General features: G+C 74.1%; 49 protein-coding genes and 2 pseudogenes (1 of these 51 running past the window's edge). 26 read left to right on the top strand and 25 right to left on the bottom strand.

All coding sequences use genetic code 11. The annotated features are described in order from the left end of the window. Positions 1 to 672, top strand: the 3' portion of a protein-coding gene (locus tag ACZ4NB_RS35855; RefSeq protein WP_467667236.1) for a phosphoribosyltransferase family protein. It extends 642 nt beyond the left edge of the window; 672 of the gene's 1314 nt are visible here — the last part of the coding sequence; its start codon lies beyond the left edge, outside the window; the stop codon is at positions 670 to 672. Between the two features lie 10 nt (positions 673 to 682). Here ACZ4NB_RS35855 and ACZ4NB_RS35850 read toward each other — a convergent pair whose 3' ends face one another. The 3 genes and pseudogenes from ACZ4NB_RS35850 to ACZ4NB_RS35840 form a co-directional block, all read right to left on the bottom strand. After that, positions 683 to 1006 (bottom strand): putative quinol monooxygenase, encoded by a 324-nt coding sequence (locus ACZ4NB_RS35850; RefSeq protein WP_407285716.1) that lies wholly within the window; start codon positions 1004 to 1006, stop codon positions 683 to 685. 112 nt (positions 1007 to 1118) lie between these two features. Next, positions 1119 to 1196: a 50S ribosomal protein bL37 gene (locus ACZ4NB_RS35845; protein WP_384428599.1), complete on the bottom strand. Its 78-nt coding sequence runs from the start codon at positions 1194 to 1196 to the stop codon at positions 1119 to 1121. A 76-nt stretch (positions 1197 to 1272) separates the two neighbouring features. Then, positions 1273 to 2573 (bottom strand): annotated as a pseudogene (locus ACZ4NB_RS35840) (4-hydroxybenzoate 3-monooxygenase). 212 nt (positions 2574 to 2785) lie between these two features. Between ACZ4NB_RS35840 and ACZ4NB_RS35835 the strand changes: the two are divergent. Both ACZ4NB_RS35835 and ACZ4NB_RS35830 read left to right on the top strand, forming a co-directional pair. Next, on the top strand, positions 2786 to 3859 hold the full coding sequence (locus ACZ4NB_RS35835) for a YncE family protein (RefSeq protein WP_467667227.1): 1074 nt from the start codon (positions 2786 to 2788) through the stop codon (positions 3857 to 3859). A 309-nt stretch (positions 3860 to 4168) separates the two neighbouring features. Beyond that, positions 4169 to 4519 (top strand): peptidase inhibitor family I36 protein, encoded by a 351-nt coding sequence (locus tag ACZ4NB_RS35830; protein ID WP_467667226.1) that lies wholly within the window; start codon positions 4169 to 4171, stop codon positions 4517 to 4519. A gap of 8 nt (positions 4520 to 4527) precedes the next feature. Here ACZ4NB_RS35830 and ACZ4NB_RS35825 read toward each other — a convergent pair whose 3' ends face one another. The 4 genes from ACZ4NB_RS35825 to ACZ4NB_RS35810 form a co-directional block, all read right to left on the bottom strand. Continuing rightward, positions 4528 to 6489: a bifunctional serine/threonine-protein kinase/transporter substrate-binding domain-containing protein gene (locus ACZ4NB_RS35825; RefSeq protein ID WP_467667225.1), complete on the bottom strand. Its 1962-nt coding sequence runs from the start codon at positions 6487 to 6489 to the stop codon at positions 4528 to 4530. A 76-nt stretch (positions 6490 to 6565) separates the two neighbouring features. Continuing rightward, positions 6566 to 6721: a hypothetical protein gene (locus tag ACZ4NB_RS35820; protein ID WP_467667224.1), complete on the bottom strand. Its 156-nt coding sequence runs from the start codon at positions 6719 to 6721 to the stop codon at positions 6566 to 6568. Between the two features lie 117 nt (positions 6722 to 6838). Continuing rightward, positions 6839 to 7270: a hypothetical protein gene (locus tag ACZ4NB_RS35815; protein ID WP_467667223.1), complete on the bottom strand. Its 432-nt coding sequence runs from the start codon at positions 7268 to 7270 to the stop codon at positions 6839 to 6841. A 110-nt stretch (positions 7271 to 7380) separates the two neighbouring features. Beyond that, complete coding sequence (locus ACZ4NB_RS35810; protein WP_467667222.1) at positions 7381 to 7749, bottom strand: peptidoglycan-binding domain-containing protein; 369 nt, start codon at positions 7747 to 7749, stop codon at positions 7381 to 7383. A gap of 218 nt (positions 7750 to 7967) precedes the next feature. Here ACZ4NB_RS35810 and ACZ4NB_RS35805 point away from each other — a divergent pair, with 218 nt between their 5' ends. Further along, positions 7968 to 11738: an nSTAND1 domain-containing NTPase gene (locus ACZ4NB_RS35805; protein ID WP_467667221.1), complete on the top strand. Its 3771-nt coding sequence runs from the start codon at positions 7968 to 7970 to the stop codon at positions 11736 to 11738. Between the two features lie 263 nt (positions 11739 to 12001). Further along, positions 12002 to 13366, top strand: coding sequence for an MFS transporter (locus tag ACZ4NB_RS35800; protein ID WP_467667220.1), 1365 nt, complete (start codon positions 12002 to 12004; stop codon positions 13364 to 13366). A 75-nt stretch (positions 13367 to 13441) separates the two neighbouring features. Here ACZ4NB_RS35800 and ACZ4NB_RS35795 read toward each other — a convergent pair whose 3' ends face one another. From ACZ4NB_RS35795 to ACZ4NB_RS35785, 3 genes are all read right to left on the bottom strand, one after another. Beyond that, positions 13442 to 13672, bottom strand: coding sequence for a CsbD family protein (locus ACZ4NB_RS35795; RefSeq protein WP_467667219.1), 231 nt, complete (start codon positions 13670 to 13672; stop codon positions 13442 to 13444). A 91-nt stretch (positions 13673 to 13763) separates the two neighbouring features. Continuing rightward, the gene (locus tag ACZ4NB_RS35790; protein ID WP_467667218.1) at positions 13764 to 15791 is read right to left on the bottom strand and encodes a helix-turn-helix domain-containing protein; all 2028 of its coding nucleotides are present in this window, start codon (positions 15789 to 15791) and stop codon (positions 13764 to 13766) included. Positions 15792 to 15876: 85 nt separating this feature from the next. Beyond that, on the bottom strand, positions 15877 to 16725 hold the full coding sequence (locus ACZ4NB_RS35785) for a 3-hydroxybutyrate dehydrogenase (RefSeq protein WP_467667217.1): 849 nt from the start codon (positions 16723 to 16725) through the stop codon (positions 15877 to 15879). A 219-nt stretch (positions 16726 to 16944) separates the two neighbouring features. Between ACZ4NB_RS35785 and ACZ4NB_RS35780 the strand changes: the two genes are divergently transcribed. Further along, a complete protein-coding gene (locus ACZ4NB_RS35780; RefSeq protein ID WP_467667216.1) occupies positions 16945 to 17475 on the top strand; it encodes a hypothetical protein in 531 nt (176 codons plus the stop codon). A 58-nt stretch (positions 17476 to 17533) separates the two neighbouring features. Here the strand turns inward: ACZ4NB_RS35780 and ACZ4NB_RS35775 are convergent, their stop codons facing one another. The 3 genes from ACZ4NB_RS35775 to ACZ4NB_RS35765 all read right to left on the bottom strand — a co-directional run bounded on the left by ACZ4NB_RS35775 (position 17534) and on the right by ACZ4NB_RS35765 (position 19596). Next, positions 17534 to 18037, bottom strand: coding sequence for an NUDIX hydrolase (locus ACZ4NB_RS35775; RefSeq protein ID WP_467667215.1), 504 nt, complete (start codon positions 18035 to 18037; stop codon positions 17534 to 17536). A 92-nt stretch (positions 18038 to 18129) separates the two neighbouring features. Beyond that, entirely contained in the window at positions 18130 to 18738 is a 609-nt protein-coding gene (locus tag ACZ4NB_RS35770; protein ID WP_467667214.1) for a hypothetical protein, read from the bottom strand. A 54-nt stretch (positions 18739 to 18792) separates the two neighbouring features. Beyond that, positions 18793 to 19596 carry a glutamate racemase gene (locus ACZ4NB_RS35765; protein ID WP_467667213.1) on the bottom strand — a complete coding sequence of 268 codons (804 nt, stop codon included), beginning with the start codon at positions 19594 to 19596 and terminating at the stop codon, positions 18793 to 18795. Between the two features lie 123 nt (positions 19597 to 19719). Between ACZ4NB_RS35765 and ACZ4NB_RS35760 the strand changes: the two genes are divergently transcribed. Beyond that, positions 19720 to 20859: a glycosyltransferase gene (locus tag ACZ4NB_RS35760; RefSeq protein ID WP_467667235.1), complete on the top strand. Its 1140-nt coding sequence runs from the start codon at positions 19720 to 19722 to the stop codon at positions 20857 to 20859. A gap of 47 nt (positions 20860 to 20906) precedes the next feature. Here ACZ4NB_RS35760 and ACZ4NB_RS35755 read toward each other — a convergent pair whose 3' ends face one another. Then, positions 20907 to 22289 carry a TerD family protein gene (locus ACZ4NB_RS35755; RefSeq protein WP_467667212.1) on the bottom strand — a complete coding sequence of 461 codons (1383 nt, stop codon included), beginning with the start codon at positions 22287 to 22289 and terminating at the stop codon, positions 20907 to 20909. A 247-nt stretch (positions 22290 to 22536) separates the two neighbouring features. On the opposite strand from ACZ4NB_RS35755, the gene ACZ4NB_RS35750 reads away from it, so the two are divergent. The 6 genes from ACZ4NB_RS35750 (at position 22537) to ACZ4NB_RS35725 (ending at position 28701) form a co-directional block, all read left to right on the top strand. Next, on the top strand, positions 22537 to 22998 hold the full coding sequence (locus ACZ4NB_RS35750) for a DUF6643 family protein (protein WP_467667211.1): 462 nt from the start codon (positions 22537 to 22539) through the stop codon (positions 22996 to 22998). Positions 22999 to 23045: 47 nt separating this feature from the next. After that, positions 23046 to 23870, top strand: a complete 825-nt coding sequence (locus ACZ4NB_RS35745; RefSeq protein WP_467667210.1) for an MOSC domain-containing protein — start codon at positions 23046 to 23048, stop codon at positions 23868 to 23870. Between the two features lie 145 nt (positions 23871 to 24015). Then, positions 24016 to 24906 carry an MEDS domain-containing protein gene (locus tag ACZ4NB_RS35740; RefSeq protein WP_467667209.1) on the top strand — a complete coding sequence of 297 codons (891 nt, stop codon included), beginning with the start codon at positions 24016 to 24018 and terminating at the stop codon, positions 24904 to 24906. Next, the gene (locus ACZ4NB_RS35735; RefSeq protein ID WP_467667208.1) at positions 24900 to 25352 is read left to right on the top strand and encodes an ATP-binding protein; all 453 of its coding nucleotides are present in this window, start codon (positions 24900 to 24902) and stop codon (positions 25350 to 25352) included. The genes ACZ4NB_RS35740 and ACZ4NB_RS35735 overlap by 7 nt, the downstream gene beginning before the upstream one ends. 135 nt (positions 25353 to 25487) lie before the next feature. After that, complete coding sequence (locus tag ACZ4NB_RS35730) at positions 25488 to 26090, top strand: Rv1733c family protein (RefSeq protein WP_467667207.1); 603 nt, start codon at positions 25488 to 25490, stop codon at positions 26088 to 26090. 178 nt (positions 26091 to 26268) lie between these two features. After that, positions 26269 to 28701, top strand: a complete 2433-nt coding sequence (locus tag ACZ4NB_RS35725; RefSeq protein WP_467667206.1) for a right-handed parallel beta-helix repeat-containing protein — start codon at positions 26269 to 26271, stop codon at positions 28699 to 28701. Here the strand turns inward: ACZ4NB_RS35725 and ACZ4NB_RS35720 are convergent. Further along, positions 28671 to 31109, bottom strand: coding sequence for a hypothetical protein (locus ACZ4NB_RS35720; protein WP_467667205.1), 2439 nt, complete (start codon positions 31107 to 31109; stop codon positions 28671 to 28673). The two genes, ACZ4NB_RS35725 and ACZ4NB_RS35720, sit on opposite strands and share 31 nt — an antisense overlap. Positions 31110 to 31321: 212 nt before the next feature. On the opposite strand from ACZ4NB_RS35720, the gene ACZ4NB_RS35715 reads away from it, so the two are divergent. Both ACZ4NB_RS35715 and ACZ4NB_RS35710 read left to right on the top strand, forming a co-directional pair. Further along, positions 31322 to 32167, top strand: coding sequence for a DeoR/GlpR family DNA-binding transcription regulator (locus ACZ4NB_RS35715; RefSeq protein WP_467667204.1), 846 nt, complete (start codon positions 31322 to 31324; stop codon positions 32165 to 32167). A 134-nt stretch (positions 32168 to 32301) separates the two neighbouring features. Continuing rightward, positions 32302 to 32793, top strand: coding sequence for an SRPBCC family protein (locus tag ACZ4NB_RS35710; protein ID WP_467667203.1), 492 nt, complete (start codon positions 32302 to 32304; stop codon positions 32791 to 32793). Positions 32794 to 32892: 99 nt separating this feature from the next. Here ACZ4NB_RS35710 and ACZ4NB_RS35705 read toward each other — a convergent pair whose 3' ends face one another. Further along, positions 32893 to 33990, bottom strand: coding sequence for a PLP-dependent cysteine synthase family protein (locus tag ACZ4NB_RS35705; RefSeq protein ID WP_467667234.1), 1098 nt, complete (start codon positions 33988 to 33990; stop codon positions 32893 to 32895). A gap of 304 nt (positions 33991 to 34294) precedes the next feature. On the opposite strand from ACZ4NB_RS35705, the gene ACZ4NB_RS35700 reads away from it, so the two are divergent. After that, positions 34295 to 34582, top strand: coding sequence for a hypothetical protein (locus ACZ4NB_RS35700; RefSeq protein WP_384428452.1), 288 nt, complete (start codon positions 34295 to 34297; stop codon positions 34580 to 34582). A 176-nt stretch (positions 34583 to 34758) separates the two neighbouring features. Next, positions 34759 to 35268 carry an ATP-binding protein gene (locus ACZ4NB_RS35695; RefSeq protein WP_467667202.1) on the top strand — a complete coding sequence of 170 codons (510 nt, stop codon included), beginning with the start codon at positions 34759 to 34761 and terminating at the stop codon, positions 35266 to 35268. Positions 35269 to 35322: 54 nt separating this feature from the next. On the opposite strand, the gene ACZ4NB_RS35690 is transcribed toward ACZ4NB_RS35695, so the two are convergent. Next, positions 35323 to 35628, bottom strand: coding sequence for an SHOCT domain-containing protein (locus tag ACZ4NB_RS35690; RefSeq protein WP_467667201.1), 306 nt, complete (start codon positions 35626 to 35628; stop codon positions 35323 to 35325). 271 nt (positions 35629 to 35899) lie between these two features. Between ACZ4NB_RS35690 and ACZ4NB_RS35685 the strand changes: the two genes are divergently transcribed. From ACZ4NB_RS35685 to ACZ4NB_RS35670, 4 genes are all read left to right on the top strand, one after another. Then, on the top strand, positions 35900 to 36520 hold the full coding sequence (locus ACZ4NB_RS35685) for a TetR/AcrR family transcriptional regulator (protein WP_467667200.1): 621 nt from the start codon (positions 35900 to 35902) through the stop codon (positions 36518 to 36520). Positions 36521 to 36618: 98 nt separating this feature from the next. After that, on the top strand, positions 36619 to 37017 hold the full coding sequence (locus tag ACZ4NB_RS35680; protein ID WP_467667199.1) for a (R)-mandelonitrile lyase: 399 nt from the start codon (positions 36619 to 36621) through the stop codon (positions 37015 to 37017). Between the two features lie 113 nt (positions 37018 to 37130). Beyond that, positions 37131 to 37715 carry a DUF4865 family protein gene (locus ACZ4NB_RS35675; RefSeq protein ID WP_467667198.1) on the top strand — a complete coding sequence of 195 codons (585 nt, stop codon included), beginning with the start codon at positions 37131 to 37133 and terminating at the stop codon, positions 37713 to 37715. A gap of 74 nt (positions 37716 to 37789) precedes the next feature. Next, positions 37790 to 38692, top strand: coding sequence for a phosphotriesterase family protein (locus ACZ4NB_RS35670; protein ID WP_467667233.1), 903 nt, complete (start codon positions 37790 to 37792; stop codon positions 38690 to 38692). Between the two features lie 68 nt (positions 38693 to 38760). On the opposite strand, the gene ACZ4NB_RS35665 is transcribed toward ACZ4NB_RS35670, so the two are convergent. Continuing rightward, the gene (locus ACZ4NB_RS35665; protein WP_467667197.1) at positions 38761 to 39981 is read right to left on the bottom strand and encodes an ROK family protein; all 1221 of its coding nucleotides are present in this window, start codon (positions 39979 to 39981) and stop codon (positions 38761 to 38763) included. A gap of 206 nt (positions 39982 to 40187) precedes the next feature. Between ACZ4NB_RS35665 and ACZ4NB_RS35660 the strand changes: the two genes are divergently transcribed. Both ACZ4NB_RS35660 and ACZ4NB_RS35655 read left to right on the top strand, forming a co-directional pair. Beyond that, positions 40188 to 41318, top strand: coding sequence for an MFS transporter (locus ACZ4NB_RS35660; protein WP_467667196.1), 1131 nt, complete (start codon positions 40188 to 40190; stop codon positions 41316 to 41318). Positions 41319 to 41411: 93 nt separating this feature from the next. Further along, positions 41412 to 42179, top strand: coding sequence for a maleylpyruvate isomerase family mycothiol-dependent enzyme (locus ACZ4NB_RS35655; RefSeq protein ID WP_467667195.1), 768 nt, complete (start codon positions 41412 to 41414; stop codon positions 42177 to 42179). 49 nt (positions 42180 to 42228) lie between these two features. Here ACZ4NB_RS35655 and ACZ4NB_RS35650 read toward each other — a convergent pair whose 3' ends face one another. The 4 genes and pseudogenes from ACZ4NB_RS35650 to ACZ4NB_RS35635 form a co-directional block, all read right to left on the bottom strand. Continuing rightward, on the bottom strand, positions 42229 to 42894 hold the full coding sequence (locus ACZ4NB_RS35650; protein ID WP_467667194.1) for a response regulator transcription factor: 666 nt from the start codon (positions 42892 to 42894) through the stop codon (positions 42229 to 42231). Beyond that, positions 42891 to 44210, bottom strand: a complete 1320-nt coding sequence (locus ACZ4NB_RS35645; protein WP_467667193.1) for a sensor histidine kinase — start codon at positions 44208 to 44210, stop codon at positions 42891 to 42893. Before ACZ4NB_RS35645 ends, ACZ4NB_RS35650 begins: the two co-directional genes overlap by 4 nt. 116 nt (positions 44211 to 44326) lie before the next feature. Beyond that, a pseudogene (locus ACZ4NB_RS35640) lies at positions 44327 to 44740 on the bottom strand (TetR-like C-terminal domain-containing protein); the annotation flags it as partial. 69 nt (positions 44741 to 44809) lie between these two features. After that, the gene (locus tag ACZ4NB_RS35635; RefSeq protein ID WP_393495213.1) at positions 44810 to 46015 is read right to left on the bottom strand and encodes a geranylgeranyl reductase family protein; all 1206 of its coding nucleotides are present in this window, start codon (positions 46013 to 46015) and stop codon (positions 44810 to 44812) included. Between the two features lie 178 nt (positions 46016 to 46193). On the opposite strand from ACZ4NB_RS35635, the gene ACZ4NB_RS35630 reads away from it, so the two are divergent. Then, complete coding sequence (locus ACZ4NB_RS35630) at positions 46194 to 47555, top strand: M20/M25/M40 family metallo-hydrolase (RefSeq protein WP_467667192.1); 1362 nt, start codon at positions 46194 to 46196, stop codon at positions 47553 to 47555. Between the two features lie 99 nt (positions 47556 to 47654). Here the strand turns inward: ACZ4NB_RS35630 and ACZ4NB_RS35625 are convergent, their stop codons facing one another. Then, complete coding sequence (locus ACZ4NB_RS35625) at positions 47655 to 48689, bottom strand: NUDIX hydrolase (protein WP_467667191.1); 1035 nt, start codon at positions 48687 to 48689, stop codon at positions 47655 to 47657. Positions 48690 to 49320: 631 nt separating this feature from the next. Between ACZ4NB_RS35625 and ACZ4NB_RS35620 the strand changes: the two genes are divergently transcribed. After that, positions 49321 to 51381 carry an NPCBM/NEW2 domain-containing protein gene (locus ACZ4NB_RS35620; protein ID WP_467667190.1) on the top strand — a complete coding sequence of 687 codons (2061 nt, stop codon included), beginning with the start codon at positions 49321 to 49323 and terminating at the stop codon, positions 51379 to 51381. A gap of 74 nt (positions 51382 to 51455) precedes the next feature. Here ACZ4NB_RS35620 and ACZ4NB_RS35615 read toward each other — a convergent pair whose 3' ends face one another. Together ACZ4NB_RS35615 and ACZ4NB_RS35610 are read right to left on the bottom strand one after the other, a co-directional pair. Further along, positions 51456 to 53606 carry a serine/threonine-protein kinase gene (locus ACZ4NB_RS35615; protein WP_467667189.1) on the bottom strand — a complete coding sequence of 717 codons (2151 nt, stop codon included), beginning with the start codon at positions 53604 to 53606 and terminating at the stop codon, positions 51456 to 51458. A gap of 117 nt (positions 53607 to 53723) precedes the next feature. Then, positions 53724 to 54680: an ROK family protein gene (locus ACZ4NB_RS35610; RefSeq protein WP_467667188.1), complete on the bottom strand. Its 957-nt coding sequence runs from the start codon at positions 54678 to 54680 to the stop codon at positions 53724 to 53726. A 142-nt stretch (positions 54681 to 54822) separates the two neighbouring features. On the opposite strand from ACZ4NB_RS35610, the gene ACZ4NB_RS35605 reads away from it, so the two are divergent. Further along, positions 54823 to 55860: a LacI family DNA-binding transcriptional regulator gene (locus ACZ4NB_RS35605; protein ID WP_467667187.1), complete on the top strand. Its 1038-nt coding sequence runs from the start codon at positions 54823 to 54825 to the stop codon at positions 55858 to 55860. Positions 55861 to 55997: the final 137 nt, after the last annotated feature.

Here is a 55997-nt window from a genome sequence, read left to right as displayed (position 1 = left end):
GCGGCCGCGGACGGCGATCCGCTGGTGGATGCGGGAGGCGGCTCGGACGTGGAAGAGGAGGTGGCGATCGACGCCGCCGGCGTCCGGCTGACCGGTGACCTCAACCTGCCCGCCGGCGCCAAGGCGATCGTGATGTTCGCCCACGGCTCGGGCAGCAGCCGGCACAGCCCGCGCAACCGCCTGGTCGCCACCGCCCTGAACCGGGCGGGCCTGGGGACCCTGCTCTTCGACCTGCTCACACAGGCGGAGGAGGCCAACCGGGCGAACGTCTTCGACATCGAGACGCTGGCCGAGCGGCTGACCGACGCCACCGACTGGCTGCGCGGCCGGGCCGACGTGCCGATCGGCTACTTCGGTGCGAGCACCGGCGCCGCGGCGGCGCTGCGGGCCGCCGCCTCCCCCAGCGCGGACATCGGCGCCGTGGTCTCCCGCGGCGGCCGCCCCGACCTCGCCGGGCCGCTGCTCGCCGGCGTACGGGCCCCGACGCTGCTCATCGTGGGCGGCAACGACCCCCTGGTCCTCGATCTCAACCGCGAGGCCGAGGCGGCGCTGCGCTGCGAGACCCAGCTGGAGATCATTCCCGGCGCCACCCACCTCTTCGAGGAGCACGGCGCCCTCGACCAGGTCGCCGCTCTCGCCAGGGACTGGTTCGTCGGCCACCTGGTCGGCTGAGGGCCGCCCCTCAGTCGATGGTGATCTCGCCCATCGCGCTCCAGCCGTCCGCACCCTCGATGGTGGTGCTCACGATGTCGGGCGTGCGCCGCAGCAGGGGGCGCATGGTCTCCAGACCGGCGCGGAAGTGGTCGGAGTTGACGTGCGCCTCGGCGGCGTCGTCCTTGAACGCCTCGACCAGGACGTAGGTGTGCGGGTCCTCGATGCTGCGGGACCACTCGAACCACATGTTGCCCGGTTCGGCGCGGGTGGCGGCGGTGAAGGCTTCGACGTGCCGGGGCCACTCTTCGGCGTGCTCGGGCTTTACGGGAAACTTGACGACGATGAAGATCATCGATCGATGATAGGACACCGGGGTCCATCCGCCGTCAACCGGGTCATACAGGGCCATACCCAAGGGGCACGCGGGGTGCCCCTTGGGCCGGGGACCGGGTGCGGTCCTCAGATCAGCACTGCGGCCGCTTGCCGTGGTTGGCTCCGCCCTTGCGGCGGGCCCTCTTCTTGCGACGGCGCTTCGAGGACATGACGTCTCCCTTCTCCGTACCTCAACACTAGGTTTCGCGAAGGTTCTACCACCTCTCGGCGGCGTCCCGCCCCGTCTTACAGATCGGCCTCCTCGCCGATGTACAGCCCGGCGAACGCCTTCGCCGCGGACTTCGAGCCCAGCAGCCGGCGCAGCCGGGCCGACGCGGTGCCCGCCCGGAACCGGTCGCCGCAGGAGGCGCCGTGCAGCGTCTCGGACAGCCACTGCGAGAACTCCAGGTACTGCCAGACCCGGCGCAGACACGTCGTGGAGTAGGCGTCGAGGCCGCTGTCGTCGCCCCCGCGGTGCGCGATCAGCGCGTCGGCGAGCAGCAGCGCGTCGTTGATCGCGAGGTTCATGCCCTTCGCGGCGATCGGGGCGACCAGGTGCGCCGAGTCGCCCGCCAGGTACAGGCGGCCGTACGCCATCGGCTCCAGTACATAGTTGTGCATGTCCAGAACCACCCTTTCGAGCAGGGGGCCCTCGTTCAGCGGCGGGGCCCCGGACGCGGCCAGGCGCAGCCGCAGCTCGTCCCACACCCGCTCGTGCGGCCAGTTGCGGACGTCCTCGCCGGGGGCGACCTGGAGGTAGTAGCGGGTGATCTGGGGGCTGCGGGCCATATGCGCGCCGAAGCCGCGCTCGTGGATGCCGAAGACCACCCCCTGGGCGGAGGGCGGGGCCTCGGCGAGCAGGGCGAGCCAGGCGACGCCGTGGTCGTAGCGGGTCAGCACCGCCCGGTCGGCGGGTATCGCGGCCCGGGTCACCCCGCGGGCGCCGTCGCAGCCCGCTATGTGGTCGCACTCGACCCGGTGCCGGGCGCCGGATCGGTGTACGACACGGCGGGCCGGTCGCCGGTCAGATCGTGCAGCCGCACCTCGCGTACGCCGAAGCGGGCGTCGCCGCCGGCGGTGTCCACGTACGCCGCGACCAGGTCGGTGACCAGCAGCGGCTGCGGGTAGACGAAGTGCCGCCGCCCCGAGAGCTCCGCGGTGCGGACCGTGTGCCGCTCGCCGTCGAACCGGAACTCGAACTCCGCCTGGGTCTCGGCCCGTTCGAGCAGCCGGTCGGCCAGCCCGTGCCGGGCCAGTGCGCGCACCGCCCACTCCTCGATGAACCCGGCACGCGGCCGTCGCTCGATGAACTCCCGGCTCTCCGCCTCCAGTAGCACGCAGTCCACACCGGCGGCGCGCAGCAGATTCGCCACGACGAGTCCGGCGGGACCGGCGCCGACGATCGCCACCGAGGTGCGCGTGAGGGTGAGTTCGGCAGGAGAGGGCACGGTGTGCGGTTCCCTTCGGGTGTCGGTGAGAACGCACGCAGTATGACGGTCGGCCGGCTCGGCAGGTGCGGCGGGCACCGTGCGAGCGGCCCGGCGCATGCCGCCCGGCGGACGGCCGGAGGCGGGAACGGGGACGGGGGCGGGGCCGAGGCGGATCGATCGGCTCGGCCGACCGGGCGACGGCGCACCACGTGGACCGCGCAACGAGCGGGCGGCACTTCACCCGCCCGGAGCACGGCCGAGGGCGGCCACGCGGGATACCTGATCTTGTGGAGCCGTAATGATCACCAAAAAAATGACCCAGGAGAGCCATGCACCGTTACCCCCTGACCGGCGCCCCGCCTGGAAAGGCCCCCGACCGGCACCATCCGAACGTTCCGCCGCCGTCCCGACGCCATCGCCTCTGCTGGATCTCGGCCACCGCCGTGCTGCTGCTCTGCGTGCTGGCCGCGGCCGGCACACCACCGAACCCCCCGCCCCGGCACACGGCCGCCCGCTACCCCGTGCGCGTCAGCGCCTACGTGGCCAACAGCGGCTCGGCGACCGTCTCGGCCTACGACACCCGTCTGGAGCGCCGGGTCGGCGACGTCCAGGTGGGCCACGGCCCCACCGGCGTGGGTGCGGCGCCGGACGGCGAAGTGGTCTATGTCGCCAACAGCCGCTCGAACACCGTCTCCTTCATCAACACCGCCTCCCGGCTCGTCATGGCCACCGTGCGGGTGGGGCACCGGCCCTTCGCGGCGATGCCGTCCCGCGACGGCCGCCGGGTGCTGGTGGCCAACTTCGGCTCGGACACCGTCTCGGTCATCAACGCACGGGCCCGCCATGTGATCGCCAACGTGCCCGTGGGGCCGCTGCCGCACAGCATCACCACGATTCCCGACGGACGCGGCTATGTGACCGACAACGGCGGCGGCGAGGTGACCGTGCTCGACCCCAGCGCGCATGCGATCCGGGTGATCCCGGTGGGCGACTTCCCCAGCGGGATCAGTTCCTCGCCCTCCGGCCACCGGGTGTTCGTCTCCAACACCGGTTCCGGCACGGTGTCGGTCATCGACCCGCACGGCGACAGGGTGGTCGCCACGCTGCCGGCGGGCCGGGCACCGCTCGGCAACGCGGTCAGCCCCGACGGCAGGCACCTGTACGTCGCCGATTCGGCCCGGGACTGCCTGCTGATCATCGACATCCCCTCCCGTCACATCGTCGGCCACGTCCACGTGGGCGTGCAGCCGCAGGGGGTCGCCGTCACCCCGGACGGCCGGCGGGTGTGGGTGACCAACGAGCAGTCCGACACCGTCTCGGTCATCGACCCCTTCGCCCGGCGGCTCCGCTTCACCCTGCCCACCGGGCACGAGCCCGAAGGCATCGCCATCACCCCGCGCTGAGCATCGGACCGGGCGGCCGGACCGCGACGCCCGCCGCGCCCGCCTCGGCACCACAGCGCATCGCACAGTTCGAACAACGCGTCGCCTCGCGCGTGCGGACACTCGTACAACGATGCCCGGAAGCGTGACAGCGACTCGAACGCCGTACGCGGCGCCGGCTGTTGCCACACACTCGTCTCTACGGCCTTGGCCTGGTCAAGGTCCCTCGGGCCGGTGAGTGTGACCAGGCCAAGCCCGCCCGCACATCCGGCGCATGCCCAGGTGGGCGCCCCCCGTGCGGATCACGTTTCGACTGTCACGGGAGATCCCATGCGCCTCCAGCACGTCACCGCGGCACTCGGTTCCCTGGCCGCCGCTGCCGCCCTCGCCCTGTCCGCCACCGTCCCCGCGCACGCGGGGACCGGCGCGGCGTCGGACCCGCACGGCTGCCCACGAGGCTCGGTCTGCTTCTGGCCGGAGCCCGCCTTCCACGGGGAGATGCAGGCTGTGCCGGACACGCAACGCGGCTGCGCGGCCACGCCCGTGCAGCCCGCGCAGTCCATCTACAACAACGGCGACCGGTCCCGCTCCTTCTACTCCTCGCCGCACTGCGCGGTACAGGTCGGCGCACTGCGGCCGGGCGGCTCCGTGCAGTCGGTCTCCGTCGCCAGCTGGCAGTAACGCCCCGGCTACCGGCCGCCGTTGATCAGCGCCCGCTCCATCGCGCCGTCCTCGACGTACCACCTCTTGAGGATCTTCCGGTACTCGCCGCTCGCCATGAGGCGGTCCAGGGCCGCCCGGACGGCGTCGCGCAGGGCGGTGTCGGCCTTGGCGACCGCGATGCCGAGGGGAAAGGGCTCCAGCGGTGCGCCGCTGAGTTGGAGCGCGCCGCCGTTCGAGCGGGTCGCCGCGGTGTGGGCCGCGACCGGGAAGTCGTCGAGGCAGGCCGAGGAGCGGCGCTCGGCGACGTCGTCGTAGATCTCGGCAGGTGAGTCGAACGGCCTGATCCTCAGCTTCGCGGGGACCTGCCGGTTCAGCTCGCCCAGGAGGTCATGAGCCAGCGTGCCGCGCTGAACGGCGACCGTCTTGCCGGCCAGGTCCACGGGCTTCTCGATGCCCTCAGGATTGCCCTTGCGGACGACGACGGCGACACCGGAGCTGAAGTAGTCGATCATGTCGACGCCGCCGGTCTTCGCGGCGGCCCCGGTCCCCTGCTGGCGGTCCTTGGTGTCGGTCAGCGCCGACATGACCAGGTCGAAGCGGCCCGCGTGCAGACCGGGGAGGAGGGTGTCGAAGGCGGCGTTCTTGAACGTGCAGCGCACCCCCAGCTCACGGCCGAGGGCCCTTGCGAGATCGGCGTCGAGGCCGGCGACCGTGCCGTCCTCGACGAACTCCATCGGCGGGTAGGCGAGGTCCGAGCCGATGGTGACGATGCCCTTGCCGCGGATCTCCGCCGGCAACTGGGCGGACGGCTTCCGGCTGCTGCCGGGCTTGCCCCCGGTGCTGGTGCCGGGGCTGCCGCCGTCCCCGCCGTCCGCCCGCAGCGTCCAGGCCAGCGCCCCGCCGCCGGCCACCACCCCGACGGCGGACAGCGCGGTGAGCACCCGGCGCCGGCTCGGCCCCGGGGACGCGGGCCGCTCCAGTGGGTGCGTCGGCCGGGCGGGCGGCAAGGGCGCCGGCCCGTCGGCCGCCGTACGGGTCGGCAGCCGGTCGAAGGCGGCGCCGGCGGGCGGCTCGGCCTGCGGCCGCGGTGCGACGGCGTCCCGGGCCCTGGGGTCGCCGAGCCGCGCGGACAGCCGGTGCAGCTGTGCGGCGATCGGCTCCGGCAGCCAGGCGCCGTACGGGCCCGGCGCGCCCACCCGCGCCATGAGCGCCGGCAGCGCGGGCCGCCGCGCCGGCTCCTTCACCAGGCAGTCCGCCGCCAACTCCCGGAGAAACTCCGGTAGTTCGCCGAGCTGCGGCTCCTCGTGCACGGTGCGGTACATGAGGATCTGGGGCTCGGCACTCCCGTACGGGCCGCCGCCGGTCGCCGCGAAGACGATCACCCCGCCGAGCGCGAACACATCCGCCGCGCCGGTGATCTCGGACCCCGTCATGACCAGCTGCTCGGGGGCCATGAACCCCGGGGTGCCCAGGGCGGTGCCGGTCGCCGTCAGGGCGGTGTCCGCGGCGGAGTGCGCGATGCCGAAGTCGATGACGCGGGGGCCGCCCGCGGTGAGCAGGATGTTCGACGGCTTGAGGTCGCGGTGCACCAGGCCGTGCGCATGCACCGCGGTCAGGGCGTGCAGCAGTCCGGCCGTCAGCAGCCGCACGGTGTGCTCGGGCAGCGGTCCGCAGTCGTGCACCGCGGCGGTCAGCGAGACGCCGGGCACATAGTCGGTCGCCATCCAGGGCGTGTCGTCCTGCGGCGCGGCGTCGACCACCGGCGCCACGAACGGTCCGCCCACCCGCCGGGCGGCGGCCACCTCACGGGCGAATCGCGTCCGGAAGCCCTGGTCGTCGGCGAGTTCGGAGCGCGCGGTCTTCACCGCCACCGTCCGCCCGTCCGCCGCGCGGCCGAGGTAGACCCGCCCCATGCCGCCACCACCGAGCACCCCGATGATCCGGAACGGGCCGATCTGCCGCGGATCGTTCTTCGCCAGCGGTCGCAAAACCACCCTCCCCCTGCCGCCAGTTGTGCTCCGCAGTATCCCGCACCCGCCTCATGCGCCCGCCATCGCCCACGCGCTATCGGGCGCGCGCCGTCGAGCCCGCCCGCGCGGGCCGGGACCGCGTACGGAAGGTGTTGCGGTAGGCCGTCGGGGAGACGCCGAGTGCGGCGGCCGGATGCCGGCGCAGTGCGGCGGCGGTGCCGAAACCCGCTTGCGCCGCGATCTGCTCCACCGGCAGGTCGACCGGGTCCGATGACGGCGGGCGGGGGCCGGCGGGGGCCGGATGCCGCCTTCCCAGAAGGCCCCGCGTGTGGGTGGCGGCAGACTCAGCACGTTGCCAGGAGGGTGTTCAGTAGACCTCGATCTGGAGTTCGAGGGCCGGGAAGTGCGGATCCTTGGTGTGCGCAGGGTCGATCTGAACGGTGACCGCGTGGGCTGGTCGGCCCTTGGAGTCTTCGAGGTCGAGCCGTGCGGCGCCGCTGCAGGCACCTTCGTAGAGCATCCGGCGTCGGTCGTACAGCCGACGGCCGGCGGGGGTGTCGCTGTCGGGATCAGCGGCCACCACCTTGAGGTCTTCGGAGACCACGTAATCGACCCGCTCGCCGGTCTTGGGGTTCTTGCAGACGGGAGCGGGCACCTTCACGGTCCTGACCTCGGCAACCGCCGGCGGGTGAGAGGCGAAGGCAGGCAGCCTGTCGTGCGTCTTCAGGGCTGGGTCGTCTCTGTCGCAGGCGGTGAGAGCCACGAGGCCCGCTACGAGGAGGAGCAGGAGCTTGCGCATCGCGAATGTTCCTCTGTGGTGTGCGTGCTCGGCGCCGGACACGCCGTGGCCGGACGCCGGAGTCGGGGATGCGGCCCGGGCCGCACGGGCCCGGGCCGCTGCCTGACGGATCAGGCGTGGCGGAGCTTGGCCCACGTGTTGTCGCCGACCTTGCCGTCTCTGGTCAGCCCGTGGCGCCCCTGGAAGGTCTTCACGGCCTTGTCGGTGTTCGGCCCGAACTTTCCGTCGCTTCCGTCAGGACCGACGGAGATGTCGAAGAACACGGAGAGCAGGCACTGGATCTCCTTGACGTGGTCTCCCCGGTCACCGAGTTCGGCGTACTTCGTCCCGTTGTGCCAGCCGCAGCGGTTCGCGGCCACAGTCGCTGTCACCTGGTCCTGCGCCGGTACGGCCGTAGCGGTCGCGGCAGCCCCGCCGAGGATGCCGGCGGCGAGGAAGCCGGACACGAGCGCCGTCGTGAGCTTCTTACGAGTAAGCACGGTTCTCCTTCTGAGGATCGGTCATGGGTGCCCGTCGGGGCATCCGGGGACGACTAGACCGGCTCGCGGATTTTTCATCACCCCTGTTCCGGGCCCTGAACAATCCCGTGGACGCGGCGGCCGGGGCCCGAGTCGGCGGCTGGTTGGCCGAGACGCCGCTGTTCGCAGCCGTTGGTCGTCCGTAGGTTGAAGACGTAGATCGTCTGGGGGAGGGACGGGTGGGGCGCAGGGAAAAGCCGTTGGATCCGGCCGCGGGACCGGTCCAGTGCTTCGCGTTCGAGCTGCGCAAACTGCGGCAGGAGGCCGGCGGGCTGTCGTACCGGGTGATGGCGGAGCGCGCCCGGTACTCCATCACCGCCCTGTCGCAGGCAGCGGCAGGGGAGAAACTGCCGTCGCTCCCTGTCGTCCTGGCGTATGTGACGGCGTGCGGTGGTGACCCCGCCTCGTGGGAACGGCGCTGGCACGAGGCCGCCCGCGAGGAGGTCGAGCGGCTCGCTCCGGGGCCGGACGAGGCGGAACCGGCGCCCTATCAGGGTCTGGCGCGCTTCGAGCCGACCGACCACGAGCGCTTCTTCGGCCGGAAGCGGCTCGTGGACGAGGTGAGCGAGGTCCTGCGCGGGCACAGGTGCGTCGCCCTCGTCGGGGCCTCCGGAAGCGGCAAATCCTCCCTGTTGCGTGCCGGTCTGATCCCCCGCCTCCAGTGGGCGCAGGATCCCGCCCTGCGCCCGGCGGCACTGCGTGTCCTCACGCCCGGGGAGCGCCCCATGCGCACCCACCGCGAGGTGCTTGCGCCCGTCGCCGGGAACGGCGACACCTGGCTGGTGGTCGACCAGTTCGAGGAGGTCTTCACCCTCTGCCGGGACGCCGGGGAGCGCGCCGAGTTCATCGACCTGCTGCTGACGGCGGACTCCCCGGAGAGCCGACTGCGCGTGGTCCTGGGGATCAGGGCCGACTTCTACGGCAGTTGTCTGGAGCACACCGGGCTGGTTTCGGTGCTGCGCCGGGCCAGTGTGCCGATCGGCCCCATGACGCCTGAAGAGCTGCGGGAAGCCGTCATCAAGCCCGCTGCCGCACGGGGCCTGATCGTGGAACGGGCGTTGACGACCCGGCTCGTCGCGGAGGTGGCCGATGAGCCGGGCGGCCTTCCTCTGCTGTCCCATGCCCTGCTGGAGACCTGGCGCCGACGGCGCGGCCGCACACTGACGATGGGGGCCTACGAGGCCGCCGGAGGTCTGCACGGCGCCATCGCCCAGACCGCGGAGAACCTGTACGCCGAACTCTCGCCGGATCAGCGCGTCGCCGCCCGGAGGATCCTGCTGCGGCTCATCACTCCCGGGAGGGGCGCCCCGGACACGCGGCGCCCGGTGGACCGCTCCGCACTGGGGAGTCCAGGGGTCGATGCCGGCGAGACCGCCCCAGTGCTGGACCGCCTGGCACGAGCACGGCTGATCACGCTCGACGAGGACACCGTCGACCTCGCTCACGAAGCGCTGATCACCGCCTGGCCTCGGCTACGCGGCTGGCTCGACGAAGACCGCGAGCGGCTGCTCCTGCACGACCGGCTCGGACAGGACGCGCGAACCTGGGAGGAGCTGGGGAGGGATTCCGGATCCGTCTACCGGGGCGTCCGTCTGGCGGAGGCCGAGGAGATGTTCGGCTCCGGTGCGGCGGCGGTCGAACTCACCGCGGTGGAGGCCGCGTTCCTGGCCGCCGGTCGCACCGCGCGTACCCGTGAGCGCAAGCGCCGTCGCGGCCTGGCGGCCTCCCTGGCCGTGCTCGTCGTACTGTCCCTGATCGCGAGTGCGGTGGCCTGGCAGCAGAACCGTGCGGGCGGGCAGCGGCAATCGGAGGCCGCGTCCCGGCGGATCGCCTCGCTCGCGCAGAACATGTCCGCCACCGACCCCGTCACGGCGCTGAAGCTCGGTGTCGCCGCCTGGCGCATCAGCCCCACGACAGAGGCCAGGGCGGCGCTGCTGGGGGCGGCGACACAGCGGGAGCAGGGGTCGTTCTCGGTGCCGGGGTCGGGAGACGACGAAGCCCGGCTGATCAGCGGTGACGGCCGGACGCTGGTCAGAATCAGTGACCAGGGACGGTCGCGGGCCTGGGACGTGGTCACACATCGGCGCATCGGCTCCTTCTCCCTGGAGGGGGCCGGGTTCGCCGACCTTTCGCCGGACGGACGGCGGATGCTTGTGGACGCGGACGGCCGGCTGGAGGTGCGGCAGGTGACGGATGGACGACCGGTCGGCCCGCGCATCCACGTGAACGGGGGCGCAGGGCGCTTCGAGAACGGGGGCACAGGGTTCTTCACTCCGAGCGGACGCCTCCTCGCTCTCCACGACCCGGGCCTCCGGCTGTGGGACATCCAGCGGCGGCGCACCGTATTCCTGCGGCCCGACGTCGACCGGGGGCAGTCGGCCGTCAGCGCCGACGACCGACTGGTGGCCTTCTGCCCCGAGGCCGGGGCGCTGGAGATCTGGGACATCAGGGCTCACCGGCGGCTTCCGGCCCTCCCCGCAGCGGCCCGGCAGGCCGCCTGCCGCGCCGAGGAATCCCTTGAGGAAGAGGTGCTCTTCGATCCGACCAGCCGCCACCTCGTAGTCGCCGACGGCGCGGGAGTCAGGAGATGGGACCTGGCGTCGCGGCGTGAACTTCCCGCCCTCCACTGGTCAGGACTGCAGACCTTCTCCTTCAGCCCCGACGGCGGATTCCTGGTCGCCGCCGTCGCCCAGGAGATCGTGCTGTGGCGCCTCTCCGACCCCGACCGCCCCGTCTTCCGCCACCGGCTGGCAACTCCGAACGTCAGCGCCATACATGCCGATCCACGATCCGGAGCGATCCGCTACCTGGCGGGGTTCGAGACGGCAGCGGTCCAGACCCTGTCGGCGGGCCGCTCGTTCGCGCCCGGCTGGCGGCAACAGGGCAGTGTGGCGGCTGTGTTCAGTGCGGACGGCAGCACCGTTGCCACCATGAGGAGACGGGGTCGCACGGCCCGCTTCACGGTGCGGTCGACGCGGGACGGCGGAGCGGTCGTCGACCTGCCGCCGTACGACTGCCGCTTCGCGCGCGACCCTGGAGACCCGCCTCGTGAGTGCGTGCCCCTGATGGCCTTCAGTCCGGACGGCCGGCGATTCGCCTACGGCACAGGCGTTCAGGAAAACGATGCCGTGACGGCGGGACCGGGCTCGATCACCCTGTGGGACGTGCGACGACGCACCCGCACGACCTCGTTCGACCTCACCACCGAGGAGGACGCGGCGCCGGTCGACGAGATCGCCTTCACCGCCGACAGCCGCTCCCTCCTCGCCTACCGCGATCGATCGGACAAGCTGGACACCTGGGACCTGAAGAGCGGCAAGCGCCTTCGGCAGTGGGCGGCGGAGGGCTCCTTCACGAGCCGCAGCAAGACGTTCTTCACGCGCGGCGGGATGGCGGTGCGTCCCGACGGCAGATTCCTCGCCACCGCCTACAGCGCCCACTTCCCCCTTCCCAATGGCCGTCCGGCGATGCGCAGCCTGACTCTGGAAGCGCCCACCGCCCTCACCTACAGCCGTGACGGTGAACACCTCGCTGTCGGCGAGGTCACCGGACGGGTCACCGTCTGGAACCGCGACGCCACCCGCCGCCTCGCCGTGCTCCCGTTGGACTCCGCCGCGCCCGACGACGCGACCATCACCGCCCTGGCCTACTCGCCGGACGGCACCATCCTGGCGACGGCGAACAGGGCCGGCGCGGTGCGGCTGTGGGACGCGGCCTCCAGCCGTCCCCTGGGCGGAGCCCTGCCCACTCCCGGCGACCCGATTCGCGCCCTCGCCTTCGGCGCGGACGGCACGACCCTGCTCGTCGCCGGCCGGAACGTCCCCCTCCAGACGTACCCGGTCGATCCGGAGCGGATCGCCGCAGAGGTGTGCCGACGCGCGCAGGGAGGTCTGAGCGATACCGAGTGGGCCACGTACATCCCGGAGCTCGCCTACCGGTCGCAGTGCTGATCCGTCCGCAGAACCGCCTGCCGCACTCGGCAGCGTCCGGCTGGTGGCGTGCCCGCAGTGGCGCCGAGGAGGCGAGCCGGCACCGAACCAGCGCGGCAGCCGGCACCACTCCGGCACAGCACCCCACCAGCACCACAGGTGGTGCCCGCTCACACCCCCCGCAGCCCAACTGTGGCGCTGCTCCACATACTCCGCTGACCTGCGTGTTTCTACGGTGTGGCGAGACGAGTTCGTCCCCTGCACGCTGCCCGGAAGTGGTGCCCATGGCCGTCTCTGCGACCGCTCCCCCACCGACCGCGAACCTGCGGCGCATCGTCGTCGCCAGTCTCATCGGCACCACCGTCGAGTGGTACGACTTCTTTCTCTACGGATCGGCCGCCGCGCTGGTCTTCAACAAGCTCTTCTTCCCCGGCTCCGATCCCCTCGTCGGGACCTTGCTGTCGTTTCTGACGTACGCGGTCGGGTTCGCCGCCCGGCCCCTTGGGGCGCTGGTCTTCGGGCACTACGGGGACCGGCTGGGCCGTAAGCGGCTGCTGGTGCTGAGCCTTGTGATGATGGGCGGTGCGACCTTCGCGATCGGGCTGCTGCCGACGCATGCCGCGGTCGGCACGGCGGCGCCGGTGCTGCTGACCGCGCTGCGGCTGGTCCAGGGGTTCGCGCTGGGCGGTGAGTGGGGCGGCGCGGTGCTGCTGGTGTCGGAGCACGGCGACGCCCGGCGGCGTGGGTTCTGGGCTTCCTGGCCCCAAACGGGCGCGCCCGCAGGGCAGTTGCTGGCCACCGGCGTGCTGTCGCTGATGACGGCGCTGCTGCCGGAGGCGGCGTTCGTGGCCTGGGGGTGGCGGGTGCCGTTCCTGCTCTCGGGCGTGCTGGTCGTCGTCGGACTGTGGATGCGGATGTCGGTGGACGAATCGCCCGTCTTCCAGGCGGCGTTGCGCAGCGCCGAGGCCCGGCGGGCGCAGGGCGCGGCGGTGGAGAGGACGCCGCTGGTCGCGGTGCTGAGGCACCACTGGCGCGATGTGCTGATCGCGATGGGCGCGCGGATGGCCGAGAACATCTCGTACTACGTCGTCACGGCGTTCGTGCTGGTCTACGCGACGGCGCACACCGGGCTAGGACCGCAGACCGCGCTGAACGCGGTGCTGCTCGCCTCGGCGCTGCACTTCGCCGTCATCCCCGCCTGGGGCGCGCTGTCGGACCGGATCGGGCGCCGTCCGGTCTATCTGCTGGGCGCGGCCGGCGTCGCCGTATGGGCGTTTCCCTTCTTCGCGCTGGTGGACTCCGGGCGGTTCGGGCCGCTGCTGCTCGCGGTGAGCGTCGGGCTGGTCTTCCACGGTGCGATGTACGCGCCGCAGGCGGCGTTCTTCGCGGAGATGTTCGCGACCCGGATGCGGTATTCGGGTGCCTCGATCGGCGCCCAGTTCGCGTCGGTGGCGGCCGGGGCGCCCGCCCCGCTGATCGCCACGGCGCTGCTCGCCGACTTCGGCGGCCCGACGCCGATCGCCCTGTACGTCATCGGCGCCGCGCTGCTGACGCTGATCGCGGTGGGCGCGGCGCGGGAGACCCGTCACCGGGATCTCGCGGCGGTGGAGGGGGCGGCGAGCAGGTCCGCGCAGGCGGCGAAGGGCTGATGTGCGGCGGGGGCGTGACGGGCCGTGGGACGCTCCGGGAGACGGGCAGCGGGCCCGCCACGCCCCCGCCGGACGTCAGGACCTGCCGCCCTTGGTGTCGCCCTTGGACCGCAGGGAGTCCTTCGCGCCCCGGATGGCCTCCTCGGCCTCCCCCATGGCGCTTCTGGCCTTGCCCTTGACCTGGTCGGTGCGGCCCTCGGCCTTCAGCCGCTCGTCGTCAATGGCCTGGCCCGCCTTCTCCTTGGCCTGGCCGACCCGCTCCTTGGCCTTGCCCTTCATCTTGTCCCTGGCGCCTTTGTCCGGCATATCCAACTCCTTGTGTGTCGGGGGAAGGAGCGAAAGCTCCGGGTCCACGCTGCCTCAGGCCATGCGGGCCCGCACCCGGAGCCGCCTCCCGCTACTCCTCCGTATCGCGCGCCATGGCCCCCGAGAGCTGGTGCAACCGCAGCGCCAGCTGGATCTCCAGGGCGCGCGCCGGGGTCTGCCAGTCGGGTCCCAGCAGCCGGCTGACCCGTTCCAGGCGCTGGGCGACGGTGTTCACATGGACGTGCAGCTCGTCCTTGGTGCGGGCCGGGCTCATCCCGCAGGCGAAGTAGGCGCCCAGGGTGCGCAGCAGCTCCGTACCGCGGCGGGCGTCGTAGTCGGCGACGGTACCGAGCGTGCGGTGGACGAAGCCGTCCACATCGCGGGTGTCGGCGAGCAGCAGGCCGAGGAAGCCGAAGTCGGCGGCGGCCGCGCCCTGTCCGGCCCGGCCCAGCACGCACAGCGCCTCCCGGCAGCGCCGGGCCTCGGCGTAGGCGTCCGCGACGGCCGCGGGCCGGGCGGCGGGGGCCGGCACCGGGGCCGAGGCGCCGACCGTGACGGGGGCGTGCAGCGCGGCGCGGAGCCGGGTGGCGATCCGGCGGGCGGTGTGCGCCGGATCGCCGTCCGGTCCGAGCGGCAGCAGCAGGACGGCGCCGCCGTCCCGTACGGCGGCCAGGCCGCGGCGGGTGGCGGCCAGGTGGGCGGCGGCCGACCACAGGCGCCGGCGGTCGGCGCCGGCGGGGTGCGGCGGGTCCGCGCAGCCGGACGCCGGCGCATCGGCCATCCGCGCCGCCAGGACCACATGGGGCGCGTCGAGGTCGGCGCCGACGCGGGCGGCGCGTTCGCGCAGCAGGCGGGGGTCGCGCCCGGCGGCGTCCAGGAGGTCGTCCAGCAGCTCGCCGCGCACCCGCGCCTCGGCCTCGCCGGCGGTCCGGCGGGCGAGCAGGAGCAGGGAGGTGACCATGGCGGCCCGTTCCAGGGTCCGCTGGTCGACGGGGTCGAGCGTCGGGTGGCCGCGCAGGACCAGGGCGCCCAGTACCTCGCCGCCCGCCCACACCGCGGCGACCCAATCTCCCCCACTCTCGGCTTCGCTCGACCGGGAGGTACCCCCATCGTCCCGTACGGCGTGGCCGTCGGCGCGGGAGCGGTCCAGGGCGGCGGCCGGCGCCCGCTCGGGATCGATGAACTCCACCTCGCCGTCCAGCACTTCGGCCACCGCGTCCGCGACGTCCCGCACCCCGCCGCCGCGCAGCACCAGTTCGGTCAGCCGGTCGTGGATGCCCGAGGCCCGCTCGATGACCGCGCTGCGGTCGCGGATGATCTCGTTGGCGGCCTCCAGGCCGGTGAGCGCCTTACGGGTCTCGGCGAGGAGGTTGGCGGTGTCGATGGCGACGGCCGCGTGCGCCGCGTGGGCGGCCAGCAGCGCGATCTGGCCCGGTTCGAAGACCCGCTCTCGGCGGTCGGCGGCGAACAGCACGCCGATGACGCCGCTGCCGAGCATCAGCGGCACCCCGAGGATCGCCACCAGCCCCTCGTCGCGGACGCCGGAGTCGATGGCCCGGGTGTGCCGGAACCGCTCGTCGTGGAAGTAGCTGTCGGTGACGTACGGGCGGGCGGTCTGCGCGACGAGCCCTCCCAGGCCCTCGCCCATGCCGAGCCGCAGCTGCTGGAACCGCGCGGAGACCGAGCCGTCGGTGACCCGCATATAGGTGTCGCCGGCCGACGGGTCGTTGAGGGTGAGGTAGGCGACCTCGGTGCCCAGGAGGGAGCGGGCCCGGCGGACGATGGCGCGCAGTACGGCGTCCAGGTCGCGCAGCCCGGCCAGGTCGTGCGCGGTGGCGTAGAGCGCGGACAGCTCGGCCTCGCGCCGCCGGCGGTCCTCCAACTCGGTCCGTACCCGCAGCGCGAGGAGCTTGGCCCGCTCCAGTGCGGCGAGCCGGCCGGCGGGCGCGCCCTCGGCGCGGGCCCGCAGCACCGGGCGCTCGTAGTCCTCGGCGGCGGCCCCGGTGGCGAGCAGGCCGAGAAAGCCCAGGTCGCCGGGTGAGGAGTCCTCGGCCCGGTCGTGGGCGGGGGTGTCGGCGGAGTCGGTGCCGGGCGCGGGCGTCGGCTGGTCGTCGGGCATGGTCACAGGGATACCTTCGGGTCGTCGCCGCGCGCCAGGGTCCGGCCGCCCGCGCATCGGCCGCGAGGCGCGCGGAGCGGAGCGCTCAGTGCGCCGTCCAACCGCCGTCCAGGACCAGCGAGGTACCCGTCATGAAGGACGCCTGCGGGGTGCAGAGGTAGGCGACGGCCTCGGCGACCTCCTCCGGTTCGAGCAGCCGCTTGAGGGCTGCGTCCGCGAGCAGGATGTCGGCCAGTACGCGCTCCTCGGGGATGCCGTGTGCCGCGGCCTGGTCGGCGAGCTGGCGCTCGACGAGGGGGGTGCGGACGTATCCGGGGTTGACGCAGTTGCTGGTGACGCCGTGCGGGGCGCCCTCCAGGGCGGCGGTCTTCGACAGGCCCTCCAGGCCGTGCTTGGCGGCCACGTAGGCGGACTTGAAGGGCGAGGCCCGCAGCCCGTGCACGGAGGAGATGTTGACGACGCGGCCCCAGCCCTGCTCGTACATATGGGGCAGCGCGCCGCGCAGCAGCCGGAAGGGGGCCTCCAGCATGACGGTCAGCACCTCGTGGAAGACCTCGGGCGGGAAGGTCTCGATGGGGCGGACGAGCTGCATACCGGCGTTGTTGACCAGCAGGTCGACGCCCGCCGCGGCCCGCTCGGCGGCGTCCAGGTCGGTGAGGTCCAGGGGGCGGGGTTCGATACCGCCGCGGGCGCCGTCCGGGAGCGCCGCGGCAAGCCCGGCCAGGCCGGCCGCGTCCCGGTCGACGGCGCGCACCGTGGCGCCGGCCGCCGCCAGCCGCAGCGCGCAGGCGCGTCCGATGCCGCCGGCCGCGCCGGTCACGAGGGCGGTGCGGCCGTCGAGTTCGAGGGATACCGGCCCCGGGATGCGTGGCGCGCCCGGGGCACCCGGGATTCCTGGCGTGCCTGGGGTTCCTGGGGCACCGATCATGGTCATGCCCGCACCCTAGGCAGCGCGACGGCCGGCACCGATGTGCCACGGCACCACACTTCGGGGGCCGGGTGTGGCGGCTGGGCACGCCCGCCGTGCCACCATGCCCCGCCCCGGGCGCAGTTCACCCGAACGGCCGTCCCGGATCGCCCCGCCCCCGCGGGGCTCCTAGCGTCGTACGACGCAACGTGCCGTCCGTGCACCGCCGCCACGAGGGAGTCCGACATGCGCAGGCTCATCGCCCTGCCGACCGTGCTGTTCGCCCTGGCCGCCGCGGGGTGCGCGGACGCACAGGACGGCGGGGCGAGCACCGCCCTGCCGTCGTCCGCCGGTACGGGAGCGGGGCCGGGCCCGGACGACCCCGGCGTCCCCTCCCCCGCCGTCCCCGGGCAGCCGGTCAGCTGCGGCACGATCAAGGACGCGCTGGGCACGGCGGGCGATGTCGCGCTGTACGCCGACCCCGGCGCCGGCGGCACGGTGGGCTGCGGCGAGGCCCGCGACGTGATGAAGGAGTTCCTGCTGCGGGCGCCGCGGGAGGGCGACAGCGACCAGGGCGCGCTCGCCGTACGCGGCTGGCTCTGCCAGTACGAGAGCGGCCCCACCGGCACCTGGATCACCAGCTGCCGCAAGGACCGGCGCGAGATGCACACCGAGGAGCCGGCCGGTCTGCCGGACTCACCGGGCTCGTCCCAGCTGCCCACGCTCCCCGAAGAGCCGTCGGACCCGTTGGAGGAGCCGTCGACGGAGGAGCTCTAGGGGGCAGGCTGGCCCTGATCCACCGGCCAGGCGGGCCCTGGGCCGGAGGGGCCGGGGCCTACGCCGGGAAGTGCCGTCCCTCCGGCTCCTCCCCCATCCCGTGGAACCAGGTCGGCCCGGCCTCCACCGCCCGCTTGATGCGGGTGAGCGCGTACTCCTGCAGTTCCGGCAGGGCGTCCAGCGCGAACCAGCCCACTTCCAGCGACTCGTCGTCGTTGACCTGTGCCCGGCCGCCGATCGCGCGGCAGCGCAGCGTCACGTCCATGAACTGGCAGACGTCCCCGTTGGGGTAGTGCGTGGGAGGCATGGTCTCGACGAGGACCACCTGTTCGGCGACGACCCGCACCGCGGTCTCCTCGTAGACCTCGCGCACCGCGGTCTCGGCGGGCTGCTCGCCCGGTTCGGGGATACCGCCGATCACCGACCAGCCGCCGGTGTCGGCCCGCCTGCCCAGCAGGACACGGCCCTCGTCGTCGAAGACGACCGCGCTCACCCCGGGCAGCCACAGCAGCTGTCGGCCGATGGAGTTCCGCAGGTCACGGATGAAGTCGGGCGTTGGCATGCTTCGACCCTACGGGACGTGGCCGGCGGGCGGGCCCGCGGAAGGCCCCCGGGCACGGGGCGAAGGTCCCGGCCGCGCGTGGCGCCCGGTGCTCAGGCGCCCGCCGGGGTCCCGTTGCGCGGGGAGAGCCGGCGGCGGACGGCGCGGACGGCGCCCTCGGCGTCGTCGACGGTGATGGTGAAGGTGCGCCCGTCACCGAGCTTGAGCACCAGCCCCTCGCCGCGGCGCACGACCACGGCCGTGCCCTGATCGGGGCGCCAGCGGTAGCCCCAGCCGCCCCAGTGGCGGGGGGTGACCTGCGGGTCGAAGTCGGCGTCGACGACCGTGTCGAGGGGGATCCTGCGGCGCGGCACCCCTATGTGGCCGCACCGCACTTCCAGGCAGTCCTTGTCGACGCGTACAGCCACATGGACGAAGGCGAGGGTGCCGAAGAGCACCAGCAGGCCGGCCGCCACACAGCCGACCACCGACATCACCAGGGGCGCCAGACCCGTGGTCCAGCTGCTGTCGACGGCGAGCTCGATGCCCAGCGCGAGACACGCCGCGCCCATCGCGGCCAGGAGCCACTGGACGCGGTTGGTGGCGCTGCCGTGCCAGACCTCGGGGATCTCGGCATGGGAGCCGCCGAGGCGCGGTGCGGCTCCGCCGGCACCGCCGTTGTCGCCGGGGGCTGCTGCCCCCTCGTGGGGGTGGTCCCTCATGAGACGCAGCGTACGCGTCTTCACACGCTGTGGCAGCGCGTCGGACGGGGGCGGTCAGCCGCTCAGCACGCCGGCGGTGTCCGTACGGCTCCCCGCGAGCAGCCGGCCCTCGGCGTAGGCGAGCGCCACGGGCGGCAGTCCGGCCGGACGGCCGCTGAGGAGCACGCTGAGGCCGCCGGTCGGGGCGGCCGCGGGCGCCGGTTCGGCGCCGGCGCGGCGCAGCGCCTGGGCGGCGACGGCCTCGGCCGATCCGTGCAGGACGAGTGCGGGGGCACCGGGCTGCTGGAGGGCGGCGCGGATCCGGTCGCCGACCAGCTCGTAGTGGGTGCAGCCCAGGACGACGGCCCGTACGTCCCGCGGGGTGCGCTGCGCGGCGGCCGCGATGGCGGCGTCGATGGCGGCCTCGTCGGCGGCCTCGACCGCGTCGGCGAGCCCCGGGCAGGGCACTTCGGCGACGGCCACGCCGTGCGCGAAGCGCTCGATCAGGTCCCGCTGGTAGGGGCTGCCGGTGGTGGCGGGGGTGGCCCAGATGGCGACGGGGCCGCCGCCGGCCGCGGCGGGCTTGATGGCCGGGACCGTGCCGATGACCGGGATGGCGGGCTCCAGCTCGGCCCGCAGGACGGGCAGGGCGTGGACGGAGGCGGTGTTGCAGGCGACGATCAGCGCGTCGGGGCGGTGCGCGGCGGCGGCGCGGGCCACCGCCAGGGCGTGCTCGGCGACGTCGTCGGGGGTGCGCGGACCCCAGGGCATGCCGTCGGGGTCGGAGGAGAGGACCAGATCCGCGTCCGGCCGCAGTCGGCGTACGGCGGCCGCCGCCGCGAGCAGCCCGGTCCCGGAGTCCATCAGCGCGATCTTCACCCGGACACTTTACCGGTCCGGCCGTCCCACTTGTCATACCGGCCGGGGCGTCCGGTGGGGACACGGCGGCCGACAAGCCGGGCCGTCGCCGCGGTGGTGCGGCAGACTGCGCGCGTGGGAGCGATGGGCTGGATCGGTGCCGGGTCGTTGGCGGCCTGGGCGTGGCTACTGCTGGGGCAGGGCTTCTTCTGGCGTACCGATATGCGGTTGCCGGACCGCCGGGATCCCGGGCGCTGGCCGTCGGTCGCGGTGGTGGTCCCGGCGCGGGACGAGGCCGCGGTGCTGCCGGAGAGCCTGCCCTCGCTGCTGGGGCAGAAGTATCCGGGCCGGGCGGAGGTGTTCCTGGTCGACGACGGCAGTACCGACGGCACGGGCGCGCTCGCCCGTGAGCTGGCCGACGCGCGGGGCGGGCTGCCGCTGACGGTGGCCTCGCCCGGTGAGCCCGAGCCGGGGTGGACGGGCAAGCTGTGGGCGCTGCGGCACGGGATCGCGCTGGCCCGGGAGCGGATGGCGCCGGAGTATCTGCTGCTGACCGACGCGGATATCGCGCACGGCCCGGAGAGCCTGCGGGAGTTGGTGGCGGCGGCCCGGTCGGCGCGGCTGGATCTGGTGTCGCAGATGGCCCGGCTGCGGGTGGTGACGTTCTGGGAGCGGCTGATCGTGCCGGCGTTCGTGTACTTCTTCGGGCAGCTCTACCCGTTCCGCTGGGTGAACCGGCCCGGGGCGCGGACCGCGGCGGCGGCCGGCGGCTGTGTGCTGCTGCGGCGGGAGGCCGCGGAGCGGGCCGGTGTCCCGGAGGCGATCCGGGGTGCGGTGATCGACGATGTGACGCTGGCGCGGGCGGTGCAGCGCGGCGGCGGCACGATCTGGCTGGGGCTGGCCGACCATGTGGACAGCGTGCGGCCGTATCCGCGGCTGGCCGAGCTGTGGCGGATGGTCTCCCGCAGCGCGTACGCCCAGCTGCGGCATCAGCCGCTGCTGCTGCTCGGCACGGCCCTCGGCCTCGCGCTGGTGTATCTGGCGCCGCCGCTCGCGCTGGCGGCCGGGCTGGCCGGCGGCGGCCCGGCGGTCGCGGCGCTGGGCGGCGCGGCCTGGGCGGTGATGTGCGGGACGTATCTGCCGATGCTGCGCTACTACGGGCAGCCGGTCTGGGCGGCGCCGCTGCTGCCGTTCACCGCGCTGCTGTATCTGCTGATGACGGTGGACTCGGCGGTGCAGCACTACCGGGGGCGCGGCGCGGCCTGGAAGGGGCGGACGTACTGACACCGGCACCCGGGGCCGGCCCCCAGGGCCGCCCCCGGGTGCCGGTGTCACTTGCTGGCCGGGGACCAGTCCAGGCCCCAGCCGTAGGCGTGGTCCACGGTGCGCTGCGGGCTGATGCCGGGCTCGGGGACGAGGTAGCGGGCCTCGCGCTGGACGACGAGTTCGCCGCCGGTGTTGGTGATCAGGGCCAGCGCGCAGACGTTGGAGGGCACCGTGCAGGCGTCCAGCGTGAACTCGACGGGGGCCCCGTACTGGGGCTGGAGGGTGACCGTGGCGCTGAGCCCCTCGAAGCTGCGGGCCCCGGCGTAGACGGTGACGAAGATCAGGATGCGCTTGATGCGCGCCTGGTGGTCGAGGTTGATGGTGAGGTTCTCGCCGGCCGCGACCGCGCCGGTGCGGTCGTCGCCGTCGAGCTGGATGTACGGCGGCGCGTGCAGGGTGCCGAAGTTGTTGCCGAGCGGGTGGACCACTCCGGCGGCGCCGTCGGTGAGTTCGTACAGCGCGCACAGGTCGAGGTCCAGTTCGCCGGACGAGGGCAGCAGCGCGCCGCGGGCGCCCATGGCCTGCATCGCCTTGCGGCCGAGTTTCTTGGTCAGCCGCTTGCCCGCGCCGCCGCTGCTCCAGTTGAGGTTCACCCGCATCGCCCCCGAGGTGCCGCCCTGCTTCGTCAATGAAACGGCGGGGGCATCCTTCGTGAGGGTGACTTTTGTCAGACGAACCGGAGGGGGCGCGGAAGCCGGCGCGGGCTGCCCCGGCGGGGGCGGAATTGACGCCGCCGGTTGACCCGCCGGCAACGGGGGCGCAGGAGGCGCCACAGGAGGCGCAGGGGCCGCCATCGGGGGCGCGGGAGCTGTGGCGGGCGCCGAGGCGGGGGCCGGGGCGGGCGCCGGGGCCTGCGGCGGCGCGGGCTCCTCGACGCTGATGCCGAAGTCGGTGGCGAGGCCCGCGAGTCCGGTGTCGTAGCCCTGTCCCACCGCGCGGAACTTCCAGCCGCCCTGCCGCCGGTAGAGCTCCCCGAGCACGAAGGCGCTCTCCGTGGTGGCGTCCCGGCTGTCGAAGCGGGCGATCTCGGCGCCGCTCGCCGCGTCCAGCACCCGGATGTGCAGCCCGGGGACGCTCCCGAAGGCGCCGCCGTCGGCGGAGGCCGCCAGCACCACCTTGTCGACGGCGGGTTCCACGGCGGCCAGGGCGACGGTGAGGGTGTCGGTCATCGCGCCGCCGGCCGGGCGCTTGCCCTCGTGGCGCACGGCGCCGGAGGCGTGCGCGGCCTGGTTGTAGAAGACGAAGTCGCCGTCGTCGCGGACCTTTCCGGACACCAGCAGCAGCGCGGAGGCGTCCACGTCCGGCACCCCGGGGGCGGCCTGCCAGCCCAGTTCGACCCGGACCGCCTGGGCCGGGACCGGGACGTTGCCGCCCTTGAGCATCGACATCGCTTGCGCCTTCCTCTCGTCCGCCGTGCCCCGTCAGTGGTGGCACTCCCAACCTACTTGGCCCGAACCGCTCCGAACGTCGCCTGTTCACCCGCGAGAAGCGAGGTCTTTACACGATCCCTACGGGCGATCGCGACCGATTTTCCCAAGTTCGCTCGCATTGGCGATCCATGGCCTCTCCGAACACGTAAAACAACCCTCTTTCCAGACTCCCCAATCAGCACATCGTGGGCTTAACTTATGAGGCATGACCTCCCCCCGCTCTACCTATGGCGGCGGCTACTACGCTTCGCCTTCCTTCCCGGACACTCCGATCTACGACAGCCTCGTCGCAGAGCGGGGCACACCCCAGATCGCCCCGATCCGGGTGAACCCCTCCCCTTATGACACGGGTTCGTCCTATTTGCCGGCGCTGCCCTCGGCACTTCCGGCACTCCCGGCCGCCCCCTCCCACCCCTCGCCGAGCCAGGGGTACCCGGGCGCCGCCGCACAGCCGGTCGCACCGCTGCAGCACGCCCCGGCGCCGTACATCCCCCAGCAGGCGGGCGTCCGCGGTGGCTACCAGGCCCCGCAGCAGCCGCAGCCCCAGCGCCCGGCACCGGGCATGGGCACGGGGTATGAGGCGATGCGGCCCGCCGCTCCGGTCGCGCCCCGCCCGGCCGCCCCGTACGACGATCCGTACGGCCGGCAGTATCCGCGGGGGTACTGACCTGGGCGATCGGTCAACTGTCCGAGGCGGCTGGCAGGATGGCACCCATGCCGAAGCTTGCGCTGCAATCCATCCATATCTATCCGGCCAAGTCCCTGGCGGGATCCGACCCCGGCGAGGCGGTCGTGGAGCCGTGGGGGCTCGCCGGGGACCGACGCTGGATGCTGGTGGACGCCGAGCGCAGGATGATCACCCAACGGCAGCAGCCGAGGTTGGCCTTGGCGCGCGCCGAGGGGGCGCCGGGCGGTGCCCTCAGGCTCACCGCCCCCGGCATGGCGGCGCTGACGGTCGAGCCGCCAGGGTGCGGGGAGACCGTCTCGGTGGAGGTCTGGAAGGACGAGGTGGAGGCGGTACCCGCGGGCGAGGCGGCGGCCGAATGGTTCCGCGGGTATCTGGGCGTCGAGTGCCGGCTGGTGCATCTCGACGCCCCGGAGAAGCGCCGGCCGATCCACCCCGAGTACTGCGAGCCCGGTGAGACGGTCAGTTTCGCCGACGGCTTTCCCCTGCTGCTGACGACCGCCTCGTCGCTGGACGCCCTCAACTCGCTCATCGCGCAGGGCGACCACCCCGACGAGGGCCCCCTGCCCATGAACCGTTTCCGGCCCAATGTGGTGGTGGACGGCACGGCCCCCTGGGCCGAGGACGACTGGCGGCGGGTCCGTATCGGCGAGGTGGTCTTCCAGGTGGCCAAGCCTTGCGCGCGCTGTGTGGTCACGACCACCGACCAGCGCACCGCCGAGCGCGGCAAGGAACCGCTGCGGACCCTCGCCCGCCGTCGCCGCTTCGGAGACCGGCTGGTCTTCGGCCAGAATCTGATTCCCCGCGGGGCCGGCACGATCCGTATCGGCGACCCGTTCGAGATACTCGACTGACGGGCCGGCGCGGCCCCGCACCGTGGCCGCGCCACGGGCGCTCGCGACGGCTGCCGGACCACTACGGCCCGGTGGCGGTAGGCCGCGGCGGGCGCCAGGCGCTGCCGAACGGGCCGGGGGGACGGGAGAGCAGGACCGCGTGACGATGCCTGCGAGGGACACCGGGAGCGACCATCTGATCCCTGTCCAGCATCTGCGGCCCGGAGACCACGCCTTTGTGAGTTACGGCAACGACGAGGTGCGCTGGGAGGTCGTCACGGCATTCGTCCGGCTCGGGCTGGCCCGCGGCGAGAAGGTGCTGGTCCTGCCCTGCCCCGGGGTGCCCGAGGAGGAGGTGCTGGCCAGGATCGACTTCCCCAGCCGCAGCACCGTCCGGGCGCGCGCCCGCGGCCAGTTGGTGGTCGACAGCATGCGCGGGATGATCGCGCCGGACACCGCGTTCACCGCCGCGCGGCAGATGGGCCGGCTCTACGCCGAGACCGACCGGGCCACGGCCGAGGGCTATACGGGCCTTCGGGCGTTCATCGACATGGGCTGGGTGGCCGCCCTCGGCGCGGACGTCGAGACGATGATGCGCCGCGAGACGGGCGCGCAGGCGCTCTTCAGCTGCCGCCCGTACACCGAGATCTGCGCCTACGACCGCCGCGGGTTCGACCGCGAGGTCGTCGCGGCCATGGAACGGGCGCACCCGCGCGCGCTGCTGGAGCGCCTGGGCGCGCTGCGGTCGGTGCGCGACCCGGACGGCGCACTGCGCTTCATCGGGGAGGCGGACGCCGCGAATCAGGACGCCTTCGGCAGGGCGCTGCAGCTCGCGCTGGCGCACACGGCGCCGGCCCGGCGGCTGACCGTGGATCTGACCCGGCTGCACTTCCTGTCGGTGGGCTGCGCCGTCCGCCTGCTGATGCTGGCCCGCGGCGCCGTGGGCCATGAACTGATCGAGGTGCGCTGCCACCGCGGGCAGCGCCGGATGCTGCGGCGGCTGGGCAGCGGAACGGTGCCGCTGCTGGTGCTGACGGAGGTGGTGCATCCGTGGTGAACCCCGATCCGGCGGGCCCGGCCGAGGACCCGGCCGAGGAGTCCGGCCGCCGGTTGCTCCAACGGCGCTTCACCGCCCGGCTGCTGCCCCAGGTGCGGCTGCTGGTGGAGGAGTGCGCCGCCCGGGAGGGTCTGTGCGAGCCGAAGCGGGGCGAGTTCGTGCTGGCCGTGGACGAGATCGCGGGCAACGCCGTGGAGCATGCGGGCGGTTCGGGGCGGCTGGTGCTGCGGCGGCTCGGCGATGAGCTGGAGTGCCGGATCAGCGACACGGGCCCCGGGTTCAGCGAGGCGGTGATCCCCGAGCTGCTGCCGGGCCTGGACGGTGCGACGAAGGGGCGCGGGCTGTGGCTGGCGCGCTTGGTGGCGGACCGGTTCGAGGTCGCCGGGGCGGCGCCGGACAGCGGCCTGACGGGCGCGACGGTGACGCTGGCGGTACGGCTGCGCTGAGCGCCTGGGCCCCGGGCTCCCGCTCCATGGTGCGGAAAGCCGATTCCGATACGGCGTGATGTGCCTCTCTCTTGGCAGAACTCTCGCCTGGAGCACCCCCGATGCGGTATTTACCAACACGGAGAGGGGGCGACGATGCGAGCGATGCGAGGCGTATGGCGCTGGCGGCGCAATCCGCTGCGGCGTCGGACCGACCGGATCGAGGCATGGCTGGCGCTCGCCGCCGCCCTCCTGATCGTCTTCGGGGCACCCGCCGCCGGCTGGCTCATCGGCCGCGCGGCGCACGGCGCGCTGCTGGAGTCCGTACGGGTGCAGTATCAGCAGCGCCATCTGGTGTGGGCCACGGTCGACCGGCTGGTCTCCCGGGCTCCGCTCGACCCCGATCCGGAGACCTCCTCGCAGCGCGATGCCCACCTCCGGGTGATCGCCCGCTGGACGGCCGTGGACGGCAGCGCCCTCACCGGGCAGCTGGCCGCACCGCGTCCGGTGGAGCCCGGCGAGCGGTTCCGCATCTGGACCGACGACCGGGGCCGGGTGATGCCCCGGCCGATGGACGTCGGCACGGCCGGTACGCACGCGGTGCTGGCCGGTCTGGGCAGCGCGGCCGCCGCCGGTGGACTGATCGAGGGCGGCCGGCGCCTGGTCGTCGGGCAGCTGATGGCGCGTCGCTTCCGCCGCTGGGACGCGGAGTGGGAGCGCGCGGGCCAGGACTGGGGCCGGGCCGACGCGGGGAGTTGAGCCGCCCGGCCCCTCGCGGCTGACCAGGTGCTGACCGTGTCAACTGGCGCCCCCCGGGCGCGCTACGGTGGGGGCGCCAGCCTCTCGGCTGGGGCCCGCAGTACCCGAATGCGGACATCCGCGTACGGATGGTTGCCGGGCCGACATCAGCCGCACGAGGTGGGGGCACGACAGCGCCATGGCACAGGGCTCGGTCCAGGTGACGCACTCCGGAACATCGCGGTGGCGGCGCCGCACAGGGGAGTACAGCTCGCTCGCCGCCGCCCTGGAGGCCGCCGGGGACGGTGATGTGCTGACCGTCCCGGCCGGCACGTACCGGGAGAACCTGGTGCTGCTGCGCGCGGTGACACTGCGGGGCCCGGACGGCTCGCGCGGTTCGGTGCGGATCGCCCCGGCCGACGGGGTGGCGCTGACCATACGGGCCTCGGCGGCCGTGCACGATCTGCATCTGGAGGCGACGGACTCGGCCGCGCCCGCGCTGCTGGTGGAGGACGGCGCGCCGGAGCTGACCGGCCTGCGGGTGGTGACCCGGTCCGCGTCCGGCATCGAGGTGCGCGGCGGGGCCCGCCCGACGGTGCGCCGCTGCACGGTCGACAACGCGGGCGGGGTGGGCATCAGCGTCCTGGAAGGGGCCGGCGGCCTCTTCGAGGAGTGCGAGGTGGTGGCCGCCGGGCAGGCCGGCGTGGCGGTACGCGGCGGGGCCCATCCCCGGCTGGAGAACTGCCGGATCCACCACGCCTCGGGCGCCGGGCTGTCGGTCAACGGCGAGGGCAGCGCGGTCGAGGCGGTGGGCTGCGAGCTGTACGAGATCAAGGGCGCGGGGATCCAGGTGGCCGCGCGGGCCACCGGCCACCTCACGGACTGCACGGTGCACCGGACCTCCGCCGACGGCGTCACCCTGGACACCGACGCGGTCCTCACACTGGCGGACTGCGATATCCACGACATCCCGGAGAACGCGGTCGATCTGCGGTCCCGTTCGGTGCTGACGCTGACCCGCAGCACGGTGCGGCACTTCGGGCGCAACGGCCTGTCCGTATGGGACCCGGGCACCCGGGTCGACGCCAACCAGTGCGAGATCCACGACAGCACCGGCGACTACCCGGCGGTGTGGGTCAGCGACGGCGCCACCGCCGTACTGGACTCGACCCGGGTGCACGACGTGCCGGACGCGCTGTTCGTACTGGACCGGGGCTCGCGCGCCGATGTCGTCGACTGCGATATCGCGCAGGTCCGCAACACCGCGGTGTCGGTGAGCGACGGGGCGACCGTCCAGCTGGACGACTGCCGGATCCGGGAGGCGGCGACCGGTGCGTGGTTCCGCGACCACGGCAGCGGCGGCACGCTCGCCAACTGCACCATCGACGGTGCGCAGACCGGCGTGATCGTCACCAAGGGCGCGGACCCCACCATCGAGGGCTGCACGGTCAGCGGACCGGCCGAGGCCGGGTTCTATGTCTCGGCCGAGGGCCGCGGCACGTTCCACGGCTGCCGGGTCACCGGGAGTTCCGGCTTCGGCTTCCATGTGATCGACGGCTGCCGTACGACGCTGACCCGGTGCCGTACGGAGCGCTGTGCGCGCGGCGGCTACGAGTTCGCCGAGGGCGGCGCCGGGCAGGGGGACGGGCCCACGGTCCAGGACTGCACCAGCGACGAGAGCCGTGCGGTGCCGCCGCCGGCCGCCACGACGGTGCCGCCCGCCGCGGCGCAGGCGACCCAGACGGCCGGGCTGCTGGGCAGCGTTCCGGCGCAGAGCCCGCCGCCGGCCGCCACGGCGGCGGCCGAACCGGTCGTCAGCGGCCGGCCGTCCGACGAGGTGCTGGGCGAACTCGACACCCTCGTGGGGCTGGAGAGCGTCAAGCGCGAGGTCCGCAGCCTGATCAACATGATCGAGGTGGGGCGCCGGCGCCAGGAGGCCGGTCTGAAGGCCGCGTCGGTGCGCCGCCATCTGGTGTTCACCGGCTCCCCCGGCACCGGCAAGACCACCGTGGCCCGGCTCTACGGCGAGATCCTGGCGTCGCTGGGGGTGCTGGAGCGCGGCCACCTGGTCGAGGTGTCGCGGGTGGACCTGGTGGGCGAGCACATCGGCTCGACGGCCATCCGTACCCAGGAGGCGTTCGACCGGGCGCGCGGCGGGGTGCTGTTCATCGACGAGGCGTACGCCCTCTCGCCCGAGGACTCCGGACGGGACTTCGGCAAGGAGGCAATCGACACCCTCGTGAAGCTGATGGAGGACCACCGGGACGCGGTGGTGGTGATCGTGGCGGGGTACACCGCCGAGATGGAGCGCTTCCTGGCGGTCAACCCCGGTGTGGCGTCGCGTTTCTCACGGACCATCACCTTCGGCGACTACGCCCCCGAGGAGCTGCTGCGGATCGTCGAGCAGCAGGGCGAGGAGCATGAGTACCGCCTCGCCGAGGGGGCCGGTGAGGCACTGCTGAAGTACTTCACCGTGCTCCCCAAGGGCCCCTCCTTCGGCAACGGCCGCACCGCGCGGCAGACGTTCGAGGCGATGGTCGAGCGGCACGCGGGCCGGGTGGCGCAGCTGTCCGACCCGAGCACCGACGACCTGACCCTGCTCTACGCGGACGATCTGCCCGAACTCTCCTGAGTCGGGCGGTCGTCCGCCTCCTCGCCGGCCGGCCGCTGGCACGGCACGTCCGGGTCGAGCCGGGCGATCAGCTCGGCGCGGACCGTGTCGAAGACCGGGTCGCTCTGGTAGTCGCCGTGGCCCAGTATCTGGGCGGGCAGCGGGTTGCGCAGCGTGCGGCCGAAGGCGAGCGGGTCGCGCAGCGGCCCCTGGTCGACCCGGCGGCCGTCCTCGCAGGTGAGCTGGATCGGCCCGCCGATGGGGTCGGTAAAGCGCCACAGGTTGCGCCAGTCGTCCATCTCGCGGTGCAGTCCGGTGAGCGCGGGCGGCCCGAAGAAGGCCGGGAACCAGCGCCCGTAGAGGCGCTCCAGGGGGCTGCCGTACGTCAGCAGGGCGACCCGGCTGCGGGTGACCAGGTCCAGCTGCCAGACTGCGGCGGCCGCCAGCACACTGCCCTGCGAGTGCCCGGAGATCACCAGACGGCCGTTGAACCGCTCGGTCCAGGTGGCCATCCGCCAGGTGAGGTCCGGGACGGCGCGCTCGGCGTAGCAGGGCGGTGCGAAGGGGTGGGCGGCGCGCGGCCAGAACGTGCCGACGTCCCAGAGGATGCCGATGGTGCGGCGGGCGGAGTGGTCACGGTAGGCGCGCCGGCCCATGGCGATCAGGAGTATCACGCCGGCGCTCATCAGCCAGGAGCCGAGGGACTCCGCGGTCTGGGCGGCGGCGTGCACGACGGGCGGCGCGTCGGCGGTGGCGGGGCCGGGCGCCCGGTCGGTGAGCCAGGCACCGGCCACCGCACCGGCTCCCAGGACGAGGGTGACCGCGGCGGTGGCGGCCACCAGGACGGGCGCCGCGTCGGTGAGCCCGGCGCGGGCGATGGTGCCGGCGATCCGCTTCGTACGGCGCTCGTCGGGGCGCTCCCGGGGGTCGTAGAGCCCGGGGACGTCCTTGACGACCCGCCCGCGGACGACGACCACACGGATGGCGGCGAGGACGGCGACGACCGCGAACACCACCAGCAGCGCGGGGATGGCCGACGCCTGCCAGGACAGCAGGACCGGCGGGCCGGGGATGGGGGCGTGCACCTGGCCGGGTGTGGCGCCGCCGTCCATCCAGTCGGCGAAGCGCTGGGCCACGCCCCCGGACAGCACACCGGCGACCGCGCAGGCCAGCAGGGCGACGGCGGGCCCGCCCATGCCGCGTAGGGCGGTGCGGGCGTCGTCGCGGGCGGCGCGCTGCAGCACCCAGGCGGACACCGCCAGCGCCAGGACCAGCAGACCCTGGAAGACCGCGATACCGCCGAACGCGGCGGCGCCGGGCAGGGGGCCGTGGCTGCGGGCTCCGGGGCGCGCCCAGCCGGTGTGCACGGCGATCAGCGCCAGCACGGCGAGCGCGACGTAGGGCAGGGCCCGTACGACCAGGCGGTCGGATTCGTCGTCCGGCGCGGCCTCGCTGCGGGCGGTGCGCCACACGATGACGAGGGTGACCGCGGCGAGCAGGATGACCGCGGCGGTCAGCGCCCGGCCGGTGACCGCGAGGGCGGTCTCGCCGCCGGCCCGTGCGTCCGCCTTGGCGCCGGCGCCGAGCAGCACCGCGGCGATGGTCAGCACGCCGGCCGTGGTGTGCGCGGAGCGCAGCCGGGCGACCAGTCGGCGGCCGTACCAGAAGCCCTCCAGGCTGAGCGCGGTCCGTTCGGTGTGCGGGGTGTAGCGGGAGCTGCCGGGCCGCCGGGGCGGCGGCGAGGCGGACTCGTAGGCGCTCCAGGTGCGGTGCGAGAGCCACCACAGGAAGCCGACGACGAGCAGCGGCACCGCGGAGGCGAGCGCGAGCCGGCGGCCGGGGGCGCTCCACCAGCCGTGGTTGTCGGGGCTGAGGAAGCCCAGCCAGGATTTGCCGGCGACGCAGACGGTGGTGCCGGCGCACTGCCAGGCAGTGAGGTCGAGGGCGACCTCGCAGGCCGCGGCGGCGAGCAGCACCGTGAGGGTGAGCGCGAGGAGGCGCACCAGGAGGTCGTAGATCCGCTGTGCCCGGTGGTCGGCCGGGGCGGCCGGGCGCATCCAGTGGGCGAGGTTGGCGACCATGAAGGGCACCAGGATCAGCCACAGGGCGCGGGCGCCGTTGCCGGAGGTGAGATTGGACCAGCAGTACGCCTCGCGGACCGGCTCGTCGCGATAGTCCCCGGGTCGCCGCTCGGCGTCCGCGTCCTCCGTACGGCGGTAGCAGGCGGCGGTGTCGTCCCCGGTGATCAGCTGCACCCGTGGGTCGCCGAGCATCTCCTGCGCGGTGGTGCCGCCGACGCCGTGCACCAGCAGCTCCAGTGAGAGCTGGGGTGCGTCGGGTGGTGGGCCATCTCCCGTCGCGGCCGGATCCGTTGAGCGGGCATGCGGTGTCGGTTCCGCGCTCTGCACTGTCTGTCCCCCGTTGTCCATATGGCACCGTGCGGTGCGGTGCCTCAAGGATTCTCCCCCGCCGGCAGGAGCGCAGCCACCCGTTCTGGACACCGGGACGCCGCGCGAGGGTGGGCGCGGCGGGCGCGGCGGCGCTGTCGGTGGCTCGTGCGAGGATGAGGGAACCAGTGATCGCAGGCGGCAGCCTACGCGCAGACCCGACGTGGCGAGCCGGGCGGAAGGGACGGGCCGGGGTGAGCGACAGCCAGAACCTCCTTGCGGAGCAGCGGCGTGCCCTGATTCTCGACGAGGTCAGGCGGCGCGGCGGAGTGCGGGTCAACGAACTGACGCGCAAGCTCAGCGTCTCGGACATGACGGTCCGGCGCGATCTGGACGTGCTCGCGCGGCAGGGCATGGTGGAGAAGGTGCACGGCGGTGCGGTGCCGGTCAGCGAGCCGAGCGCGCATGAGCCCGGTTTCGAGGCGAAGTCGGGGCTGGAGCTGAGCGCCAAGGAGGACATCGCCAAGGCCGCGGCCGAGATGGCGGCGCCGGGCAGCGCGATCGCGCTGGCGGGCGGCACGACCGCGTTCGCGCTGGCCCAGCAGTTGCTGGACGTCCCGGATCTGACGGTGGTGACGAATTCGGTGCGGGTGGCCGATGTCTTCTACACCGCGCAGCGGGCGGCGGCCAGCGGCGGCACGGGGCCGCGTGCGGGGGCCGCGACGGTGGTGCTGACGGGCGGGGTGCGCACGCCGTCGGACACGCTGGTCGGGCCGGTGGCGGACGCCGCGATCCGGACGCTGCACTTCGATGTGCTCTTCCTCGGGGTGCACGGCATATCGGTGGAGGCGGGGCTGTCGACACCGAATCTGGCGGAGGCGGAGACCAACCGGCACTTCGTCCGCTCCGCGCGGCGGGTGGTGGTGGTCGCCGACCACACCAAGTGGGGCACGGTCGGGCTGAGTTCGTTCGCGACGCTGGACGACGTCGATGTGCTGGTGACGGACTCCGGGCTGTCCGCGGGGGCGCGGGCGGAGTTCGCGGAGCTGCCGCCGGAGCTGGTGGTGGCGGGCGAGCAGCCGGCGGACGCGGAGGACTGACGGCGGGCCGGTGTGGGTCCGGTGGACTCGGCGGACCCGGGCCGCAGACATCTGACGGGCCGCCAGCTATGGTGTGCGGCGCCGGGGACACACCGCCCCGAGCCGCCGACCGTCCCTTAGGGGGTGCTCGTCCCATGGCACGCCGACTCCGCCCCGTCGAGCTCGACTTCGTCGAGTCCGCCCCGCTGCGGCTGGTCTTCGCCGCGGAGGTCGCCGCGCCGCCGAAGGCGGTGTACGCGGCGCTGGCGGACGATGTGCCGGGCTGGTCGCGCTGGTTCACGGGCGTGGCGCGGGCCGCGCCGACGCACGGCGGCCGGGGTCGGGACATCCGGCTGACCGGCGGCACCCGCTTCGTCGAGACGGTCCTGGCGGCCGAGCCGGACGAGCATTACGCCTACCGGGTCGACACCACCAACGCCCCTGGTCTGCGGGCCCTGTTGGAGGACTGGCGGCTGACGCCCGCGGGCGCCGGCACCCGGCTGCAGTGGACCTTCGCGGCCGACGGCCCGGCACCGCTCCGCTGGGCGATGACGCTGGCCCGGCCCGGCCTGGGCCGCGCCCTGCGGGAGTCGGCCCGGGCCCTGGACCGCCGCCTCACCGGAGCCGGGACCGGGACCGCAACCTGAGCCGGAACCCGGGACCGCTGCCTGAGCCTGAGCCGGATCCCGGGCCGGGCACCCGAGGGCCGGTCCGGGCCCGGCCGCACGGCACCGGGCGACGGGCCTTCAGGAAGGCCAGGACCCCGTGGCCAGGAACTCCTCGATGGCCCGCGCGTACGGCGTGATGTCCAGCCCCTGGGAGGCCAGCCAGTCGTCGGAGTAGTACTTGTCGAGGTAGCGGTCACCGGGGTCGCACAGCAGCGTGACGACCGATCCCGTACGGCCCTCGGCGACCATCTCCGCGACGATCTTCAACGCGCTCCACAGGCCCGTACCGGTCGAACCGCCCGCCTTGCGGCCGATCGCCGCCTCCAGGGCGCGTACCGCGGCGACGCTGGCGGCGTCGGGGACCTTCATCATCCGGTCTATGGCACCGGGCACGAAGCTCGGCTCCATGCGGGGGCGCCCGATGCCCTCGATGCGGGAGGCGGTGGCGCAGTCGGTCTCCGCGTCGCCGGTGAGCCAGCCGTCGAAGAAGCAGGAGTTCTCCGGGTCGGGGACGCAGACGCGGGTGTCGTACTGCATGTAGTGGACGTAGCGGGCGATGGTCGCGGAGGTGCCGCCGGTGCCCGCGGTGGCCACGATCCAGGCCGGTTCGGGGTAGCGCTCCAGCCGCAGCTGCTGGTAGATCGACTCGGCGATGTTGTTGTTGCCGCGCCAGTCCGTGGCCCGCTCGGCGTAGGTGAACTGGTCCATGTAATGGCCACCGGACTCGGCGGCCAGCCGGGCGGAGACCTCGTAGACGGTCCGCGGGTCCTGGACCAGATGGCAGGTGCCGCCGTGGAACTCGATCAGCCGGGTCTTCTCGCGGCTGGTGGTGGCCGGCATCACGGCGATGAACGGCACCCCGATCAGCGAGGCGAAGTATGCCTCGGACACCGCCGTGGAGCCGCTGGAGGACTCGATGACCGGCTTACCCGGGCGGATCCAGCCGTTGCACAGCCCGTAGAGGAACAGCGAGCGGGCCAGCCGGTGCTTGAGGCTGCCGGTGGGGTGCGTCGACTCGTCCTTGAGGTAGAGGTCGATGCCCCACTTCTCGGGCAGCGGGAAGCGCAGGAGGTGGGTGTCGGCGGTGCGGTTGGCGTCCGCCTGCACCTTTCGGACGGCTTCTTTGAGCCAGGTTCGGTAGTCCGGATCCGAGCGGTCGACATCGACGGTCGGCATCGGGTCCCCGGCCGCCGTCTCGTGGTCGGGCCGGCTCTGCGGCTGCTGTGCGGTGCTCACCGGCGCACTCCTTAAGCGGGGTTCCAAGCCCGCGCGCTACGCCGGGCCGGTTCCGACTATAACCACCCTCCGCACGCTTCTCACCTGCATAAACATCGCTTTGGGATACCCCAAGGACGCCCTGGGAAAGGGCTGTTGCACCCGCCGGGCACCGGGGGCACTGGTGCACCGGGCGCCATCACGGCAAACTTCCCACAAGGGGCGGTGGAGGGCACCTGCCCGTCTCACCGAGGAGGTGTCGGCCATGGCGGAGCCGGAGTTCAACGCGACCGGCGTACGGATCGAGCGGTGGCTGCGCTCGCTGACCCGGGCCGGCCAGGTCGTCATCAGAGACGGCCGACTGGCACTGCTGACCAGCTACGGCACCGAGATAGACAGCGCCCCGCTGCAGGCCGTCCAGGCCCACAAGCCGCTGTTCGCGGCGCGGGACCGGGCGCTCGCCACCCTCAACGGGCACCGCTATTCGCTCACGCTCGGCACCCCGGAACTCTTCTTCAAGGCCCTGGAGGCGGCGCGTCCGCCACGCCCCTGAGCGACCGACCGGACCGAGGCGGTGCGGTTGCGGGAGCGCGGCGCCTGGCCGACCCTGGAACTCGTATCACTGAGGGTTCACCAGCGGTGACGTTGTGGTGCAGCGGGCATCGTTGGATCCGGTCTTCGCCCCTGCCAGGCACGGGGGGCGCCCGACCTCATCAGGGAGTCGCGGTCGTGATCAGGCAGCCCAGCAGACACTGCACGGTGGAGCTCCAAGCCGTTCCGGCTCGCATCGGCCACGTGCGCGCAATCGTCTCCGCCCAACTGCGCCACTGGCGCCTCGACGCCCTGGTCGACTCCGCCGCGCTCGGGGTGACCGAGCTGCTGGCCAACGTCCACCGGCACGCCCGCCCCAGCAAGCAGTGCACCGTCGAACTGCGCCTTCTCCTCGACCAGTTGACGGTCTCGGTGCACGACGAGGATCCCCGGCTGCCCCGCATCCGGACCGCCGGCAGCTGGGAGACCTGCGGGCGCGGCCTGGCGCTGATCGCGGCGCTCAGCGAGAGCTGGGGGATGCGCCCGGACGGCAGCGGCAAGGTCGTGTGGTTCACCCTTCCGGCCCTGGCCGCCGCCCCGGAGGAGACCCGCGCGGACCACGCGCACTGGGAGCCGCTGTCGCTGGCGGCCGACGTGCGCACGGCGGCCGACACCCGTTCCCGGACACGGGGAGCGCGGGTCGGCTGACGCCCGCCCCGCGCTCCCCGGCCGCGACGGCGCGCCCGGTGGAACCGGCGGCGGTCAGGCCGTACCTCCCTTGGTACCGGCGCCGAAGTGCTCCTCCAGGACGGAGAGTCGGCTCCAGTACTCCTCCTCGTCGATCTCGCCCGCGGCGAAGCGCCGGCCGAGCACGGCGATGGGAGTGGGCGCGTCGCCGCGGGCGGCGGCCCGCGGACCGCGGAACGCCCGGCCGGGACCGCCCAGGCGCAGACCGGTGCGGCGCAGCAGGGTCACCACGCCGAAGACGGCCAGCGCCCACAGGACGGGGACGAACAGGATCCAGGGGCCCGGGCCACCGCCGGTCCAGGGTTCGGCAAGCTCGAACATCGCCATCAGCTCCTTGCGGGGACGTGGTCTTCGCTGTCCCTTCCGAGCCTGGCCTCCCGGGCGCCGCCGGTCGTCGTACGGCCAGCGGCTCTGCCGGTACGACGTGGGGAGTAGGCGGGGAGTGGGTGGGGAGGACGCGGGGAGCGCCAGGGCGGGGAGTCGGCCGCTACGGGCTCTCGCCCGGCCCTCGTCGCCCCCTTGCCGGAGCCTCGTCGCCCCCTTTTCCGAACCCTGGTCGATCTCTGTAACTACTAGTATGTACACTGCCTGTATGAGCACTCAGGAACGGCACGGCTCTCGGGAGCGGCTCAGCACTCAGGAACGGCTGGTGCAGAGCACCCAGGAACTCCTGTGGGAGCGGGGGTACGTCGGCACCAGCCCCAAAGCGATCCTGGAGCGCGCGGGCGTGGGCCAGGGCAGCATGTACCACCACTTCTCCGGCAAGTCCGACCTCGCCCTGGCGGCGATCCGGCGCACCGCGGAGGGCATGAAGGAGACGGCCCAGGAGTGCCTGACCGCCCCCGGTACGGCGTATGAGCGGGTCGCGGCCTATCTGCTGCGCGAGCGGCAGGTGCTGCGCGGCTGCCCGATCGGCCGGATGACGCAGGACCGCGATGTGGTGCAGAGCCCGGAGCTGCGGGCGCCGCTGGACGAGATGTTCGACTGGCTCCGGGGCCGGCTCGCCGAGGTCCTCGCCGACGGGCAGCGGGAGGGCGAGCTGGCCGCGGGGCTGGATCCGGTGGCCACCGCCGCCACCGTCGCCGCCGTCGTCCAGGGCGGGTATGTGCTGGCCCGCGCGGCGGATGACACGGCGCCGTTCGACGCGGCCGTGGAGGGCGTGCTGGCGCTGCTCGCCGCGCAGGTCGTCCACCCCGCTCCCCCGGCCCGATAGCCGGTGACCGGCCTCCCCCGTCACCGGGAGCCGACAGCCGGTGCCCGTCACCAGTAGGCAGTAATCGCCACCCCGTCGCCCCGAAGGAGCGCACCCCCATGGAGATCACCCGACAGCGGCCCGCCAGTAGGCCGGGGCCCGCCGCGCAGTTCACCGGGACCGTCTGGTTCGATGAGATCGCCGCCCCGCCCGCGCCCTCCCGCCTGCGCATGTTCAGCGTGCACTTCGCGCCCGGCGCCCACACCGCCTGGCACACCCACCCGCACGGGCAGGTCCTGCACGTCACCGAGGGCGCCGGTCTGGTGCAGCGCGCGGGCGGCCCCGTCGAGCCGATCCGCGCCGGGGACACCGTCTGGATCGCGCCGGGCGAACGGCACTGGCACGGTGCGGCACCGGACACCTTCATGACGCATCTGGCGACCGTCGAGGCCGCCGCCGACGGCACCACCACCGAGTGGGCGGAGCGGGTCGGCGAGCAGGAGTACCCGGGCGGATGACCGCCCACCGCCCACGCCCGACCGCGGCACACCCCGGCACACCGACGACGGCGTTCGGACCGCCGGCCTCGCCGCCCCGCCCCCTCGCCCCCGCACCCGTACGGAGCCCCCTCATGCACGCCCTGCAGTACGCGATCACCCTCCCCGCCGACTACGACATGCGGATCATCCGGAACCGGGTGAAGTCCAGGGGCCACCTCCTCGACGACTTCGAGGGGCTCGGCCTCAAGGCGTACGGCATCCGGGAGCGCGGCGTCGACGGCTCGCCCGTCAACCAGTACGCGCCGTTCTACCTCTGGGCCGACCCGCAGGCCATGAACCGCTTCCTGCTCGGCGACGGATTCCGCGGTGTGGTCCGCGACTTCGGCCGTCCGGTGGTCCAGCACTGGCAGGGGCTGTTCCACCGGTCGGGGCCGGCCGCCGGTACGGCCCCGCGCGCCTTCACCCGCCGGACGGAGACGCTCGACGAGCATGCCGATGTGGCCGCCGTCGTCGAACGGGCGGTGGCCGCGCACGAGGAGCTGGCCACGGTGGACGCGGTGCACTCCACCGCGCTGGCTCTCGACCCCCGGCGCTGGGAGCTGGTCCACTTCACCCTCTGGGCGGACGCCGCCCCCCGGTCCGCGGGCGACCGCTACCAGGTGCTGCATCTGTCCGCTCCGGGTATCGGCCGGCTGGGGGCGGGGCCCCAGTGGTGACCTCGCACGCCGCGGCGGCCCCCGCCGGGCCCGCCCGGCCCGCCGACCGGCCCGCTCCCGCCGTCCGCACCGTCCTGGGCGATATCGCGCCCGCCGACCTCGGCGTCTGCGACGCACACGACCACCTCTTCCTGCGCAGCCCCCTGCTCCCCGGCCAGGAACTGGCCGATGCGGAGGCCGCGGCCGCCGAGCTGAGCGCCTTCCGCGCGGCCGGTGGGGCGGCGGTGATCCAGTGGACGCCGTACGGCATGGGCCGGGGCGCGACCGAACTCCCGCGCCTGGCACGGGAGTCGGGGGTGCGGATCGTCGCCGCCACCGGGCTGCACCAGGCGGCGCAGTACTCCCCCGAGCTGCTGGAACGGATCCGTCCGGACCTGGCCCGGCGGTTCGTCGCCGAGCTGACCGAAGGGATCGGCGAGACCGGCCCGCGGGCCGGGATGATCAAGGTCGCCGGCGGCTATCACGGCCTGGACGGGCACACCCGGTACACCATGGCCGCGGCCGCCGAGGCCCAGCACGCGACCGGCGCGGCCATCGGCGTCCACCTGGAGCTGGGCACCGGCGCCCTGGACGTACTGGAGCTGCTCTGCGGGGAGTTGGCGGTCCCACCGGACCGGGTGATCCTCGGCCATCTCAACCGCTCACCGGATCTCGCGATCCACCGGGCCGCCGCCGAGGCAGGCGCGTATCTCGCCTTCGACGGCCCCTCGCGCGCCCATCACGCGACCGACTGGCGGCTGCCGGATGCGCTGGCCGCGCTCGCCGACGCGGGCTTCGGGGACCGGATCCTGCTCGGCGGCGACACCACGACGGCCGGCGCCAGGTCGGTCAACGGCGGCCCGGGGATGCCGCATCTGCTGCGCCGCCGCCGGGAGCGGCTCGAACTGACCCTGGGCAAGGACCTGGTGACGCGGTTCCTGACCGCCAACCCGGCGCGGGCCTTCGCCGCCCCGTGGACGCGGACGGGCGGCGGCTGACGGGGAGGCCGACGGACCGCGGGCGGCCGGGTCCCGCTACGGCCTGCCGCCCGGACCCGCCCATCGGGCTACCGCTCGACCACGGCCAGCGGATCGTCCAGCACCGGCTGCCAGGCCAGCTCCGCCGCGCCCACCAGGCTGTTGTAGTCGAGGCTGCACGGCAGGATCGGAATCCCGCCGCTGCGCCCCCACAGGCTGCGGTCGGCGACCACCGCGCGCAGCCGCTCCGGATCGGCCTCCAGCAGGGCGCGGTGCAGCCCGCCGAGGATGACGCGGTCGGGGTTGAGGATGTTGACGAGCCCGGCGATGCCGAGCCCGAGGCGGTCGATGAGAAGGTCGGCCGCGGCCCGTACGCCCGGGTCGGCGTAGGCGTCCCTGAGCAGCTCGGCGGCCTGCTGGAGCAGCGAGACCTCCGGGCCCGGTTCGCGGCCGGCGGCGACCAGGAAGGCGAGCGGATCGGCCTCCACGTCCAGGCAGCCGCGGCTGCCGCAGTGGCAGGGCGCGCCCTCGGGGTTGACGGTCAGATGGCCGACCTCCAGCGCCAGGCCCGAACTCCCGCTGTGCAGCCGGCCGTCGAGCACCAGCGCGCCGCCGACACCCCGGTGCCCGGAGGCCACGCAGAGCAGATCGCGGGCGCCCCGACCGGCGCCGTGCCGGTGTTCGGCGAGCGCCATGAGGTTGACGTCGTTGCCGGTGAAACCGATCGTCTCGGTCACGCCCGGGATGCCGGCCTCGGTGAGCGAGCGCAGGAAGAGTTCGCGTACGGGGGCACCGGAAGGCCAGGCGAGGTGCAGCGGGTTGAGCGCCTCGCCGTCCGGTTCCGCGACCGCGGAGGGCACCGCGAGGCCGGCCCCCAGGCAGCGCCGGCCGGTCTCGCGCAGCAGCTCCGCGCCGGCCGCGACGACGTCGGCCAGGACGTGGGCCGGGTCGGCGGGGATGGTGCCGCAGCCGGCCGAGGTCGCCACGATGCGGCCCCCCAGGCCGACCAGCGCGACCCGGAACCCGTCGGCGTGGATCTGCGCGGCGAGCACGACGGGGCCGTTCTCGTTCACGAAGAGCCGGTGGGAGGGGCGCCCTTGGGAGCCGGCCGAGGCGGTGGGCCGGGAGTCGACGGTGATCAGGCCGAGCGCTTCGAGCTCGGCGGCCACCGCGCCGGCGGTGGCGCGGGTCACGCCGAGTTCGGAGGTCAGGACGGCGCGGGTGGGCGCGCGTCCGGTGTGTACGAGCTCCAGTGCGGGTCCGAGGGCGCTACGGCCCCGCTCCAACCTGGTTGTCCGAGTCTGGGTCACACCCCTATTCTGACTTTGTGCCGACGCTAAACAAAATACGGAGGGTCCTTACCCGGGACCAGAACTCCCCAGCGACCGATCGACACCCCCGATCCCGCCGATCCCCCCACCCCCGCCGACACCTCCTCCGCCTCCCCCACCTGACCCGCCCGTCCCGCCTCTCCGACCTGACCCGCCTCCGCATCGCCCTCACCACGTTCTTCGCCATGGACGGCTTCCTGTTCGCCGGGTGGGTCGTCCGCATCCCCGCCATCAAGGCGCAGACCGGGGCCGGCGCGGGCGCACTCGGGCTGGCGCTGCTCGGCGTGTCGGCGGGCGCGGTCGCCTTCATGCTGATCACCGGACGGCTGTGCCGGCGCTTCGGCAGCCACGCCGTGACGACCGCCTCCGCGGCCGCCCTCGCGCTGAGCATCGTGCTGCCGCCGCTCACCCACTCGGCGACCGCGCTGGGGCTGGTCCTGCTGGTCTTCGGCGCCGCGTACGGCTCCCTCAACGTCGCGATGAACAGCGCCGCCGTCGACCTCATCGCCGCCCTGCGGCGCCCGGTGATGCCGAGCTTCCACGCCGCCTTCAGCCTCGGCGGCATGCTGGGCGCCGGGCTCGGCGGACTGCTCGCGGGCGGCCTGACCCCCCTCGTCCATCTGTCGCTGCTCGCCGCGATCGGCCTGCTGGCGACGGCCGTTGCGGGGCGCTCGCTGCACCGGCACCCCGCTCCCGCCGTGCCCGAGCGGATGCCGGCGGCAGCGGACCGCACCGGGACCACCCCCGCGGACCGGGGCCGCCGCCCGGCCCGCCTGGTCCTCGTCTTCGGGCTGATCGCCCTGTGCACCGCCTACGGCGAGGGGGCGATGGCCGACTGGGGCGCGCTGCACCTCTCGCAGGACCTGGCCGCCGGGCCGGGGATCGCCGCCGCCGGCTACGCGGTGTTCGCGCTGGCGATGACCGTCGGGCGGCTGTCCGGGACCGCGCTGGTGCAGCGCTTCGGACCGGCCCGGTCGCTGATCGCGGGCGGGGCGACGGCGACCGCGGGCCTGCTGCTCGGCGCGCTCGCCCCCAGCCCCTGGTCGGCGTGCCTGGGCTTCGCCGTCGCGGGTATCGGGCTCGCCAACATCTTCCCGATCGCCATCGCGCGGGCCGGCGAGGCCGGCGGGGCGGACGGCGTCGCCGTGGCGTCCACGGTCGGCTACGGCGGGATGCTGCTCGGCCCGCCCGCCATCGGGTTCCTCGCCGAGGCGTTCAGCCTGCCCGTCGCGCTGACGACCCTCGCCCTGCTCGCCGCGGTCGCGGCCGTGATCGCGTACGCGACCCGCGGCGCGCACCGCGCCGGTCGCCGCTGAGACCCGCGCGCCGGGGGCGGTGCACCGCGCTTGCGCGGACGGGCCCCGCCCCGCGGCGGTCGGCTGTCAGTGGCGGCTGGCACACTCATGGGCATGGAGATCACTCAGTTCGTCGAAACGCTCCGGCTCGACGGGGGCCTGCTCGCCGACGCCGCCGAGGAGGCGGGGCCGGACGCCTCGATTCCGGCGTGTCCCGATTGGCAGATGCGGGATCTGGTCCGCCACGTCGGGCGGGTGCACCGCTGGGCGGCGGAGATCGTGCGGCAGGGGGCGCAGCAGCGCAGCCGCCCCGCCGAGGCGCCGGACCTGACCGACGACGAACTGGTGGGCTGGCTGCGCGAGGGCCATCACCACCTCGTCCTCGCCCTGCACAACGCCCCGCAGGACCTGGCGGCCTGGTCGATGTGGCCCGCGGCGTCCCCGCTGGCGTTCTGGGCACGCCGCCAGGCGCACGAGACGTCGGTGCACCGCGTCGACGCCCAGCAGGCGATCGGCGCCGCCCTCACCCCCCTCCCCGCCGCCTTCGCCGCCGACGGCATCGACGAACTCCTGACGGGTGTTCACTCCCTCGACCGCAGCCGACTCCGTACGGACCTCCCGCGCACGCTGCGGGTGCGCGGCAGCGACGCCCCCGGCGCCGACTGGACCGTCCACCTCTCCGAGGCGCTCCCGCGCGTGGTGCGCACCCCGGCCGACGCCGGCGCGGACGGCGCGGAGCCCGCGAAGCCCGCCGACTGCACCATCGAGGGCCCCGCCGAGGAGCTCTACCTCGCCCTGTGGAACCGCCTCCCCTGGGACACCATGACGATCACCGGCGACACGGCCCTTGTCGAGCTCTGGCGGGAGCGCGGGGGCATTTGAGGCCGGGGCGGTCGGGCGCCCGCCCCGGTGCCCGGGGCGTCGTGTGGTGTCAGCCCAGCCAGCCCGGTCGCACCAACCCCGACTCGTAGGCCAGGACGACGAGTTGGGCGCGGTCGCGGGCGCCCAGCTTGATCATGGCGCGGCTGACATGCGTCTTCGCGGTGAGCGGGCTGACGACCAGGCGGCGGGCGATCTCCTCGTTGGTCAGGCCGATGCCGACCAGGGCCATCACCTCGCGTTCGCGGTCGGTGAGTCGGGACAGGGCGTCGGCCGCGGCGGGTTCCTTGGAGCGGGCCGCGAACTCGGCGATCAGACGGCGGGTGACGCCGGGCGAGAGCAGCGCGTCACCGGCGACGACCGCCCGCACGGCCCGTACGAGCTCCTCCGGCTCGGTGTCCTTGACCAGGAAGCCGGAGGCCCCGGAGCGGATCGCCTCGAAAACGTACTCGTCCAGCTCGAAGGTGGTCAGCATGACGACCTTCACCTCGGGGAGTTGCGGGTCCTCGGTGATCCGCCGGGTGGCGACCAGGCCGTCCAGCACCGGCATCCGGATGTCCATCAGGGCGACGTCCGGCCGGTGCGCGCGCACCGCGGCCACCGCCTGCTGCCCGTCCCCGGCCTCGGCGACCACCTCGATGTCGGGCTGCGCGTCCAGCAGCACCTTGAAACCGGCCCGGACCAGCAGTTGGTCGTCGGCGAGCAGTACCCGGATCACGACTCCTCCTCGGTGGCGTCGGTCCGCTTCACCGTATCCGTATCCCCCTCCGGGGCCCGGCCCTCGCCTGCCGGCTCTCCCTTCCCCTTCCCCGGCTCCAGCGGGATGCGGGCGAGGACGCGGAAGCCGCCGTCCGGGCGCGGGCCCGCCTCGACGGTGCCGCCCAGCGCCGCGGCCCGCTCCCGCATCCCGACCAGGCCGTTGCCCCCGCTGGACTCGTGCGGGCCGGCGGTGGCCGGGCCGTCGTCGTCGACCCGGATCTCCAGCACTCCGGGAGCGTGGTGGAGCAGCACCCGCGCGGTGCGGGAGCCGGAGTGGCGCACGGTGTTGGTGAGGGCCTCCTGGACGATGCGGAAGGCGGCGAGGTCGGTGCCCGGCGTCAGGACGGCGGAGGTGCCCTCGGTGGTGAGGTGCACGGTCAGACCGGCGCTGTGGGCCTGCGCGGCGAGTTCGGGCAGCCGGTCCAGGCCCGGGGCGGGGGAACGCGGGGCGTCGCCCGGGGTGCGCAGGGTGTCGAGGACCTGGCGGACCTCGCCGAGCGCCTCCTTGCTCGCGGCCTTGATGGTGGTCAGCGCCGTGCGCGCCTGCTCCGGATCGCTGTCCAGCAGCGCCAGCCCCACGCCCGCCTGGACGTGGATGACGGAGATGCTGTGCGCGAGGACGTCGTGCAGCTCGCGGGCGATCCGCAGCCGCTCCTCGTCCGCCCGGCGGCGTTCCGCCGCGGCCCGCTCGGCGCGCGCCCTGGCGATCTGCTCGCGGCGCACCCGTACGAGCTCGGAGAGCGCCACCACCGCCACCGCCCAGGCGGTCACGAACAGTTCCTGGCCCCAGGGGGCGGGCCCGTCGTGCGGGGGCGGCAGCACGCGGTAGAGCCAGTGCGCGATCAGGAGATGGACGGCCCACACCCCGCCCAGCGCGCACCAGGCGACCTTGCGGTGCCCGGCCACGATCGCCGTGAAGGCTCCGAGGGCGAGCGGGAGGAAGACCGGTCCGTAGGGATAGCCGGCCGCGAGGTAGGCGGCGCTGGTCGCGGCGGTGCCGAGGGCGACGGTGCGCGGGTAGTGGTGCCGAAAGAGCAGCTGGGCCGCGCCGACGACCAGGAGCGCGCGGCCGAAGGAGTCCAGTGGGACGCGGTCCGGCTGGGCGCGCCCGGCGAAGCCCGAGCCGACCAGGACGACGACCGTCACCGCGAGCGTCGAGAGCCAGGGCAGCCCGGCGGGCCACCGGCCGCGCGAGGTCTCGGGCGGGACCGACAGCCACCGCTCCCACACCGGGCCGAGGCAGCGCCGCGCCCACGGCGGCCGTGCGTTCTCCATGCCGTCACGCTAGACCGCGGCGGGACGCGGTGGCGTCAGCCCGGCGCGGTGATCCGGCGTACTCCCACGGGAGTACGGGAGCAGGGGGCCGGCCGCCGGTTCCGGCCCTGCGGTGGTCAGCGCGGGGTGCTGAGGCCGACACTGCGGGCGAGTTGGAGCACGGCCTGTTCGAAGAGTTCCGTACGGGCCTCGACGACCCCGTTGAACTGGCCGAAGAGTTCGAAGCTCAGCAGCCCGAAGAGCTGCGCCCAGGCCCCGACGAGCCGCGCCAGCACGGCGCCGGGCAGCTCGATGCCCAGCTCCGCGCCGAGCGCCAGCGCATCGCCCACCACCACGTCGGGCAGCGGCTCCCCGGGCTCCCGCAGCGCACCGGCGGCATGGGCGTCACGGACGACGCCGATCAGCGCGAGGCCCACCCGGGCGGCCAGCCCCGTGGTGGTGCGGGGAGCGTGGTAGCCGGGGACGGGGGACCCGTAGATCAGCGCGTACTCGTGCGGATGGGCCAGCGCCCAGTCGCGTACGCCCGTGCAGACGGCCGTCCATCGGGCGGCGGGGCGGGGCGGGCCGGCTGACCCGCGGTCACCTGGCCGCGGGCCCGCTCACCCCCGGTCCAGGGACTCCAGCGCCCGCCGCGCCACCGAGTGCGTGCGCACGATCTCGGCGAGCGTGGTCGTGCCACGGGTGATCTTCGCGAAGGCGTGCCAGGCCGGCCGGAAGCTCGTGACCGCGGCGTGCACCAGCCCGGGGCGGCGGGAGAAGACCGTCAGCAGCCGCCGGCCCACGCCCATCTCCACACCGAGGCCCGCCTTGATGGCGAAGGCGTAGTTGAGGGCCTGTCGGCGGGCGTCGACCGCGTCATGCGCCTCGGAGACGCGCACCGCCCACTCCCCCGCGAGCCGGCCGGACCGCAGCGCGAAGGAGATGCCCTCCCGCGTCCACGGCTCCAGCAGCCCGGCCGCGTCGCCGCACACCAGCACCCGGCCGCGGGACAGCGGCGAGTCGTCGGCGCGGCAGCGCGTCAGATGCCCGGAGGAGATGCTCGGTTCGAAGCCGGCCAGGCCCAGCCGGCCGATGAAGTCGTCCAGATAGCGCTTGGTCGCCGCGCCCTCGCCGCGGGCGGAGATGACGCCGACGGTGAGGGTGTCGCCCTTGGGGAAGACCCAGCCGTAGCTGCCGGGGATCGGGCCCCAGTCGATGAGCACCCGGCCCGCCCAGTCCTCGGCGACCGGCTCGGGCACCGGGATCTCGGCCTCCAGGCCCAGGTCGACCTGGTCGAGCTTGACCCCGACGTGGGCCCCTATCCGGCCCGCGCTGCCGTCCGCGCCGACCACGGCCCGCGCCAGCACCACCTCGCCGTCGCCCAGCACCACCGCGACGGTGCGCCGGTCCGGCACCTCGGCTCCGTGCTGCTCGACCCGCGAGACCGTCACGCCCGTGCGGACCGTCGCGCCCGCGTCCTTGGCCGACTCCACCAGCCGGGCATCGAACTCGGGCCGGTTGATCAGGCCGAACAGCATGTTCTTGGAGCGGCGGGTGCGGGTGAGCCGCCCGTTCAACGAGAACGTCACCGCATGCACCCGGTCGCGCAGCGGCAGTTCGAAGCCCGGCGGGAGGGAGTCCCGCGAGGGGCCGATGATGCCTCCGCCGCAGGTCTTGTAGCGGGGCAGTTCGGCCTTCTCCAGGAGCAGCACCCGGCGTCCCGTACAGGCCGCGGCATGCGCGGCCGAGGCGCCCGCCGGCCCCGCGCCCACCACCACGACGTCCCACACCTGCTGGTTGTCCTCCGCTGCCCGCTCGCTGCTCACCTGTGCTTCTGCTCCCGTTCGATGCCTGGCTGCGCGTACCGCCCGCATCCTACGGGCCGCTCTCCCGCGAAGGCCCTGTGGGAAGATCGGTGGCACCCGTGCCCGTACGCCCGGCCCGTCCGGCTCACGAGGCCAGGACGCCCGTACCCCACAACGTCGCGCCCACAAGGAGCGTTCCATGTCTGACAGCCCCCTCGCGCAGACCGTCGCCGCACTGCAGCCCCGCGCCAGGACCGAGCTGGCCGAGCTGGTGGCCTTCAAGTCGGTGGCCGATCCGGCCCAGTTCCCCCCGAGCGAGTGCGAGGCGGCCGCCGACTGGGTCGCCGGCGCGCTGCGGGCGGACGGGTTCCAGGACGTGGCGCTGCTGGACACCCCGGACGGCACCCGGTCCGTGTACGGCTTCCTGCCCGGCCCGGCCGGCGCCCCGACGGTGCTGCTGTACGCGCACTACGACGTGCAGCCGCCGCTGGACGAGGCCGCCTGGCTCTCCCCGCCGTTCGAGCTGACCGAGCGCGACGGCCGCTGGTACGGGCGCGGCGCGGCGGACTGCAAGGGCGGTCTGATCATGCATCTGACGGCGCTGCGCGCGCTGAAGGAGCACGGCGGCGTCCCGGTCAACGTCAAGGTGATCGTGGAGGGTTCGGAGGAGCAGGGCACCGGCGGCCTGGAGCGGTACGCCGAGGCGCACCCGGAGCTGCTGGCCGCCGACGCCATCGTCATCGGTGACACCGGCAACTTCCGGGTCGGGCTGCCGACGGTGACGGCGACGCTGCGCGGGATGACGCTGGTACGGGTCCAGGTCGACACCCTGGAGGGCAATCTGCACTCCGGCCAGTTCGGCGGCGCGGCCCCCGACGCGCTCGCGGCGCTGATCCGGATCCTGGACTCGCTGCGCGCGGAGGACGGCTCGACGACGGTGCGGGGGCTGGACTCGGACGCCACCTGGGAGGGCCTTCAGTACCCGGAGGAGGACTTCCGCAAGGACGCCAAGGTGCTGGACGGCGTGGGGCTGATCGGCAGCGGCGCGATCGCGGACCGGATCTGGGCCCGGCCGGCCGTCACGGTGCTGGGCATCGACTGCCCGCCGGTCGTCGGCGCGACCCCGTCCGTACACGCGGGCGCGCGGGCGCTGGTGAGTCTGCGGGTGCCGCCGGGCACGGACGCCGCGGCGGCGACGAAGCTGCTGGCCGCGCATCTGGAGGGCGCGGCGCCCTGGGGCGCGCGGGTCGCGGTCGAGCAGGTCGGGCAGGGGCAGCCGTTCCGCGCGGACACCGGCAGCCCGGCGTATGCGTCGATGGCGGCGGCGCTGCGGGAGGCCTATGACGGCGAGGAGATGCAGACGTCCGGTATGGGCGGCTCGATCCCGCTGTGCAACACCCTGGCCGGGCTCTACCCGGACGCGGAGATCCTGCTGATCGGCCTGAGCGAGCCCGAGGCGCAGATCCACGCGGTCAACGAGAGCGTCTCGCCCCAGGAGCTGGAGCGGCTCTCGCTGGCGGAGGCGCTGTTCCTGCGGCAGTACGCGCAGAGCCGGGGCTGACGTCCCGTACGGCGGACGCGGCGCGGCCCGGCTCCTGAAGCCGAACGGGCGCCGCGGCCGGACTCGCTCCGGGCGCGGCGCCTCTCCCCGGCCGGCGCGTCAGCCGACGGGGACGCCCGCCTCCAGGTGGAGCGGACAGCCCCTTTCCCGGGCGCGCAGTGCCCAGCGCAGGCGGTGCCAGCGCACCGGGGGCAGCAGTTGCTCGGCCTCGGCCTCGCTGACGAAGCGCCAGTCGCGCAGTTCGGCGCCGGGCAGCAGCAGCTTGCCGATCCGCTCCTCGGTCAGGGTGCCGCCGTCGTAGAGCAGGCGCAGACCGCCGAAGCCGGGCGGCTGGGGGGCCTCCCAGTCCAGCACCAGCAGCCGGGGCGGGTGCGGCAGTTCGATGCCCAGCTCCTCGGCGACCTCGCGCACCCCGGCCTGGGCCGGCGCCTCACCGCGCTCCACGACGCCGCCGGGGAACTCCCAGCCGGCCTTGTAGGTGGGGTCGACCAGCAGCACCCGGTCCTGGTCGTCGAAGAGCAGGACGCCGGCCGCGAGCGTCTCGGCGGTCGGCTGGGGGGTCTGCACGATGTCGCAGGCGCCGGCGCCGGCGCGGACGGCCTCGGCGACCCGCTCGGCGGTCTGCCGGGGCGTGAGCCGGGTGGTGTCGACGACGTGCGCGTCGTCCGTGAGCCACGGCAGCGCGTCGGCGTACGGCTCCAGGTGCGCCAGGCTCCAGCGACGGATCGCGGCATTGGCCCCGTCGTCGCCCGGTGTCTCCTCTCGGTGCGCTATCCGCGTCCGCAGGATCGTTTCCTCCGCATGCAGCAGAACATGCAGCACCGGTATCCGGCGGGCGGCGAGGGAGCCGAAGATCTCGTCGCGGTACTCCTGGCGCAGCAGCGTCATCGGCGTCACCAGCGGGCCCGGCACCTCGGTGAGCAGCGCGGCGGCGGTGTCGGCGACCATCCGCCGCCAGGACGGCAGGTCCTGATAGTCGTCGATCTCCTCGAACCGCTTGGCCGGAAGCATCAGCCGCAGCCCGCTGCCGAGGAGCTCGGGGTCGTAGAGCGTGCTTCCGGGAAGCAGGTCGAGCAGTTCACGAGCCGCAGTGGTCTTGCCCGCACCGAACGTGCCGTTCAGCCAGACGATCACGGTTTCCCCTCTTCCCTAGACCCAGGTGAGTTGCCCGCAACACCCTGCCACGGAAACGCTGGGGACCACGGGGCGCGCAGGCGGCCGGGAACGTTGCGCAGGCGACCACCGGCCCCGCCAGGGAGACTTCGGGTACCCGTGGACGGGCCGGTGGAGACATGCGTCGGGAGGAGGATGCCGGTCTTGTATCCCCCGCCGCGAAGCCCCGGCAAACAAGCGCTCCCCAGCCCCTCCTGTACCGAAACCCTCACCTGCACAGCGGGTGCCCGCACCCCGCCGGCATACCGGAATCCGCATATGACGGCGGCGCGGGGCGCATCGCGCGGCCGCCGGCGCGGTCCTCAGCAGCGCCCGGCGGGACATCCGACGTTCTACCGCTTCCCCGTGGGCAGTTGAACCACTGAACGGCGACTGGGCCACGCCGCACTCTGCGGGACGGAACCAAACAGAACCGAACGCGAGCATGGGGACCTCACCCCGAACAGCGGGGCCAGTCAAGGGTTTTGGCAGGCGGAGCAGCAACTGCAATCCCCCCTCTTCCAACAGACTCCAACAAGCCCTACCGTAAACACTCGCCAGTGACAGGTACACGCTTCCACCACATCTCTCGTGAAGACGGAGGACGCGACCCATGCGCGTTCATATCCGCACCACCCACCGGCGAGGAGAGCGAAGAATCGTCGGAGCACTGTCCGCCGCGCTGCTCTGCGCGGCAGGGATGACCGCCCTGCCCGCGGCGGCCCGTACGCCCGCCGGCCCGGGCCCCGCCGACGCCGCCCGCCCCGCCCCCGCACCCCGGCTTCCCGACGGGCTGGCCAAGACGCCCCCGATGGGCTTCAACAACTGGAACTCCACGCACTGCCGGGCCGAGTTCAACGAGGACATGGTCAAGGGCATCGCCGACCTCTTCCTCGCCAAGGGGCTCAAGGACGCCGGCTACCAGTACGTCAATCTCGACGACTGCTGGGCGCTGCCCGAGCGCGACGGGGACGGCAGGCTCGTACCGGATCCGAAGCGCTTTCCGCACGGCATCAAGGCGGTGGCCGACTACGTCCACGCCAAGGGCCTGAAGTTCGGCATCTACACCAGCGCCGGCACCAAGACCTGCAACGAGGCCGGGTTCCCCGGCGGCCTGGGGCACGAGACGTCCGACGCACGGCAGTTCGCCGACTGGGGCGTGGACTACCTCAAGTACGACAACTGCAATAACCAGGGCGTGGACGCCAAGCAGCGGTACCGCACCATGCGGGACGCGCTGAAGGCCACCGGCCGGCCCATCGTCTACAGCATCTGCGAATGGGGCGAGAACAAGCCCTGGGAGTGGGCGTCGGACGTAGGACATCTGTGGCGCACCACCGGCGACATCAGCGACTCCTGGTCGAGCATGCTGGACATCGCCAAGCGGAATCTGCCACTGGCGCCGTCCGCCGGGCCCGGGCACTGGAACGACCCGGACATGCTGGAGGTCGGCAACGGCGGGATGACGGACACCGAGTACCGCAGCCACTTCTCCCTGTGGTCGATGATGTCCGCGCCGCTGCTGATCGGCTCCGATCTGCGCAAGGCCGCCCCCGAGACCTTCGGGATCCTGGCGAACAAGGACATCATCGCGCTCGACCAGGACGCCCTGGGCAAGCAGGCCACCGTGCTGAAGTCCGAGTCCGGCCGGTGGACCCTGGTCAAGGAACTGGCGGGCGGCGAGCGCGCGGTGGCGCTGTTCAACGAGACCGACCAGCCGCAGCGGATCACCACCACCGCCCGGGACGCCGGCCTCCCCCAGGCCGCCGGCTACCGCCTGCGCGACCTGTGGCAGCACCGCGACACCCACACCACGGGCACCGTCTCCGCGACCGTGCCGGCCCACGGCACCACCGTCTACCGGATCGCGGCCGACGCGCACTGGGCCGACCAGCCCCCGGCCGTCGACACCGGCACCGACCGCACCCCGCTGATCGAGGCCGGCACCTCGACCGGCCTGCGCTCCACCGTCCGCAACCTCGGCGGCACCCCCGCCAGGAACCTCACCGTGACGCTCAAGGCCCCGCGCGGATGGCGGACCGAGCCCACCTCGCCCGCGACCGCCCGCGCGCTGCCCGGCGGCAGGACGCTCACCACCGGCTGGCGGATCACCGCCCCGGCCGGCGCCGCACCGGGCGGCTACGCACTGCCGCTCACCGCCGACTACCGCTCACCGGACGGCAAACGGGTCACCACCACCCTGCCCGGCACCGCCCATGTCGTGGTGCCGCCGCCGTCCGGGACCGCGTACGCCGCCGAACTCCCCTGGCTGAGCGCCGTCAACGGCTGGGGCCCGGTCGAGCGGAACACCAGCGTCGGGGAGCGCGACGCCGGCGACGGCCGGCCGATCAGTATCGGCGGCACCGGCTTCACCAAGGGCCTCGGCGTCCACGCGGCCTCCGGGGTCGGCTTCTACACCGGCGGGCGGTGCACCACCTTCAGCGCCCGGGTCGGGATCGACGACGAGTCCGGCGGCCGCGGCTCGGCCGGCTTCGAGGTGTGGGCCGACGGCCGGCGGGTCGCCGACAGCGGCACCGTCACCGGCACGGACGCCGCGCGCGCGATCAGCGCCCGGGTCGCCGGAGCCGAGTCGGTCCGGCTCGTGGTGACCGACGGCGGGGACGGGATCGACTACGACCACGCCGACTGGGGCGACGCCGAGTTCAGCTGCTGACGGGCGGGTCGGGCGGCCGGGGGCCGGACGGGCGCCACCGGCCCGTCCGGCATCCGGTCCTCGGGACCCCGAGGTCAGCAGGTGGGCAGTCCGGGGATCGGCTGGTCGTTCGCGCCGCCCTTGAGGTAGACGACGCTCACATAGACCCCGGAATTGCCGCTGTCGTCATCGGTCTTGGCCCACCAGACGTTCGTCCACTCCCCGTACGTCTCGCGGCGGCCCAGCTTCGCCTGGCAGTAGAAGTAGTTGGTGCCCATGTTCAGGGTGCCGACCTGCTGGAAGGAGGCGGTGTAGGAGTTCGCGCTCCGCCAGACGTCGCAGTTGGTCTTGCCGCCGCCGATCGACACGCACGACGTCGACGGCGCCGGGTCGCCGCCGCCGCTGCCGCCGGTCGTGGTGGTGCCCCCGGATCCCCCGGATCCCCCGGAGGCGCCGCCGTCCGAACCGCCCGAGCCGCCGCCGTCGGTCCCGCCCTGGCCGCCGTCCGCGCCGCCGGTGTGCTCCCCCGAACTCCCGCCCGCACCACCGGGCTTGGGCTTGCGGGAGGCGCCGCCGTCCGCGGGACCGGCCGAGGCGGACGGCGACGCGCTCCGCCCGCCGTCCTCCCTCTTCCCCGTGCCCTGGTCCTTGCCCTTGGCGTCGGCCTTGTCCGTGGCCGGGCCCGGCGTGTCCGGACCGCCGGGCGTCCCGGCCGGCTGCGCCGACGGCCGTCCGCCCTCCGCGACCTTCTCGCCCGTCTCCCCGCCCACCAGCGCATACGTCACACCGCCGCCGGCCGCGAGGACGGCGAGCACCGCCGCCACGGCCAGCGCCACACGGCGGCGGCCTCGGGCGGGCAGCCGCTCGGTGTCCCGCTCGGACGGGCTCCCCGGGTAGGGGTGGGCGCCCGTACTGCCCACGGCCGGACCGGCCACCACACCGGGCGGGTCGGCGGCGGGGCCGGGGGTGGTGTACGAGAAGCCCGGCGTCCGGGGGCCGGGGGCGGCGGGCGGCCCCTGCGGGGCGGGCTGTGCCACCGGCGCGGGCACGGGCTGCGTCGCCGAGGCGGCCTGCGACCCTGGCCCCGACAGCCAACCGGCCGGCGGCCCCTCGGCGCGGTGCGGCCCGGCGGGCGCGGCCTGCGGACCGGGCTCCTGCGGCGCGGGCGGCACCGCCCGCAGATCCGTCGCCGTGGGCAGATGCGGCGCGCCGGGCACCGGTCCAACTGCGGGCTCGCGGCCCTCGGCCACCGCCTGCAGCAGGCTCCGGGCCTGGGCGGCGGACGGGCGGTCGGCCGGGTTCTTGGCCATCAGGGCATGGAGTACGGGGGTGAGCGGGCCGGCCCGCCGGGGCTCGGGCAGCGCCTCGGTGACGATCGCGGTGAGCGTGGACCACACCGACGTCCGGCGGAAGGGCGCGCCGCCGCCCTCGACGGCCGCGTACAGGGTCATGCCCAGCGACCAGATGTCGGAGGCCGGGGTGGGGTCCTGGCCCTGCGCCCGCTCGGGCGGCAGGTAGTCGAGCGAGCCGACCAGTTCGCCGCTGCGGGTGATGTTCGTGGTCGCACCGTCGCCCGGGGCCTCGATGCTGGCGATGCCGAAGTCGGTGAGCACCACCCGCCCTCCCCCAGCGCCCGAACGGCCTGGGCCCCGCCCCCAGCCGTCCAGCAGCACGTTTCCCGGCTTCACATCGCGGTGCAGCACGCCCACCTGGTGGGCGGCGTCCAGCGCGTCCATCACCTGGGCGCCGATCCGGGCGATCTCCCGGGGGTCGAAGCTGCCGCACTGTTCCAGGGCGTCGTCCAGCGAAGGCCCGTCCACCAGCTCCATGACGATGACCGGCCGGCCGTCCTCGTCGATGACGTCGTGGACGGTGACCACGCCGGAATGCCGGATACGGGCCGCGGCCCGCGCCTCGCGCTGCATACGGGTGCGCAGATCGGCCAACTCGGGCGCGGAGGCGTCGGTGTAGGCGCGCAGGACCTTGACCGCCACCTCGCGGCCCAGCACCTCGTCGACCGCGCGGCAGACCACGCCCATCCCGCCGCGCCCGATCCGCCCGGTCACGCGGTAGCGGCCGCCGAGCACCCGCCCGGTCAGATCGGCGTCCTGGCCGCGCCGGGGCCCGCTCGCGGCGGCGGCGACGGGCGCGCCGTCGCCCGCCCCGCCCGCCTCACCGGATCCGCTCGCGCCGTCCGCCGCACGCGCCTCGTCCACCTCGCGCTGCTCGCGCTCCCCCGGTGTCACCGTCGCCGATCCCCTCGATACCCGTGTCGTTGCCCGTACGCCGTGCACATCGCCCGTACGGCGTCGTACATCGCGGTCGGCAACAGACTAAGGGGCGCGCGGGGGCCTGTGGTGGCGTCAGGGGGCAGGGACGAACGCATCGAGACGGGACTGTTGCGCGGCGGCCGCGGCGGCCCCCACCAGCCCGGCGTTCGTCCCCATTTGGGCGGGTACGACCGTCAGGTCCTGCACGAACGACAGCGTCGCGTAGTCGCGCAGGGCCGAGCGCAGCGGGGCGAACAGGACATCCCCCGCACCGGCCACACCCCCGCCGATCACCGCGATATCGATCTCGACCAGGGTGGCGGTGGCGGCTATCCCGGCCGCCAGCGCCCGCGCGGCCCGCTCGAAGGAGCGCACCGCGATCCGGTCGCCGGCGCGCGCGCAGGCGGCGACGGCGGCGGCGCTGGTGTCCCCGTCGGGGCCCGGCCGCCAGCCGTCGGCCAGCGCCCGGCGGGCGATGTGCGGGCCGCTGGCGATCCGTTCGACGCAGCCGCGGCCCCCACACGGACAGGGGTCGCCGTCGAGGTCGACGCTGATGTGGCCGATGTGCCCGGCGTTGCCCGTAGGTCCCGGATGCAGCCGGCCGTTGAGGACGAGCCCGCCGCCGACTCCGGTGGACACCACCATGCACAGCGCGTTGGCGTGCCCGCGCGCGGCGCCCAGCCAGTGCTCGGCCGCGGTCATCGCGACGCCGTCGCCGACCAGCACGACGGGGCGCTCCCCGACCAGCGCCCGCACCCCGGCGACGAGCGGAAAGGCGCGCCAGCCGGGGATGTTGACCGGGCTGACCGTACCGGCCTGGGCGTCGACCGGTCCCGCGCTGCCGATGCCGACCGCCGCCACCCGCGCCCAGTCCGGCGCCGCGGCCAGCTCCCGGACCACCTCGGCCACCGCGCGCATCACCGTCGCCCCGTCACCGCCGGCGGGCGTGGGCCGGCCGGCCCGTACGAGCAGTCTGCCGTGCGCGTCCACCAGAGCGCCGGCGATCTTGGTGCCGCCAATGTCCAACGCTGCGCTGAGGTCCGTCTGCATCGGTGTGGAATCTCCTGGTGGGCCCGGTGGCCGGGCGTGGCGGCCCGGCGTGCGAACGATAGTCTCCCCTCGATTGACAACGTTGTCTAGAGGCTATGCTCGACGCCACACCAGGCCGCCGACAGAATCAGGACCGCACACCGTGACCGACACCGCGCGGGGCACGTCCCGCCGCTATGGCACCCGGCCCACGATGAAGGATGTCGCGGCGCGCGCCGGGGTCGGCCTCAAGACGGTATCGCGCGTGGTCAACGGCGAACCGGGCGTCACCCCGGACACCGAACGCCGGGTCCAGGAAGCCATCACCGCCCTGGGTTTCCGCCGCAACGACTCGGCCCGCATCCTGCGCAAGGGCCGTACGGCCAGCATCGGCCTGGTCCTGGAGGACCTCGCCGACCCCTTCTACGGCCCGCTCAGCCGCGCCGTCGAGGAGGTCGCCCGCGACCACGGCGCCCTGCTGATCAACGGCTCCAGCGCCGAGGACCCGGCCCGGGAGCAGGAGTTGGTGCTGGCGCTGTGCGCACGGCGGGTCGACGGTCTCGTCGTCATCCCGGCCGGTGACGACCACCGCTATCTGGAGCCGGAGATCACGGCCGGCATAGCCACCGTGTTCGTGGACCGCCCGGCCGGCCGGATCGACGCCGACGCCGTGCTCTCCGACAACTTCGGCGGCGCCCGGGACGCGGTGGCCCATCTGATCGCGCACGGCCACCGACGGATCGGCTTCATCGGCGACCAGCCGCGGATCCACACCGCGAAGGAGCGGCTGCGCGGCTACCGCGCGGCGATGGCCGCCGCCGGCCTGCCCGTTGACGAGGCGTGGGTGTCGCTGGGCTCCACCGCTCCCGACCGCGTACGCTCCGCCGCGACCGCCATGCTGGACGCGGCGCAGCCGGTCACGGCGCTCTTCGCGGGCAACAACCGCGTCACGGTCACCGCCGTACGCGTCCTGGGCGAACGCCCGCACCCGGTCGCCCTGGTCGGCTTCGACGACTTCGAGCTGGCCGACCTCGTCCGGCCCGCGATCACGGTCGTCGCCCAGGATCCGGCCCTGATGGGCCGGACGGCGGCGGGTCTGCTCTTCCGCCGCCTGGAGGGCATCGCGGACCCGCCACGTCACAGCGAGATCCCCACGCGACTGATCGCGCGCGGGTCCGGCGAGCTCCCACCCGTCCGCTAGCGCTTTGCCCGCCTCCCACGTTGTCGGCTGTCCCGCCGTGGTGGTTTCTCGCCGTTGCTCCCCCACTGCCTAAAGGGCGTGGGAGGTACCCCCAGCGGCGGGCGTTTGTGTGTCGGGTGCGGTGACAGCCCTACGGA

It is taken from the genome of Streptomyces sp. NPDC026575, from assembly GCF_055567415.1.
The sequence above is the reverse complement of the archived record's forward strand: the minus strand, read 5'-3'. Positions and strand labels throughout refer to the sequence as shown.

Bases quoted from the DNA above. Each gene is read 5' to 3' on its own strand.
- ACZ4NB_RS35815 (WP_467667223.1), bottom strand. From the start codon at position 7,270: ATGCGCAAGCTCCTGCTCCTCCTCGTAGCGGGCCTCGTGGCTCTCACC.
- ACZ4NB_RS35780 (WP_467667216.1), top strand. From the start codon at position 16,945: ATGCGCAGGCTCATCGCCCTGCCGACCGTGCTGTTCGCCCTGGCCGCC.
- ACZ4NB_RS35710 (WP_467667203.1), top strand. From the start codon at position 32,302: ATGGCACGCCGACTCCGCCCCGTCGAGCTCGACTTCGTCGAGTCCGCC.
- ACZ4NB_RS35620 (WP_467667190.1), top strand. From the start codon at position 49,321: ATGCGCGTTCATATCCGCACCACCCACCGGCGAGGAGAGCGAAGAATC.
- ACZ4NB_RS35835 (WP_467667227.1), top strand. From the start codon at position 2,786: ATGCACCGTTACCCCCTGACCGGCGCCCCGCCTGGAAAGGCCCCCGAC.
- ACZ4NB_RS35630 (WP_467667192.1), top strand. From the start codon at position 46,194: ATGTCTGACAGCCCCCTCGCGCAGACCGTCGCCGCACTGCAGCCCCGC.
- ACZ4NB_RS35675 (WP_467667198.1), top strand. From the start codon at position 37,131: ATGCACGCCCTGCAGTACGCGATCACCCTCCCCGCCGACTACGACATG.
- ACZ4NB_RS35845 (WP_384428599.1), bottom strand. From the start codon at position 1,196: ATGTCCTCGAAGCGCCGTCGCAAGAAGAGGGCCCGCCGCAAGGGCGGA.
- ACZ4NB_RS35770 (WP_467667214.1), bottom strand. From the start codon at position 18,738: ATGAGGGACCACCCCCACGAGGGGGCAGCAGCCCCCGGCGACAACGGC.
- ACZ4NB_RS35795 (WP_467667219.1), bottom strand. From the start codon at position 13,672: ATGCCGGACAAAGGCGCCAGGGACAAGATGAAGGGCAAGGCCAAGGAG.
- ACZ4NB_RS35785 (WP_467667217.1), bottom strand. From the start codon at position 16,725: ATGACCATGATCGGTGCCCCAGGAACCCCAGGCACGCCAGGAATCCCG.
- ACZ4NB_RS35775 (WP_467667215.1), bottom strand. From the start codon at position 18,037: ATGCCAACGCCCGACTTCATCCGTGACCTGCGGAACTCCATCGGCCGA.
- ACZ4NB_RS35610 (WP_467667188.1), bottom strand. From the start codon at position 54,680: ATGCAGACGGACCTCAGCGCAGCGTTGGACATTGGCGGCACCAAGATC.
- ACZ4NB_RS35690 (WP_467667201.1), bottom strand. From the start codon at position 35,628: ATGTTCGAGCTTGCCGAACCCTGGACCGGCGGTGGCCCGGGCCCCTGG.
- ACZ4NB_RS35830 (WP_467667226.1), top strand. From the start codon at position 4,169: ATGCGCCTCCAGCACGTCACCGCGGCACTCGGTTCCCTGGCCGCCGCT.
- ACZ4NB_RS35750 (WP_467667211.1), top strand. From the start codon at position 22,537: ATGACCTCCCCCCGCTCTACCTATGGCGGCGGCTACTACGCTTCGCCT.
- ACZ4NB_RS35740 (WP_467667209.1), top strand. From the start codon at position 24,016: ATGCCTGCGAGGGACACCGGGAGCGACCATCTGATCCCTGTCCAGCAT.
- ACZ4NB_RS35730 (WP_467667207.1), top strand. From the start codon at position 25,488: ATGCGAGCGATGCGAGGCGTATGGCGCTGGCGGCGCAATCCGCTGCGG.
- ACZ4NB_RS35760 (WP_467667235.1), top strand. From the start codon at position 19,720: ATGGGCTGGATCGGTGCCGGGTCGTTGGCGGCCTGGGCGTGGCTACTG.
- ACZ4NB_RS35680 (WP_467667199.1), top strand. From the start codon at position 36,619: ATGGAGATCACCCGACAGCGGCCCGCCAGTAGGCCGGGGCCCGCCGCG.
- ACZ4NB_RS35800 (WP_467667220.1), top strand. From the start codon at position 12,002: ATGGCCGTCTCTGCGACCGCTCCCCCACCGACCGCGAACCTGCGGCGC.
- ACZ4NB_RS35720 (WP_467667205.1), bottom strand. From the start codon at position 31,109: ATGGACAACGGGGGACAGACAGTGCAGAGCGCGGAACCGACACCGCAT.
- ACZ4NB_RS35645 (WP_467667193.1), bottom strand. From the start codon at position 44,210: ATGGAGAACGCACGGCCGCCGTGGGCGCGGCGCTGCCTCGGCCCGGTG.
- ACZ4NB_RS35790 (WP_467667218.1), bottom strand. From the start codon at position 15,791: ATGCCCGACGACCAGCCGACGCCCGCGCCCGGCACCGACTCCGCCGAC.
- ACZ4NB_RS35660 (WP_467667196.1), top strand. From the start codon at position 40,188: ATGGACGGCTTCCTGTTCGCCGGGTGGGTCGTCCGCATCCCCGCCATC.
- ACZ4NB_RS35685 (WP_467667200.1), top strand. From the start codon at position 35,900: ATGAGCACTCAGGAACGGCACGGCTCTCGGGAGCGGCTCAGCACTCAG.
- ACZ4NB_RS35850 (WP_407285716.1), bottom strand. From the start codon at position 1,006: ATGATCTTCATCGTCGTCAAGTTTCCCGTAAAGCCCGAGCACGCCGAA.
- ACZ4NB_RS35745 (WP_467667210.1), top strand. From the start codon at position 23,046: ATGCCGAAGCTTGCGCTGCAATCCATCCATATCTATCCGGCCAAGTCC.
- ACZ4NB_RS35725 (WP_467667206.1), top strand. From the start codon at position 26,269: ATGGCACAGGGCTCGGTCCAGGTGACGCACTCCGGAACATCGCGGTGG.
- ACZ4NB_RS35755 (WP_467667212.1), bottom strand. From the start codon at position 22,289: ATGTCGATGCTCAAGGGCGGCAACGTCCCGGTCCCGGCCCAGGCGGTC.
- ACZ4NB_RS35655 (WP_467667195.1), top strand. From the start codon at position 41,412: ATGGAGATCACTCAGTTCGTCGAAACGCTCCGGCTCGACGGGGGCCTG.
- ACZ4NB_RS35705 (WP_467667234.1), bottom strand. From the start codon at position 33,990: ATGCCGACCGTCGATGTCGACCGCTCGGATCCGGACTACCGAACCTGG.
- ACZ4NB_RS35700 (WP_384428452.1), top strand. From the start codon at position 34,295: ATGGCGGAGCCGGAGTTCAACGCGACCGGCGTACGGATCGAGCGGTGG.